At 66.2% G+C, this 51,155-nt stretch carries 51 protein-coding genes and 1 pseudogene (1 of these 52 cut by a window edge); 23 read left to right on the top strand and 29 right to left on the bottom strand.

The window, feature by feature from the left end:
• Positions 1–582, top strand: a 582-nt coding sequence (locus tag OLX23_RS20875; RefSeq protein ID WP_264447082.1) for a hypothetical protein, incomplete at its 5' end; no start/stop codon positions are given.
• Between the two features lie 142 nt (positions 583–724).
• On the opposite strand, the gene OLX23_RS20870 is transcribed toward OLX23_RS20875, so the two are convergent.
• From OLX23_RS20870 to OLX23_RS20845, 6 genes are all read right to left on the bottom strand, one after another.
• Positions 725–1,432, bottom strand: coding sequence for a nucleotidyltransferase domain-containing protein (locus tag OLX23_RS20870; protein WP_264447080.1), 708 nt, complete (start codon positions 1,430–1,432; stop codon positions 725–727).
• Positions 1,432–2,481: a pentapeptide repeat-containing protein gene (locus OLX23_RS20865; RefSeq protein WP_264447079.1), complete on the bottom strand. Its 1,050-nt coding sequence runs from the start codon at positions 2,479–2,481 to the stop codon at positions 1,432–1,434. The genes OLX23_RS20870 and OLX23_RS20865 overlap by 1 nt, the downstream gene beginning before the upstream one ends.
• Positions 2,482–2,968: 487 nt before the next feature.
• On the bottom strand, positions 2,969–4,063 hold the full coding sequence (locus OLX23_RS20860; RefSeq protein WP_264447078.1) for a 3-deoxy-7-phosphoheptulonate synthase: 1,095 nt from the start codon (positions 4,061–4,063) through the stop codon (positions 2,969–2,971).
• A 195-nt stretch (positions 4,064–4,258) separates the two neighbouring features.
• Positions 4,259–4,525, bottom strand: a complete 267-nt coding sequence (locus OLX23_RS20855; protein WP_264447077.1) for a hypothetical protein — start codon at positions 4,523–4,525, stop codon at positions 4,259–4,261.
• Between the two features lie 63 nt (positions 4,526–4,588).
• Positions 4,589–5,266 carry a hypothetical protein gene (locus OLX23_RS20850; protein WP_264447076.1) on the bottom strand — a complete coding sequence of 226 codons (678 nt, stop codon included), beginning with the start codon at positions 5,264–5,266 and terminating at the stop codon, positions 4,589–4,591.
• Between the two features lie 278 nt (positions 5,267–5,544).
• Complete coding sequence (locus tag OLX23_RS20845; RefSeq protein WP_264447075.1) at positions 5,545–6,753, bottom strand: NAD(P)/FAD-dependent oxidoreductase; 1,209 nt, start codon at positions 6,751–6,753, stop codon at positions 5,545–5,547.
• A 200-nt stretch (positions 6,754–6,953) separates the two neighbouring features.
• Between OLX23_RS20845 and OLX23_RS20840 the strand changes: the two genes are divergently transcribed.
• Complete coding sequence (locus tag OLX23_RS20840) at positions 6,954–8,252, top strand: cytochrome P450 (protein ID WP_264447073.1); 1,299 nt, start codon at positions 6,954–6,956, stop codon at positions 8,250–8,252.
• Between the two features lie 21 nt (positions 8,253–8,273).
• Here OLX23_RS20840 and OLX23_RS20835 read toward each other — a convergent pair whose 3' ends face one another.
• Positions 8,274–9,083 (bottom strand): sugar phosphate isomerase/epimerase family protein, encoded by an 810-nt coding sequence (locus tag OLX23_RS20835; RefSeq protein ID WP_264447072.1) that lies wholly within the window; start codon positions 9,081–9,083, stop codon positions 8,274–8,276.
• A gap of 114 nt (positions 9,084–9,197) precedes the next feature.
• Between OLX23_RS20835 and OLX23_RS20830 the strand changes: the two genes are divergently transcribed.
• From OLX23_RS20830 to OLX23_RS20805, 6 genes are all read left to right on the top strand, one after another.
• Complete coding sequence (locus tag OLX23_RS20830) at positions 9,198–9,905, top strand: CoA transferase subunit A (protein WP_264447071.1); 708 nt, start codon at positions 9,198–9,200, stop codon at positions 9,903–9,905.
• Positions 9,902–10,780 (top strand): 5'-nucleotidase, lipoprotein e(P4) family, encoded by an 879-nt coding sequence (locus OLX23_RS20825; protein ID WP_264447069.1) that lies wholly within the window; start codon positions 9,902–9,904, stop codon positions 10,778–10,780. Before OLX23_RS20830 ends, OLX23_RS20825 begins: the two co-directional genes overlap by 4 nt.
• Complete coding sequence (locus OLX23_RS20820; RefSeq protein ID WP_264447067.1) at positions 10,781–11,416, top strand: CoA transferase subunit B; 636 nt, start codon at positions 10,781–10,783, stop codon at positions 11,414–11,416. It begins immediately after the preceding gene.
• A 29-nt stretch (positions 11,417–11,445) separates the two neighbouring features.
• Positions 11,446–12,132: a glutathione S-transferase family protein gene (locus tag OLX23_RS20815; RefSeq protein WP_264447065.1), complete on the top strand. Its 687-nt coding sequence runs from the start codon at positions 11,446–11,448 to the stop codon at positions 12,130–12,132.
• A gap of 65 nt (positions 12,133–12,197) precedes the next feature.
• A complete protein-coding gene (locus tag OLX23_RS20810) occupies positions 12,198–12,743 on the top strand; it encodes a glutathione peroxidase (RefSeq protein WP_264447064.1) in 546 nt (181 codons plus the stop codon).
• Positions 12,744–12,808: 65 nt separating this feature from the next.
• Positions 12,809–13,210, top strand: a complete 402-nt coding sequence (locus OLX23_RS20805; protein WP_264447063.1) for a metallopeptidase family protein — start codon at positions 12,809–12,811, stop codon at positions 13,208–13,210.
• 21 nt (positions 13,211–13,231) lie between these two features.
• Here OLX23_RS20805 and metK read toward each other — a convergent pair whose 3' ends face one another.
• Positions 13,232–14,443: a methionine adenosyltransferase gene (gene metK / locus OLX23_RS20800; RefSeq protein ID WP_264447061.1), complete on the bottom strand. Its 1,212-nt coding sequence runs from the start codon at positions 14,441–14,443 to the stop codon at positions 13,232–13,234.
• Between the two features lie 43 nt (positions 14,444–14,486).
• Complete coding sequence (gene lnt, locus OLX23_RS20795) at positions 14,487–16,106, bottom strand: apolipoprotein N-acyltransferase (RefSeq protein ID WP_264447060.1); 1,620 nt, start codon at positions 16,104–16,106, stop codon at positions 14,487–14,489.
• A gap of 107 nt (positions 16,107–16,213) precedes the next feature.
• On the opposite strand from lnt, the gene OLX23_RS20790 reads away from it, so the two are divergent.
• Entirely contained in the window at positions 16,214–16,909 is a 696-nt protein-coding gene (locus OLX23_RS20790) for an SOUL family heme-binding protein (RefSeq protein ID WP_264447058.1), read from the top strand.
• A 47-nt stretch (positions 16,910–16,956) separates the two neighbouring features.
• Here the strand turns inward: OLX23_RS20790 and OLX23_RS20785 are convergent, their stop codons facing one another.
• The 4 genes from OLX23_RS20785 to hisS all read right to left on the bottom strand — a co-directional run bounded on the left by OLX23_RS20785 (position 16,957) and on the right by hisS (position 21,189).
• Positions 16,957–17,796 (bottom strand): DUF4167 domain-containing protein, encoded by an 840-nt coding sequence (locus OLX23_RS20785; protein WP_264447056.1) that lies wholly within the window; start codon positions 17,794–17,796, stop codon positions 16,957–16,959.
• 239 nt (positions 17,797–18,035) lie between these two features.
• The gene (gene prmC, locus OLX23_RS20780) at positions 18,036–18,869 is read right to left on the bottom strand and encodes a peptide chain release factor N(5)-glutamine methyltransferase (protein ID WP_264447055.1); all 834 of its coding nucleotides are present in this window, start codon (positions 18,867–18,869) and stop codon (positions 18,036–18,038) included.
• Entirely contained in the window at positions 18,866–19,936 is a 1,071-nt protein-coding gene (gene prfA, locus OLX23_RS20775) for a peptide chain release factor 1 (protein WP_264447054.1), read from the bottom strand. The genes prmC and prfA overlap by 4 nt, the downstream gene beginning before the upstream one ends.
• Positions 19,933–21,189: a histidine--tRNA ligase gene (gene hisS / locus OLX23_RS20770; protein WP_264447053.1), complete on the bottom strand. Its 1,257-nt coding sequence runs from the start codon at positions 21,187–21,189 to the stop codon at positions 19,933–19,935. Before hisS ends, prfA begins: the two co-directional genes overlap by 4 nt.
• A 138-nt stretch (positions 21,190–21,327) precedes the next feature.
• Between hisS and OLX23_RS20765 the strand changes: the two genes are divergently transcribed.
• The 3 genes from OLX23_RS20765 (at position 21,328) to ppa (ending at position 24,590) form a co-directional block, all read left to right on the top strand.
• Positions 21,328–23,292, top strand: a complete 1,965-nt coding sequence (locus OLX23_RS20765) for a M61 family metallopeptidase (RefSeq protein WP_264447052.1) — start codon at positions 21,328–21,330, stop codon at positions 23,290–23,292.
• On the top strand, positions 23,289–23,960 hold the full coding sequence (locus tag OLX23_RS20760) for a DUF1345 domain-containing protein (RefSeq protein ID WP_264447051.1): 672 nt from the start codon (positions 23,289–23,291) through the stop codon (positions 23,958–23,960). The genes OLX23_RS20765 and OLX23_RS20760 overlap by 4 nt, the downstream gene beginning before the upstream one ends.
• A gap of 90 nt (positions 23,961–24,050) precedes the next feature.
• Positions 24,051–24,590: an inorganic diphosphatase gene (gene ppa, locus OLX23_RS20755; protein WP_264447050.1), complete on the top strand. Its 540-nt coding sequence runs from the start codon at positions 24,051–24,053 to the stop codon at positions 24,588–24,590.
• A gap of 93 nt (positions 24,591–24,683) precedes the next feature.
• On the opposite strand, the gene OLX23_RS20750 is transcribed toward ppa, so the two are convergent.
• Positions 24,684–26,030 (bottom strand): TldD/PmbA family protein, encoded by a 1,347-nt coding sequence (locus tag OLX23_RS20750; protein ID WP_264447049.1) that lies wholly within the window; start codon positions 26,028–26,030, stop codon positions 24,684–24,686.
• Between the two features lie 115 nt (positions 26,031–26,145).
• Complete coding sequence (locus OLX23_RS20745) at positions 26,146–26,541, bottom strand: hypothetical protein (protein ID WP_264447048.1); 396 nt, start codon at positions 26,539–26,541, stop codon at positions 26,146–26,148.
• Between the two features lie 183 nt (positions 26,542–26,724).
• Between OLX23_RS20745 and lptB the strand changes: the two genes are divergently transcribed.
• From lptB to OLX23_RS20730, 3 genes are all read left to right on the top strand, one after another.
• On the top strand, positions 26,725–27,522 hold the full coding sequence (gene lptB, locus OLX23_RS20740; RefSeq protein WP_264447047.1) for an LPS export ABC transporter ATP-binding protein: 798 nt from the start codon (positions 26,725–26,727) through the stop codon (positions 27,520–27,522).
• A 101-nt stretch (positions 27,523–27,623) separates the two neighbouring features.
• Complete coding sequence (rpoN, locus tag OLX23_RS20735) at positions 27,624–29,120, top strand: RNA polymerase factor sigma-54 (RefSeq protein WP_264447046.1); 1,497 nt, start codon at positions 27,624–27,626, stop codon at positions 29,118–29,120.
• Positions 29,121–29,302: 182 nt separating this feature from the next.
• Entirely contained in the window at positions 29,303–29,965 is a 663-nt protein-coding gene (locus OLX23_RS20730) for an energy transducer TonB (protein ID WP_264447045.1), read from the top strand.
• A 115-nt stretch (positions 29,966–30,080) separates the two neighbouring features.
• Here OLX23_RS20730 and OLX23_RS20725 read toward each other — a convergent pair whose 3' ends face one another.
• Positions 30,081–30,848 carry a spermidine synthase gene (locus OLX23_RS20725; RefSeq protein WP_264447044.1) on the bottom strand — a complete coding sequence of 256 codons (768 nt, stop codon included), beginning with the start codon at positions 30,846–30,848 and terminating at the stop codon, positions 30,081–30,083.
• Positions 30,849–31,124: 276 nt separating this feature from the next.
• Here OLX23_RS20725 and OLX23_RS20720 point away from each other — a divergent pair, with 276 nt between their 5' ends.
• Positions 31,125–31,367 carry a hypothetical protein gene (locus OLX23_RS20720; protein ID WP_264447043.1) on the top strand — a complete coding sequence of 81 codons (243 nt, stop codon included), beginning with the start codon at positions 31,125–31,127 and terminating at the stop codon, positions 31,365–31,367.
• On the opposite strand, the gene OLX23_RS20715 is transcribed toward OLX23_RS20720, so the two are convergent.
• Complete coding sequence (locus tag OLX23_RS20715; RefSeq protein WP_264447042.1) at positions 31,364–32,014, bottom strand: HAD-IA family hydrolase; 651 nt, start codon at positions 32,012–32,014, stop codon at positions 31,364–31,366. The two genes, OLX23_RS20720 and OLX23_RS20715, sit on opposite strands and share 4 nt — an antisense overlap.
• A gap of 103 nt (positions 32,015–32,117) precedes the next feature.
• Between OLX23_RS20715 and OLX23_RS20710 the strand changes: the two genes are divergently transcribed.
• A complete protein-coding gene (locus tag OLX23_RS20710) occupies positions 32,118–32,900 on the top strand; it encodes a universal stress protein (protein ID WP_264447041.1) in 783 nt (260 codons plus the stop codon).
• A 415-nt stretch (positions 32,901–33,315) separates the two neighbouring features.
• A complete protein-coding gene (locus OLX23_RS20705; protein ID WP_264447040.1) occupies positions 33,316–35,625 on the top strand; it encodes a CDC48 family AAA ATPase in 2,310 nt (769 codons plus the stop codon).
• A 55-nt stretch (positions 35,626–35,680) separates the two neighbouring features.
• On the opposite strand, the gene OLX23_RS20700 is transcribed toward OLX23_RS20705, so the two are convergent.
• From OLX23_RS20700 to polA, 4 genes are read right to left on the bottom strand one after another with little or no spacing between them, the layout of a single operon-like run.
• On the bottom strand, positions 35,681–36,151 hold the full coding sequence (locus OLX23_RS20700; RefSeq protein ID WP_264447039.1) for an SRPBCC family protein: 471 nt from the start codon (positions 36,149–36,151) through the stop codon (positions 35,681–35,683).
• A complete protein-coding gene (locus OLX23_RS20695; protein ID WP_264447037.1) occupies positions 36,148–36,492 on the bottom strand; it encodes an ArsR/SmtB family transcription factor in 345 nt (114 codons plus the stop codon). The genes OLX23_RS20700 and OLX23_RS20695 overlap by 4 nt, the downstream gene beginning before the upstream one ends.
• Before the next feature lie 58 nt (positions 36,493–36,550).
• The gene (locus OLX23_RS20690) at positions 36,551–37,585 is read right to left on the bottom strand and encodes a mechanosensitive ion channel family protein (protein WP_264447036.1); all 1,035 of its coding nucleotides are present in this window, start codon (positions 37,583–37,585) and stop codon (positions 36,551–36,553) included.
• Entirely contained in the window at positions 37,582–40,452 is a 2,871-nt protein-coding gene (gene polA / locus OLX23_RS20685) for a DNA polymerase I (protein WP_264447035.1), read from the bottom strand. Before polA ends, OLX23_RS20690 begins: the two co-directional genes overlap by 4 nt.
• Positions 40,453–40,739: 287 nt before the next feature.
• Between polA and OLX23_RS20680 the strand changes: the two genes are divergently transcribed.
• Positions 40,740–41,015: a hypothetical protein gene (locus OLX23_RS20680; RefSeq protein ID WP_264447034.1), complete on the top strand. Its 276-nt coding sequence runs from the start codon at positions 40,740–40,742 to the stop codon at positions 41,013–41,015.
• A 293-nt stretch (positions 41,016–41,308) separates the two neighbouring features.
• On the opposite strand, the gene bla is transcribed toward OLX23_RS20680, so the two are convergent.
• The 5 genes from bla to OLX23_RS20655 all read right to left on the bottom strand — a co-directional run bounded on the left by bla (position 41,309) and on the right by OLX23_RS20655 (position 47,105).
• A complete protein-coding gene (gene bla / locus OLX23_RS20675; RefSeq protein WP_319641338.1) occupies positions 41,309–42,310 on the bottom strand; it encodes a class A beta-lactamase in 1,002 nt (333 codons plus the stop codon).
• Between the two features lie 164 nt (positions 42,311–42,474).
• On the bottom strand, positions 42,475–43,200 hold the full coding sequence (locus OLX23_RS20670; RefSeq protein ID WP_264447032.1) for an aspartyl/asparaginyl beta-hydroxylase domain-containing protein: 726 nt from the start codon (positions 43,198–43,200) through the stop codon (positions 42,475–42,477).
• Between the two features lie 373 nt (positions 43,201–43,573).
• Complete coding sequence (groL, locus tag OLX23_RS20665) at positions 43,574–45,217, bottom strand: chaperonin GroEL (protein WP_264447031.1); 1,644 nt, start codon at positions 45,215–45,217, stop codon at positions 43,574–43,576.
• Between the two features lie 67 nt (positions 45,218–45,284).
• Positions 45,285–45,572, bottom strand: coding sequence for a co-chaperone GroES (groES, locus tag OLX23_RS20660; protein WP_264447030.1), 288 nt, complete (start codon positions 45,570–45,572; stop codon positions 45,285–45,287).
• A 138-nt stretch (positions 45,573–45,710) separates the two neighbouring features.
• Positions 45,711–47,105, bottom strand: coding sequence for an MATE family efflux transporter (locus tag OLX23_RS20655; protein ID WP_264447029.1), 1,395 nt, complete (start codon positions 47,103–47,105; stop codon positions 45,711–45,713).
• Positions 47,106–47,207: 102 nt separating this feature from the next.
• On the opposite strand from OLX23_RS20655, the gene OLX23_RS20650 reads away from it, so the two are divergent.
• Both OLX23_RS20650 and OLX23_RS20645 read left to right on the top strand, forming a co-directional pair.
• Positions 47,208–47,636: a c-type cytochrome gene (locus OLX23_RS20650; protein ID WP_264447028.1), complete on the top strand. Its 429-nt coding sequence runs from the start codon at positions 47,208–47,210 to the stop codon at positions 47,634–47,636.
• Between the two features lie 22 nt (positions 47,637–47,658).
• A complete protein-coding gene (locus OLX23_RS20645; protein WP_264447027.1) occupies positions 47,659–48,105 on the top strand; it encodes a nuclear transport factor 2 family protein in 447 nt (148 codons plus the stop codon).
• A gap of 262 nt (positions 48,106–48,367) precedes the next feature.
• Here the strand turns inward: OLX23_RS20645 and rplL are convergent, their stop codons facing one another.
• From rplL to OLX23_RS20630, 3 genes are all read right to left on the bottom strand, one after another.
• A complete protein-coding gene (rplL, locus tag OLX23_RS20640) occupies positions 48,368–48,745 on the bottom strand; it encodes a 50S ribosomal protein L7/L12 (RefSeq protein WP_264447026.1) in 378 nt (125 codons plus the stop codon).
• A gap of 102 nt (positions 48,746–48,847) precedes the next feature.
• Positions 48,848–49,363, bottom strand: a complete 516-nt coding sequence (gene rplJ, locus OLX23_RS20635; protein ID WP_264447025.1) for a 50S ribosomal protein L10 — start codon at positions 49,361–49,363, stop codon at positions 48,848–48,850.
• Positions 49,364–49,678: 315 nt separating this feature from the next.
• A complete protein-coding gene (locus OLX23_RS20630; protein WP_264447024.1) occupies positions 49,679–50,290 on the bottom strand; it encodes a TetR/AcrR family transcriptional regulator in 612 nt (203 codons plus the stop codon).
• 144 nt (positions 50,291–50,434) lie between these two features.
• Between OLX23_RS20630 and OLX23_RS25845 the strand changes: the two are divergent.
• Both OLX23_RS25845 and OLX23_RS25840 read left to right on the top strand, forming a co-directional pair.
• A pseudogene (locus OLX23_RS25845) lies at positions 50,435–50,835 on the top strand (class I SAM-dependent methyltransferase); the annotation flags it as partial.
• 9 nt (positions 50,836–50,844) lie between these two features.
• Positions 50,845–51,155, top strand: partial view of a hypothetical protein gene (locus tag OLX23_RS25840; RefSeq protein ID WP_413629923.1) — the 5' portion only. It continues 115 nt past the right edge of the window; only the first 311 of its 426 coding nucleotides appear in the window; the start codon lies at positions 50,845–50,847; the stop codon falls past the right edge of the window.

Genomic DNA, 51,155 nt, shown 5'->3' with positions numbered 1-51,155 from the left:
CACCTGGAAAAGAAGGCGATTTACGCCGTGGCGGGATGCCTCCGGGCTACGCCCTCCGCCATCCCGCCACGGCGTAAGCGCGCATCAAACCCTGGTCCCCTATTGCACGCCGATCCCGGTCCCTCGGCGCTCAGCTTGGAAAGACAGGCGTTTTGGTCTGAGTTTCTGAGCAACCTGAGGCTGGACGATCAAGCGCAGCCCCTCCCTAACCCGGCGAAGCAAGGCTACATCACGTTCTCGTTACCTGCACCCGGCGGAAGCAGCTGGCTGACGGTTTGGCGAGATTTGAAGCTTGGAAACGTGGGGGTGACCCTCGGTTGGACGCGCGGAGAGCTTGGTGAGGAGGCGGGTAAGGCGATCGTTGAGTATTTTGAGAAGCTTGCTCCAAGCCTGGGTGGCAACGCCTCGTTGAAGACCGTTCGGGGAAGGGTTACCATTGGGGACGAACAACATGTCGGCGATTTGCAGTCAGCCGAGAGCCGGGCGGCAGCATATGCCTGGCTGCGACACACGGTGAACGTGTGGATCAACGTATTGCGTCCAGAGGTTCAACGCTTAGTGGCTGCTCGAAAAGGCGGCTGATCCCGGATGTCGGATGGCGACGATAAGGTCCGTTATGTTAAATCGAAGCTACAGCCCTGCCTAATCGATGCTCCCCAGCCCGAGCCGCAAACGCTTAAGATCAGTCAAATACCGGCGCGCTAAATCAATCAATCTCAATCATTTATTCATAAAATTCGTCGCTGGGCGTTGGCAGGGTGTCTCTGAAACGAAACAGCGCCCCCAGTTCTGTGGTATTCTTCGCAATGCCCCCGGATAATCTTAGAAGATCTCGCTGCGCCTTTAGTTCCGATGGCCACTCCTTGTCTATTTGAGGGTTTCCAAATTTTGTTACAATAAAATCGGAAGCCTTCAATAGCGCATCAATATCTGCTGTGTTTCTGCCATCGATAAGCGCTTTGAGGCCGTTGTAGCCGCTTTTTTCTTCTAGAGCAGATGACGAAAACCGGGCTTGACCCTGCTCGGCGCAGCGGGCGATCAGGATCGTCCGCATACCCCAGATTAGGCGTTTTCTGCCCTTTTTGCGCTGAAGTAATGAGGGACGGGACTGCACGAACCGCAATATTAGGTGGGCCTCGCGTACCTCCTCTTCGTACGAAACTCGGAATGTAAATTCATCTTTGACGCGTTCAAAAAAATTCATCGTGTCATGAAGAACTTTTCCTTCGCTAACTAAATGAAGAAGAAATAGATCGCCGGATCTCGACTTATCAAGCAAAGTAGGGGCTGGATAGTGGTAAAAGCTCGCGCCGCGCTTGGACACCTCTTTGTGTATCATGCCGCCCTCAACGACGCCGAGTAGATCGACGTCAGAGCGCAGCTGATGGTCGCCGCGCGCACGACTTCCGTAAAGAATAAGGGATAGAAGCATCAGCGAACCCGGACGAGCCTTGTAACAATGGTTGTGAATGTGATGGCATGAAAAAGTGTGGCCAGTGCAACATGCAAATTTTGTATAAAATAAGTCAATTTGTCTTTTTCACTGCCATAATTACTGTACCCAGCCAGGATCGTAATATCAAAACTTCTCTGAAGTGCGGCGTGAGGAAAAATCTGTGGAGTGCAAAGCCAGTTGTAAATGCATGACATTAGCACGGTAAGGGCTATAGTCATGGCGAGCGGCCTTACAATGCTTGCTCCCCAGTCATTAAGTTTCCCGATAATTTTTAAAATAAATTCTTCTGTCGTCCAGCTAAGGTGCAGAAGTCTACTTCTTGACAACAGGATTCCGGGATTGTCCGCCGTATCTTGTCGTGCTTGAAAGCGGCGGGCGCGGGCCTGTTGAATTTGGAAGGTCTTGACAGCATCGTAAAATGCACCCTCATCTCCCTCTTCTTGAAGATTTCGAAGAATGCGTCGTGAAATGGTCGCCTTGGTGTGTTCAAGTTTAACAACCTGATCCTCACGGCGAACTTTCTTATTTGAGAGAACGCTCTCGTCAAGATTTGTATAGGCCGCGGAGATTAGTTCAGAAGCATTGCTAATGTATGTAGAATTCAGCTCAAGCATATTGGGAGACAAGCCTATATCTGCCCATTTGCAGCCGCGAAATTCGCAATTGGTGAAAACTGTCTGGCCAAAGGAGCATTTCGTGAATTTGCAATTTGAGAATTTTACATTCTTCCATGTCGTCAGGCCAAAATCGCAGTTTACAAAGGTGCATCCATTGAAGGCGACTTGGATCTCAAGGACAAAAAACCCACCAAAATCACAATCAGTGAAGGTCACATCCGAAAACTTGTGGCGCGATGCCTTGGCTGCGTCCTGATAGCCGTCATCTCGGAAGAAGCAGCGCGTGGGGCCACGGGCGTGCGCGAAATCCCATACGCCCTCCGCGAGCTTGCCTACTAGGTCCGGGTCATAAGTCGGTTCCCACCAACAAGTTTCCCTCCTGCGGCGATCGGTCTTGATTTCCCCCATGGCTAGCCTCTTTAGGCGATGGCGCATGGGGTGGAAAGAGCCATCAGCCTGCGGGAACGCGCTCGTCGACTCTCGGTTCTGCGACGCTTGTGTACAGCCAGCGGGGAATGGCTTGTGGGGCTGGACCGGGACGATTCCAATGTCCGAATCGAAGGAAAGCACTTTGGCTCAGTAAGCGGGGAGATCGGGCTTCACGGCATTTTGGGACCTCCTTGGGTAAGCCGCATCGTGGTAGGCAAATTGGGCTCCAAAGTGCAGTAAACATGCCACAGTTGTTGCGTGTTTCCCTCTGTTTCGTAATGATGGGGTCAGGTGTTCGAGTCACCTAAGCACCATCCCTTCCCTAGGGAAATCCGACAGATCGAAGGAAAGAGCTTTCCCCTGTGGGGAGGGCGGCTATCGTTCGACCGTCTCTCGAATTTCCCGAAAGACGGTCGAACAGGGATGCCGCTCGCCTGTGGGCGGATATATCCCGAATTTCTCGCGGTCAGGCGAAGCTCGGCTGCGCGACGTTCGCTCGGGCGTTGCGGGTCAGGCGCTTCGCGCGGACGGCTGCGGCCAACTCGTCGAGAAGCGTCGCGGTGGTCGCCCAGTCGACGCATCCGTCGGTGATGCTCTGGCCATAGGTCAGCGGCTCGCCCGGCTTCAGGTCCTGCCGCCCGGCGACGAGGTTGCTTTCGATCATGACCCCCATGATGCCGGTGTCGCCGCTCGCGAGTTGCGCGCAGATGTCGGTCACGACGGCCGGCTGATTTTCCGGGCGCTTGGCGCTGTTGGCATGGCTGGCGTCGATCATGAGCTTCTGCTTTAGGCCGCGCTTGGCGAGCGCGGCACAGGTCGCGGCGACGTGCGCGGCGTCGTAGTTCGGTTCGTGACCGCCGCGCAGCACGACGTGGCAATCCTCATTGCCCGTGGTGTTGGCGATGCCCGCGTGGCCTTCCTTGGTGACGGCCAGGAAATGGTGCGGCTGGGAGGCGGCGACGATCGCGTCGAGCGCGATCTGGATGTCGCCCGCCGTGCCGTTCTTGAAGCCGATAGGGCAGGAAAGGCCCGAGGCCATTTCGCGATGGATCTGGCTTTCGGTCGTCCGCGCGCCGATCGCGCCCCAGCTGACGAGGTCGGCGATGTACTGCGGGGTGATGACGTCGAGGAATTCCGAAGCCGCGGGAAGGCCCATGCCGTTGACGGTGAGGAGCAACTCGCGCGCAATCCGCAGCCCCTCGTTGATCCGGAAGGTGCCGTCGAGCGCGGGGTCGTTGATCAGCCCTTTCCAGCCGACGGTCGTCCTGGGTTTCTCGAAGTAGACCCGCATCTGGATTTCGAGGTCGTCGCCCAGCCGGCGCCGCTCGGAGGCGAGCAGTTCGGCATATTCGAGCGCGGCCTTGGTGTCGTGGACCGAGCAGGGGCCGACCACGACGAGCAGGCGGTCGTCGTCGCCCGCGAGTATGTCGTGGACGGCTTTGCGCGCCGCGGTGACCGTCGCGGCGACGGCATCGGTGCGCACGAGTTCGGCCATGATTTCGGCGGGGGGACTCAGTTCCTGGATTTCGCGAATGCGGACGTCGTCGGTGGACTGTGGCATGATTCTTCCCGAGTAAGAGCGGGCAGTCCGGCGACAAAAAAAGCCGCCAAGACTGGCGGCTGGTTGGTGTCGTATCGCCTGATGATCAGGCCAAGCCGAAACCTCCGTCCGCCAAGGGCGTCGGATAGCTAAAGTACCAAAAGAACTGGTTCGGCTGGCTGGTCATTGCATCCCAGATGCTAGGCGTATCGTTGGTCATTGGCAAGCGGCGTTGTTTCGGGGGCGATTTTCGTGTCGGTCCAGGATCGGAGCGGGCCTAGCCGCGCGAGCGTCATCGTCGGCGTCGAGCGCGCTGAGCCCGAACTGTCTTTCCATTTCCAGCAAGCGCGCTTCGACCTCGGCAACGCGATCGGCGACGTAGGCCGCGTCTCCGACGTCCGTGGCCGCGAAGTTGGCAAATGCGTCCCATAGCTTTCGCGGCCAGCTCGGCTTGGCCGCCTCGTCGTCGCCCGATTTCGTCATCGGATTGTCCTCGACACTCGCTTCGTCCCTGCAACCTGCCTGGGCTTGCCCACGCCCCGATATTCAGCCCCGCTCGATCGCCAGGGCGGCGAGCACGTCGTCTTTCAGATCTGCCAGTTCGGTTTCGGCTATGGGTCCGGAAGAATTGGTTGCGGATAGCGTCACCGAGCCATGTGCCTCGGCCACATCCGGCATGCGCTCTTCCGCGGCCACGGCCTGATAGAGCCATCCGACGTATTCGTTCACGTCGGTTGTCGACCGATCGCCCCACGATCCCGAGAAGTTGGCGTAGCCGTTGCGTTCCAGGCTGGCGTTCACGCGCTTGGTGAGATCGTAGGCGTAGAGATCGATCGTCTCCTGCGCGCTATAGCCGTGGGCCTCCAGCGCGTGACGGTTCTTGGCGAGGACTTCGGCGCTCATCGCCGATACGTTGGGCGAGACCATCAGTGGCGTCGAAGCGGCAGAAGGCGCGGAAGCGGGCGTGTTGCCCAGCGTCAAGTATTTCACGAAATGGATTTTTTGATTCCGATTGGGATCGACGCTGCTCACGGCGGAATAGAGCCCCATCAGGCTGGGAGTCTGCCGTATCTGGACGAGGTCGGGGGCGTTTTCATCTTTTACTGTCTTCAATATGCTCGATCCGGAAGACTTATTGAACAGTACCGTCTCGCGAATCGTATCGAGATCGCGTTGTGGTAGCCGAGGCTGCGATACGGTGTGTACGAGTACTGCAGTGGTCATAACACAACTTCCCAAACGCGACGGCGCGCTTCCGACATCATTGGCCTGGATGACGATGTCTGCGTGATCGTGTCGCATTGCATGTGTTGCGTATTGCCTAATAGCCCGTTCTATTGGCTCCAATCTGGAGTGAACTTGAGCCTCGTAAGGCCTTTGCAAAGACGGGCCCATGGCCCGGATGCCGGGTCCCTCATATCCTCGTAGGCGTCGCGCAAGGCCGCATCGGCGGTCGGCCTTGCGCGAGTCATGGTGAGTTGGGTTTGGACCGGATCGCCGCCTCAGGGGACGATGACGAAGTCGGGATTGGCGACTGCGAAGACGGCATCGCGGTCGGCAGCGGGCGGATAGATCCACACGCGGTTGATTTCCTGCTTGAGCGCCTTCGCTTCGGCTCGGGTGAGGCGCACCTGCCGATCCCAGCCTTCGGTATAGAGCGCGCCCCAGTCGCCCAGGTCGACGCAGGTCACGTACTTCGGCTGGCTGTAAGGATGGAGCGGACTGCCGACGAGTTCGGCGGCGGCATTGTGTCCGGCCACCCGGCCGAGGCTGAGCGCGTGCTGGCATGACATGGCGCTGACGTTGCCGAGCTCGTCGGTCGCGGCGCGCACCGTGTCGCCGGTCACGAAGATGCCGCTGGCCGCCGGTGCGTGCAGATAGGCGTCGCCGACCACCCGGCCGATCTCGTCCTTCTCGCCAGGGACCTGCGCGGCGAGAGCGTTGGCGCGCATGCCGGCGGTCCACATCACCGTGTGCGTCTCGATCCTTTCGCCGGACGACAGCGTGACGCCGGTCGCGTCGATGGCGGTCACGCGCACCCCGGTACGCACCTCCACCCCGGCGAAATCGAGCGCTTCGGCGAAATAGGGGGCTGCCTCGTCGCCCAAGGATCCGCCGGGCGTGTCGGCGGTGTCGATAAGGACGACCCGAAAGGCCGCCTCTTCGCCCAGGGCTGCGCGCAGCCGGATCGGCATCTCGGTGGCCGCCTCCAGCCCCGTCAGGCCGCCGCCGGCGACGACGACGGTATTGCGGGCGGTGCTTTCGGGCTGACGGATCAGCGCCTTGAGATGGGCGTCGAGCGCCTGGGCGCTGTCGAACTGATCGGCATCGAACGCGTGTTCGGCCAGGCCCGGCACGTTCGGGCGGTACAACTGGCTTCCCGTGGCGAGCACGAACCGGTCGTAAGCGATCGTCTCGCTGCCGCCTGCGACGAGCATGACCTTGAGCTTGCGCGCATCGGCATCGATCTTCTCGACGAAGCCGGCCAGGTGCTGGACACCGACGGTGGCCAGCAGTTCTCCGATATCCGGATTCATGTTGTCGAGTTCCGCCTCGTAGAGGCGCGGACGGATCACGAGCTTGGGCGTCGGCGAAACGACGAGCACGTCGATCTCGTCCTGCTTGCCGGCCAGCGCAATGGTGCGCGCGGCGGCAAGGGCGGCCCACAATCCGGCAAATCCGGAACCGGCGATCACGATCTTCTGTGGCATGAGCTTTGTTCTCCGAACGCCGTTCGTCGGCGTTTGCGGTCTAGACGAGCTCGGATCGCCGGATGTGACATCGCGGCGCGAGAAAGATTCATTTCAACCCTGTTCGCGACCGATCGCACGATGGCTTGCGATCGCTCTCAAGCTTGCTAAGCAAGTGGTCAGCAATGGCGGAGTCCATTGGCCAGGAGAGAGCTTGCGCGATGACCGAAGATTTCAAGGAACCCGACTTCTTCACCGACCATTCGGTCCTGCTCGATCCCTACGAGGTCCTGGAGGCCGTGCGATCGCAGGCCTCGGTTCGGCAGATGGAGAATCACGACTTCGTGATGATCACCGGCTTTGCCGAGGCGACCCAGGTCCTGCTCGACGGGGAACACTTCTCCGCGGTGATCTCGGCCGCTGGCCCCACCGCGCCGCTGCCCTTCGAGCCTGAGGGTGACGACATCACCGGCCAGATCGCCGCGCATCATCACCAGTTCGTCGGCCACGAGACGTTCCTGTCGATGGACGGTGCCGACCATTCCGCCTGGCGTCAGCTGGTCAACCGGCTGTTCACGCCCTCGCGGCTCAAGGCCAACGAGGCCTATATGCTCGGCCTGGCCGACCGCATGATCGCCGAGGTCGTGGCGAAAGGCGGTTGCGAGCTGATGCACGAACTGGCCACGCCTTATGTGACCTATGTGATCGCCGATCTGCTGGGCGTGCCCGAGGAAGCGCGCGCGGAGATCACGGAGATCCTGGCCAATGCGCCGCTGCCGGGTGCCGTCGACGATGCCGATGCCGGTGCATCGCTGCAGCCGATCGCCGAAAAGGTCGCGCCGATGTTCGCCGGCTGGATCATCGATCGGCGCGCCAATCCGCGCGAGGACGTGATGACCGAACTCGCCACGGCGAAGTTCCCCGATGGGTCGGAGCCGACGGTCGAGCAACTGGTGATGCTCGCGATCTTCCTGTTCGCCGCGGGGCAGGACACCTCGGCCAAGCTGATCGGCAATTCGATGCGCTTCCTGGGCGAAAACCCCGCACTGCAGGCCCAGCTCCGCGCCGATCGCAGCAAGATCGCGCCGTTCATGGAGGAGATGCTGCGGCTGGAAGGTTCGTCGAAGGTCACCCACCGCCTGACCCGCAAGTCCACCCGCATCGGCGACATGGAGCTGCCGGCGGGCAAGCGCGTCGTCATCTCGCTCGCCGGCGGCAGTCGGGACCCCAGCCGCTGGGAAGATCCCAATGCGTTTCGGCTCGATCGCCCGAAGATCAAGGAGCACCTGGCCTTCGGTCGCGGTGCACACACCTGCATCGGCAATCCGCTCGCCCGCGCCGAAGTCCGCGTGTTGTTCGATCGCTTCTTCGAACACACCGCCGACCTCAAAATCTCCGAGCGGGCGCACGGGCCGGCCGGTGATCGGCGCTTCGACTACGAACCCAGCTACATCGTGCGCGGTCTGACCAAGCTCTATGTCGACTTGGTTCCCGCGACGGCGAACGCCGAGCCGGCTTGAGTTGCTCGGCGGTCTAGTCGGTCAGAAGCCGAGCATTCTCGCGGCCTCGACGCAGCGCTTCGTCCTTTCGTGCGCGTTCACGCCTTGCTCGGCCAGCGACCGTAGCGGGATCTCGAGGCTCACGGTGATACCTTCGGGTAGCAGTGCCAGGAATTCGCGCAGCGGCAATTCGCCCTCGCCGGGGATCATACGCTCGAACATCGCTTCTTCGATATAGGTCTCGAAGCTCGGGGCCCAGGGCGCGTCGGCGAGCTGGGCGTAGCCGATCAGTGCCGGGTCGAGCGCGGCGAGGTCCGCCAGCGTGTTGCCCAGGCGGAAGAAGTGCATCGAATCGATCAGCAGCGAGAAATTCGCGGCATCGACGGCGCGGACCACTGCGAGTGCCGGCGCGATGCGGTCGAGCGGGCCGAGCGAACCCATTTCGGCACTGACTGCGAGGCCGCGCGCCGCCGCCAGTTCGGCCAGCGCGGCGAAGCCGTCGATCGCCTGCCCTATCTCCTTGCCCACGCTGACCACGTTGATGCGGTGGCAGCCGAGCTCGGCGACGAGGTCGAGATCGGCGGCGAAGTCGCGCGGGGTGCGGCCGGGCAGCACGGCGAAGCCCTCGACGATGCCGATCGCCACGCCGCGGTCGCGGCAGGCGGTGATGGTATCGCGCCGCAACGCCGGATCGTCGCGCAGCGACCAGTCGGGATGGCCGTCGGGATTGTATTCTGGCGTCGGCGCGAGGCCGATGCCGACCGAGGTGCAGCCGAGATCGGCGGCCAGGGTCACGAATTCGACCGGCGGCATGCCGAACACGCCGAGTCTCTCGATGCCGAGCGGTTTCATCGTGCCTCCTCCGTTCGGGGCGATAGTTCCTTTGGCTTCCGCCGTGGTCAATCGCAATTGCGGCAAGGGCGGGCATCCGCTAACCGGCTCGCTCCCGCTCCTCGAGGAGGCTGCATGAACAAGCTCTACCCCACGGCCGAAGCGGCGCTCGACGGCCTGCTGCGCGACGGTCTCCTGATCGCCTGCGGCGGCTTCGGCCTTTGCGGCATTCCCGAGCGGCTGCTCGACGCGGTGCGCGACAGCGGCGTCAAGGACCTGACCTTCGCTTCGAACAATGCCGGCATCGACAACGAGGGCATCGGCAAGCTGCTGCGCACGCGGCAGGTGCGCAAGATGATCGCCAGCTACGTCGGCGAGAACAAGGAGTTCGAGCGGCAGTACCTGGCCGGCGAGCTCGAGGTCGAGTTCTGCCCTCAGGGCACTCTGGCCGAGCGCATGCGCGCGGGCGGCGCGGGCATCCCGGGCTTCTACACCAAGACCGGCGTCGGCACGCTCGTGGCCGAAGGCAAGGAAGTGAAGGAATTCGACGGCGAGGACTACATCCTCGAGCGCGGCATCTTCGCCGACCTGTCGCTGGTCAAGGCCTGGAAGGCCGACGAGACCGGCAACGTGATCTTCCGCAAGACCGCGCGCAATTTCAACGTGCCCGCGGCGACCTGCGGCAAGGTCTGCGTCGTCGAGGTCGAGGAAGTGGTGCCTGCGGGCGCGCTCGATCCCGATGCGATCCACCTGCCGGGCGTCTTCGTCCAGCGGCTGATCGTCGGCAGCCCCTACGACAAGAAGATCGAATTCCGCACGGTTCGCGAGAAGGAAACCGCGTGAAGAACCCGGCGCCGGCGCTGATCCTGGCTTTGGCGGGCTGTGCTGCCGCGCCGCAGCCTGCGCCGGTGCCCGTTTCGGCCGTGGTGGCGAACCCCGCGGCGGCGGAGAAGCCGCCCGAAGGCATGCAGTACCTCTACGGCTCGGCCGAGGCCGCGGCGCTGAGCGTCCAGGCCTACAACGTGCTGGTCGATGCCGTGCGCCAGAACCTGGCCACCAGCAAGCCGCCGCAATCGGCGATCGTGATGCCCGAGGGCACGCCCGTGCCGTCCTGCGCGGGCAAGCCGCTGGCCGCGGTGTTCGACATGGACGAGACGGCCGTGCTCAACACCGGCTTCGAATACAACGATGCCCGGACCGGGCAGGGCTACAATCCCGCGCGCTGGGCGCGCTGGGAGCAGACCGGTGCCGAGAAGGTCGATCCCGTGCCCGGCGCCAAGGCGGCCTTTGCGGCGCTGCGTGCGATGAACGTCACGCCGATCATCAACACCAACCGCGGTGCCGCTTCGGCCGAGCAGACCGCGAAGGCGCTGGCCTTTGCCGGCCTCGGTGAATTCCGCCACGGCGAAACGCTGTTCCTCAAGGGTGACGTCGACGGCAAGTCGGGCAAGGACGGCCGCCGCCTGGCGATCGCCGCCAAGTGGTGCGTCGTCGCGCTCGGCGGCGACCAACTCGGCGACTTCACCGATGCGCTGACCGGCGTGGCCGCGGCCACGCGCCGGCAGGCGGCGATGACGGCGTCCTACGAAGCCTTGTGGGGGCGGCGCTGGTTCTTGCTCCCCAATCCCGTTTACGGCAGCGGCCTCGGCAGCGGCTGGGACGATACGTTCCCCGCCGAAAGGCGCTGGGCCGATCCTGCAGCCCAAGGAGTGAAGTGAATGCCCTGGACTCGTGATGAGATGGCGGCGCGCGCCGCGCGTGAGCTGCAGGACGGCTTCTACGTCAACCTCGGCATCGGCATCCCGACCTTGGTGGCGAACCACGTCCCCGAGGGCGTGACCGTGACCCTGCAGAGCGAGAACGGCATGCTTGGCATCGGTCCGTTCCCCTGGGCGGGCGAGGAAGATCCCGACCTGATCAATGCCGGCAAGCAGACGATCAGCGAAGTCGCGCACTCGGCCTATTTCGACAGCGCCACCAGTTTCGGCATGATCCGCGGCGGCCATATCGACCTCGCCGTGCTCGGCGGCATGGAAGTGGCCGAGAACGGAGACCTCGCCAACTGGATGGTCCCGGGCAAGATGATCAAGGGCATGGGCGGGGCGATGGACCTCGTCGCCGGGGTCAAGAAGATCATCGTCGTGATGGAACACAACGCCAAGGACGGCTCGGCCAAGTTCATTCCGACCTGCACCCTGCCGCTGACCGGCAAGAACGTGGTCGACATGATCATCACCGACCTCGCCGTGTTCCAGCGCGCCGATCACGCCTCGGCCTTCCGCCTGATCGAACTGGCGCCGGGGATCACCGCCGCCGAGGTTCGCGAGAAAACGACCGCGCACTATCTCGATTGAACGGGCTGGACTGAGGGAGATCGTCCGCGATGGCCTATACGCTGATCACGGCCAACCGGAACTATTCGAGCTGGTCGCTGCGCCCCTGGCTGCTGATGCAGGCGCTGGGCATTCCTTTCGCCGATCGCGTCGAGCCCTTCACCCAGGCGAGCAATTGGGACGCATTCCGCGCCTTCTCGCCGACGGGGCAGGTGCCTGTCCTGCTCGACGGTGACGCGACGGTCTGGGACTCGCTGGGCATCGTGCTCCATCTCGCCGACCGGCACGACGGCGTCTGGCCGACCGATCCCGCCGCGCGCAGCTTTGCGCAATGCGCGGTGACCGAGATGCACGGCGGCTTCTCGGCGCTGCGCAACGATTGCACGATGAACGTCGGCGTGCGCGTCAAGCCGCGGCCGATGCGCCCGCAACTGCAGCGCGAGATTGCGCGGCTGCGCGAGTTGTTCGAGGCGGGGCTGGCGCGCTTCGGCGGACCCTGGCTGGCCGGGGCGGACTTCACGGCGATCGACGCCTTCTTCGCGCCGGTGGCCTTCCGCATCCGCACCTACGGCCTCGACGTCGGCAAGGGCCAGGCCTGGGTCGATCAGGTCCTCGCCCATCCGGCTATGCTGCAGTGGGAAGCCGAAGCCCTGGCCGAGACTTGGCGCGAGGCCGAGCACGAGGCCGAACTGGCCGCGGCCGGTGAAGTGATCGCAGACTTCCGCGCGACTCCCTGACCCGTCTTGCCCCGGTAACGGAGCGCGCGCATACAGCGCGCGACGCAATTCTGGGAGAAGCGATCATGGCCGATATTTCCGCAATTCCGCTGAGCCGCATCGACGGCAAGGCCGACACGCTCGGCGCGCACGAGGGCAATGTCCTGCTCGTCGTCAACGTCGCCTCGAAGTGCGGCCTGACCCCGCAGTACGAAGGGCTGGAGAAGCTCTACAAGGAATACAAGGACAAGGGTTTCGAGGTCCTCGGCTTCCCCGCCAACGACTTCGGCGCGCAGGAGCCCGGCACCAACGACGAGATCGTCGAGTTCTGCTCGCTCAACTACGGCGTCTCGTTCCCGCTGTTCTCGAAGGCCGACGTCACCGGTGAGAACAAGCAGCCGCTCTACCAGGCGCTGACCGCCGCTGTGCCGACCAAGCAGGGCGACGTCGACGGCATGAAGGAACGCTTCAAGGGTTACGGCATGACCCCGAACGACGATCCCGAAGTGCTGTGGAACTTCGAGAAGTTCCTGATCGCCAAGGACGGTTCGGTCGCGGGCCGCTTCGCGCCGGCGATGACCCCCGACGATCCCGCGCTGGTCGGCGCGATCGAGGCCGAACTCGCCAAGTAAGTCCATCGCGTAAGATAGTGTGTCGGCGCGGTTCCGTACCGCGCCGGCGCTCCTATATTGGCGGCATGTTCCGCCGTTTCCCCACATCGACCGACGTCGCGACCTTCGAACGCCTGGCGCGCGAGGCGCTGAACCGCCTGCCCGATCCATTCCGCGAGCACCTCGGCGACATCGTCATCAAGGTGGAGGAATTCGCCGACGACGAGACGCTCGACGCGATGGGCATCGACAGCGAGTGGGAGCTCACGGGGCTCTACCACGGTCGCCCGGTCGGCGAGCAATCGGTCTGGATGACGGGCGACATGCCGCCCACGGTCACGCTCTATCGCCAGCCGCTGCTGGCCGAATGGCAGGAAACCGGCGTCGATCTAGGCGACCTGATCAACCACGTCGTCGTCCACGAGATCGGCCACCATTTCGGCCTGTCCGACGACGACATGCACCGGTTGGAAGACGACGCGCCCTGAGGCGCGCCGCCCGCGTCGGGGTCAGCCCACAGCGGCCTTGAGCTGGTCGACCAGATCGGTCTTTTCCCAAGGGAAGAAGTCGCCTTCCGCCTTGCGGCCGAAGTGGCCGTAGGCGGCGGTCTTCTGGTAGATCGGCTTGTTGAGGCCCAGGTGCGTGCGAATCGCGCGCGGGGTCAGGCCGCCCAGGGCGTCGATGCTCATGATCGCTTGCTCGATCTTGTCGTCGCCGACCGTCCCCGTGCCGTGGGTGTCGACATAGAGCGACAGCGGCTTCGACACGCCGATGGCATAGGCCAACTGGATCGTGCAGCGCTGCGCGAGCTTGGCGGCGACGATGTTCTTGGCCAGGTAGCGGGTGATATAGGCGGCCGAGCGATCGACCTTCGTCGGGTCCTTGCCCGAGAAGGCGCCGCCACCATGCGGGGCCGCGCCGCCGTAGGTGTCGACGATGATCTTGCGGCCGGTCAGACCGGCGTCGCCGTCGGGACCGCCGATCTCGAAGCTGCCGGTCGGGTTGATGTGATACACGGTCTCGGCCGACAGCAGCGCTGCGGGCAGAATGTCGGCGATGACGCTCTTCACATAGGAATGAAGCTCGGCTTCCTTCTCGCCCGCGTCATAGCCCTTGCCGTGCTGGGTCGAGACGACGATCGCCGTGCAGGCGACGGGCGTGCTGCCTTCGTAGCGCAGCGTGACCTGGCTCTTGGCGTCGGGCTCGAGGAACGGCGCGGCGCCCGAGTGGCGATCGGCGGCCATGCGCTCGAGGATCTTGTGGCTGTAATACAGCGTCGCAGGCATCAGGTCGGGGGTGTCGTCGGCGGCGTAGCCGAACATGATCCCCTGGTCGCCGGCGCCTTCGTCCTTGTTGCCCGAGGAATCGACGCCCTGGGCGATATGCGCGGACTGCGGGTGCAGGTTGTTCTCGAAACGCAGCGTCTGCCAGTGGAACCCGTCCTGCTCATAGCCGATGCGCTTCACGGTATCGCGCACGACCTGCTCGACCTCGTCCTTGACGCCGGGGGCCCAGTTGCCTTCGGTATCCATGATGCCCTTGCCGCGGATTTCGCCGGCCAGCACCACGAGCTGCGTCGTCGTCAGCGTCTCGCAGGCGATGCGCGCTTCGGGATCCTTCGACAGGAACAGATCGACGATCGCGTCGGAGATCTGGTCGGAAACCTTGTCGGGATGGCCTTCGGAAACGCTTTCGGAGGTGAAGAGGTAATCGCTGCGCATGGGTAGGATTCCGATATAAAGAATTCTTTATGTGGCTTTCCCTCTACCGCCTGGCGCGCTGCAAGGCAATCACCGAGAGGGTAAGTAGAAATACGGCCCAGGCAAGCGGAAGCATGTTGCCGAGCCTGGCGAAGAGCGTCGGCGCCGCGGCCGGCGGGATCAATCCGTCGAGCCGCTGCGCGACGTGACGCGGGACGTGCTGGCGGACCACGCCGTCGGCGTCGATCACCGCGCTGATGCCCGTGGTCGTCGCGCGCAGCACGGGCAGGCCTTCCTCGACCGCGCGCATCCGCGCCTGGGCCAGATGCTGTGGGGGCCCCCAGGTGCCGAACCAGGCGTCGTTGGTCGGGTTGAACAGGTAGTCGGGCCGATGCGCGCGATCGGCGACTTCGCCCGAGAAGACGATCTCGTAGCAGATCTGCATGCCCGCCTTGCCCCAGGGGCCGAAGTCGATCGTGTGCGGGCCGGGGCCGGGCCAGAAGTCGAGCGTGCCCGCGACGAGCCGCGAGGCGCCGAGCGGTTCGAGCAGCCAGCGCATCGGCAGGTATTCGCCATAAGGCACGAGGTGCGCCTTGGCATAGGAACCGCGGATCGCGCCGTTTTCGTCGATAGCGGTGATGACGTTGCGTGCGGCGACCGGCTGGCGGCCTTCGAGCTCGAGATCGATCGCGCCGGTCAGCAGCAGGCTGCCCGGGCCGATCACGCGGCCGATGCGCCGGCGCGCCTGGCTGGCATCGGCCATGTAGGTGGTCTCGCGGTAGAGATGTGCCGGATAACCGTCGCGCAGATAGTCGGGCACCCCCGATTCCGGCCAGAGCACCAAGCGGCGCAGGCCGCGTTGCTCGGGTACGGTATAGCTGGCGGTCTTGAGGAACTGATCCTCCCACTGGCGCGGATCGTTGAGATCTTCCTGGCGTATGTCGGGCTGGACCAGGGTGAAGGGCACCGTGCCCCGCGCCTGGCCGAGATCGCCGCGCGGCACTTCCATCGCCAAGGTCACCACCAGTGCCAGCGCGATCGCCGGCGCCCATACCTGCCAGCGGCGTCCGGGTTCGGCGCGCGCCGCCATAGCGGGCCACAGGCGGATCATGCCGGCCAGGATCACGACCAGCCCCGAAAGTCCGTAGGTCCCGCTCCAGCGCGCGAGCCCGGCCAGGCCCGGCGTGTCGAACGAGCCCAGCAGCACCATGCCCAGCGGGTTCCAGGCGAAGCCGGTGAAGACCCAGGCGCGCAGCCATTCGCTGATGATCCAGCAGGCGGCGAAGCCGGGCAGGAGGGCCGCCTCGCCCTGAGAACCGGTGCGCCGCGACAGCCACCAGCCGCCGAGCACGGCCAGCATCGGATAGACCGCGAGGTAGAGCGACAGCAGCACCACCGCGATGCCGCCGAGCCAGGCGGGCATGTTCGCCTGATAGGTGAAGGCCGTGGCGATCCAGTTGTTGCCGAGGCTGAAATGCGCGACGCCGAACAGCCAGCCGATCAGCGCGGCGTCCTTGCGTGTCGGCGCGCGGGCGATCAGTTCGATCAGCCCGGCCATGGCCAGCAAGGTCAGCGGCCACAGCGACAGCGGCTGGAAGCCGCAGGCGGCCAAGGCGCCGAGCAGCAGCGCGGACCAGCGCGGGTGGGCCAGGAAGCGGGCGGTCAGGCGGGAGAGCTGCGGCATCGTCGCGGGTTTGTGGCGGCTCGCCGCTTTCTGCGCAAGCGCTGGAACGGGCGCAAAGGGGCGGCATTCTCCTGTGTAGGAAAACCGCATTCCGGGAGAACCCGCATATGGCCCTGACGGCCCACCTGCCGCACCGTCGGCATTCGTTTTCGTTCGACAGACTTCGATCGTCGTCGCGCTCGCCCCAGCGTCTGGCGGGTGAGATTGCGCTGGGGGCCGCCGGGCTCGCGCTCAGCGGTTTCGCGCTCTACTTCCTCAAGGAACGCAGCCAGGAGGAGGCCGAGCACAAGGTTGTCGAGCGCGACGGCGCCTTCAGCCTGCGCCGCTACGCCCGCCTGACCGTCGCCGAAGTGCACAGGGCCGGCACGTTGGCCGAAGCCATGGATGCCGGGTTCGAGCCGCTCTACGCCTATATCTCGGGCAAGCCCGAAGCGCGTCAGCCGGGCGCGGACAAGGCGGGGATCGCGATGACCGTGCCGGTGACGGTCGCACCCGGCGCCGCGTCAGGAGACTGGCTGGTCCGCTTCGTCATGCCGCGTGCCTGGCAGCGGGATCGCCTGCCCGAACCGGCACAGGACGTGGCACTGACCGACCTGCCGGGGCGGACGATCGCGGCGCTGCGCTTCTCGGGCCGTGGCACCGATCGCGATCTGGTCGCGCGTAAGCGCGCCGAATTGCTCGAAAGAGTCCAGAAGCGCGGGCTGCACACGCTCGGCGAGCCCGAGTTTGCGGCTTACAACGCGCCGGTCGTCCCGGGCCTGCTGCGCCGGAACGAATGGTGGGTGGAGGTTCAGGCCAAGTAGGAGGGGCCAACGAAAAAGCCCTCTCCGCGGGGAGAGGGCTTTTCGGATCAGCTGACGGTTTCGAGCGTCTCGCCGGCATCGCCCGCAGGGGGCTTCGGCTTGCGCGTGCGACGCGGCTTGGCCTTTTCCTCGGCGGCCGGGGCTTCGGCTTCGGGCGCTTCCTCGCGACCGCCCGAGATGGCCGGGGGCAGGACGCTGGCGTCGAAGGCCGGGGCCGCGTCTTCGTTCTCGGCGCGCTCGCGGCGCGGGCGGCGTTCCTCGCGGCCTTCGCGGCGCGGCTTCAGGCCACGCGTAGAACGGCCTTCGCGGACGAAGGGATTTTCCACCGGTTCGTAAACCGAACGGTTGCCGTCTTCGCCTGCGGCGTCTTCGGCGCTTTCATCATCGCGCGGCTCGGCAGTGCGCTCAGCACGCGCTGGACGCTCGGCGCGTTCCGCCCGTTCGGGACGCTCTGCCCGTTCGGGACGTTCCGAACGCTCTTCCTGGCGCTGCGGACGGTCCTCGCGCTCGCGGCGATGCGGCTGGTCGTAAGCGGTGTAGTCGCTGTCGTTGCCGTATTCGGAGGCGAAATCGCCGTCCTCACGCTCGCCGTCGTTGCCGCCTTCCTGCCAGCGTTCATCGCGGCGCTGGCGCTGCTCTTCCTGCCGGTTGCGCTGATCGGCGATCACGCGGAAATAGTGGTCGGCGAACTGGAGGTAGTATTCTTCCTGCACGCGATCACCGTTGAGGTGCGCGTCATGGGCGAGCTTGCGATATTTCTCGAGCAGCTGCGGGGCATTGCCACGCGCGCGACTGTCGATGCGGTTGAGCTGCTGCCCACCGCCCTGGCGGTTGTTGTTATTGTTACCCCGGCCGCGCCGGCGGTTATTCCCACGATTATTGTTCAAGGGTGATCTTCCTCAAAGCCCCTGGCCTCTTCCGGCAAACATCCCGGACGGCATGACGCACGCCACTCAGCCACGGATCGCGTTGGGACCCGTGGTCCCGACATCTGCGCCTGGCGAACGGTTCCTGACCGCAAGCCCTATGCAAATGTAGGAGTTGAACCGGCAGGATGGGAAGCGTGCATCCATCCGCTGGTCACGAGTGGAGATAAGCATCGCGCGGCCAAATGCCAAGCGGAATTTTATTGCCGGAGCGAAAGTTCGACTACGCGCGCACGGCCGCCGAGATCGCGGTGCAAGCGGTGCGCGAAGCCGGCTTCGGCGGCGATCGCGGCGACCGCTTCGGCCTGGCTCGCACCGATCTCGATCGCCGCCACGCCGCCGGGCGCGAGTAGCGCCGGCAGCTGCGGGATCAGTACGCGATAGGCGTCGAGCCCCTCGGGTCCGGCGAAGAGCGCGCCGTGCGGTTCGTGCGCGTGGACCGAGGGTGCCAGCGGCGCGGCATCCTCGACATAGGGAGGGTTGGCGAGGACCAGGTCGAACGGTCCGCGGAGCGCTTCCGACCAATCCGGCTGGTCCCAGTCGGCGGCGATCATCCGGGCGCGATTGGCCAGATGCAGCCGCTCGGCATTGCCCTGGGCCACGGCCAGTGCGTCGGGCGAGCGATCGATGCCGACGCCCTGCGCGCGGGGCAGGCGATGCAGCACGGTCAGCAGCAGGGCGCCCGAACCCGTGCCGCAGTCGAGCACGCGGGCGGCGTCGGGCCGCGCCGCGAGCGCGGCTTCGACCAGGACCTCGCTGTCGCCGCGCGGGATCAGCACCGCGGGCGAGACCCGGAATTCGAGGCCGAAGAACTCCTGATTGCCGAGGATATAGGCGATCGGCTCGTGCGCCTGTCGGCGTTCGAGCAGTGCGGCGAAGCCCGCAGGCACCGCATCGCGCGCGTGGCGCAGCAACAGGTCCGACCGCGAGACGCCCAGCGCCTCGGCCATCAGCAGTTCGGCGTCGAGACGGGGGGTGTCGCTGGTCTCTTCGAGCACCGCCGCGGCGGCGCGCAGCGCTGCGTCGATCGTCACGAATCCATCGCTGCCAGGCGCTTGGCCTGGTCTTCGGCAATCAGCGCATCGATCAGCTCGACGAGCCCCGGGCCCTCGAGGATCTCGGGCAGGCGGTGCAGGGTCAGGTTGATGCGGTGGTCGGTCACGCGGCCCTGCGGAAAGTTGTAGGTGCGGATGCGTTCGGAGCGATCGCCCGAGCCGACCATCGCCTTGCGCGCTTCGGCCTCGGCGCCATGAACCTCGGCGCGGCGCAGGTCGTAGAGCCGCGTGCGCAGCACCTGCATCGCCTTGTCCTTGTTCTTGTGCTGGCTGCGCTGGTCCTGCTGGATCACCACGAGGCCCGTCGGCAGGTGGGTCAGGCGCACGGCCGAATCGGTGGTGTTGACGTGCTGGCCGCCGGCGCCGCTCGCGCGGTAGATGTCGATCTTGAGGTCGCCCGGATCGATCTGGACGTCGACCTCGTCGGGCTCGGGCAGCACGGCCACGGTCGCGGCCGAAGTGTGGATGCGGCCGCCGCTCTCGGTCACGGGCACGCGCTGGACGCGGTGCACGCCGCTCTCGAACTTGAGCTTGGCGAAGACCCCCTGGCCGGCGACGTTGGCGACGACTTCCTTGAAGCCGCCGAGCTCGTTGGCATTGGCCGAGACCATCTCGATCTTCCAGCCCTGCTCGGCCGCATAGCGCTCGTACATGCGATAGAGGTCGGCGGCGAACAGCGCGGCCTCGTCGCCGCCGGTGCCGGCGCGGATTTCGAGCATGGCCGGGCGCGCGTCGGCCGAATCGCGCGGCAGCATGGCGATCGACAGCTGGTGCTCGGCCTCGGGCAGATCGGCCTTGAGGCTGGCGATCTCTTCCTCGGCGAGCGCGCGCATCTCGGGATCGCTCTCGTTCAGCGCCTGCAGGCTGGCTAGTTCCTCGCGCATCGTTGCGACCTCGCGCGCGGCCCTGGCGACGGGCTCGAGCTCGGCATAGTCGCGGCTCGCGGCGACGAATTCGGGCCCTTCGAGCGTGCCCGAGGCGAGCCGCGCCTCGAGCTCGGCGAAGCGCGCGGCGATCTGGGCAAGGCGGGCGTCGGAAACGCTCACGCGTTGTCCGTCAGAAACGCGTCGTAGACGCCGCGGATGTCGCTCTGGCGCGCATGGCTTTCGTCGAGCAGCTTGAGCGTGCGCGAGGGGGCGCCGTCGCGCAGGTCGAGCGAGACGATAGCCGCGGGTTCGAGCTTACGCGCGCGATCGAAGCGCTTCTTGGGGCTGCCCGTGGCGACGATCTCGGTCGAGATCCCGGCGCGGCGATAGCGCGTCACCAGCTTCATCGCCTCGACCTCGAAATCGCGGTTCTCGGCGACCACGACCACTTCGGCCTTGGCTTCGCCGGCATGGCCCGCGTCCGCCACCAGCATGGCCAGCCGCTCGATCCCCGCGGCCCAGCCGACTGCCGGCGTGTGCGGGCCGCCCAAGGTCTCGATCAGGCCGTCGTAGCGGCCGCCGCCGAGCACGGTACCCTGAGCACCGAGCCGGTCGGTGACGAATTCGAAGGCGGTGTGGCGATAGTAATCGAGCCCGCGCACGAGCGCCGGCGCGCGGGTCCATTCGACACCGGCCGCGTCGAGCCCGGCGGTGACGGCGCCGAAGAAGTCCTGCGCCTCGCCCGACAGATAGGCGTCGATCTTCGGCGCGTCGGCGGTGAACACCTTGTCGGCCGGATCCTTCGAATCGAGGATGCGCAGCGGGTTCGCCTCGAGCCGCTTCTGGCTGTCCTCGGACAGACTGTCGCGGTGGCTCCGGAAGTATTCGATCAGCGCCAGCCGCCAGGCCTCGCGGCTCGGCGCGTCGCCCAGGGTGTTGAGCTGCAGGGTGACGCCGTCCGAAATGCCCAGTTCCTTGAGCAGCTGGTCGGCCATGGCCAGCAGCTCGACGTCGGTCTGCGGCTCGGCCGCGCCGATGATCTCGGCGTCGATCTGGTGGAACTGGCGATAGCGGCCCTTCTGCGGGCGCTCGTAGCGGAACAGCGGGCCGTGCGTCGCCAGCTTGAGCGGCGCGTGCTGCTGCCAGCCGTTGGTCAGGAAGGCGCGGGCTAGGCCGGCGGTGAATTCGGGGCGCAGGGTCAGCGATTCGCCGCCGCGATCCTCGAACGAATACATCTCCTTCGAGACGACGTCGGTGGTCTCGCCGAGCGAGCGGCTGAACACCGCGGTCTTCTCGAACACGGGCATTTCCGCGCGGCGGAAACGGTAGAGCTTGCGCACGCGCTCGAAGGTCTCGACGACATGGGCGAAAGCCTCGGCGTCGGGGCCGAAAATGTCCTGGGTGCCTCTGATCGCTTGCGGTGTGGTGTTCATGGGCGCGCGCTTAGACCCATTTTTCGTGGCGGGAAAGCATCAGGCGGGTGGCGCCGGCAACACTTTGTCACCGCAATCGCCGCGCGACGGGCGGTGCCGTGGTTGCGGTTACGCGCAGTTGCCGCCATGAATGTCAGTATGAGGAGCCTGATCCCCGCCGCCGCGCTGCTCGCGGCCCTTCCCGTCGCCTTTTCCGCCAACGCCCAAACGCTGCCGTCTTCGCAGGCGCTGAACTCACCGCCGATGGCCCAACCGATCGTGCGCGCCGTGCCCGATCCGCAGGATGTCGCCTGGCCCGGCGGCACGATCCGGCTCGACATCGACGCCAGCGACACGCAGCGCGGCGCCTATCGCGTGACCGAGACGATCCCGCTGGCCGCGGGCACGCGCAAGATCGCGCTGCTGCTGCCGCAGTGGCTGCCCGGCAACCATGGCCCGCGCGGACCCTTGGCCGAGCTCGCCGACCTGCGCTTCACGGTCGATGGCAAGCCCGTCGTTTGGCGCCGTGATCCGGTCGAGGTCTATGCCTTCCACGTCGATCTCCCCGAAGGCGCGCGCGAACTCGTGGCGAAGTTCGCCCACACGTCGCCTTTGCAGACCTCCGAGGGGCGCATCACCGTCACGCAGGAGATGCTCAACCTCCAGTGGGAGAAGATGAGCCTCTATCCGGCCGGGCATTACGTCCGCCGCATCCGCATCAAGCCCAGCGTGGTCCTGCCCAAGGGCTGGACCGCCGCTACGGCGCTCGATGGCCAGAGCGTTTCGGGCGACACGGTTCGCTGGGCCGAGACCGACTACGAAAGCCTGGTCGATTCGCCGATCTTCGCGGGCACTCACTTCCGCAAGTGGGACCTCGGCCACAAGGTCACGCTCAATGTCGTGGCCGACGAGCCCGAACTGCTCGCGGTCGCGCCGTCGAACCTGGCCAAGCTGACTGCCATGGTCGACGAGACCCTGGCGACCTTCGGGCGGCCGGCCTTCGATCGCTACGAGTTCCTGCTGGCGCTGACCGACCGCATGGGCGGCATCGGGCTCGAGCACCTGCGCTCGAGCGAGAACCAGATGGAGCCGCGCAACTTCATCGACTGGGAAGGCATGGACTGGGATCGCAACGTCCTGCCGCACGAGTTCGCGCATAGCTGGAACGGCAAGTATCGCCGCCCGGCGCGGCTGTGGACCCCCGACTATCGCCAGCCGATGCAGGACGACCTGCTGTGGGTCTACGAAGGCCAGACGCAGTTCTGGGGTCTGATCCACGCGGCGCGATCGGGCGTGCAGACGCGCGAGATGGTGCTCGGCATGCTGGCCAGCCAGGCCGGCAACTACGCCGAGCAGCCGGGCCGCGCGTGGCGCTCGGTCGAGGATACGACCTTCGATCCGGTCTTCGCCGCGCGAAAGCCCAAGCCCTATGGCACGCTCGCGCGCAGCGAGGACTACTACAACGAAGGCGCGCTGATCTGGCTCGAGGCCGATCAGATCATCCGTGCGGGTACCGGCGGTCGCAAGGGGCTCGACGACTTCGCGAAGGCCTTCTTCTCGTACAAGGGCGACGGCCCCTCGGCGACCTACGAGTTCGCCGATGTCGTCGCGACGCTCGATTCGGTCTATCGCTACGACTGGGCCGGTTTCCTGCGCACGCGCATCCAGGGCACGGGCCAGCCCGCGCCGCTCGCGGGGATCGAGAAGGGCGGCTATCGGCTGGTCTGGCGCGACGAGCCCAACGCCTACGACAAGGCGCGGATGGACGACGCCAAGTCGCTGAGCCTGACCTATTCGCTCGGCGTTTCGCTCGATCGCGAGGGCACGGTCACCGCGACGCAGTGGAACGGCCCGGCCTTCAACGCCGGCCTCGTGACCGGTGCCAAGATCGTCGCGGTCAACGGCCGCACCTACGATCACGACAAGATCAAGCAGGCGATCACCGCGGCCAAGACCGGCGCGAAGCCGATCGAGCTGCTGGTCAAGCGCGGCGACCGCTTCCTGACCGTGTCGGTGCCCTACAAGGGCGGGCTGCGCTGGCCCTGGCTCGAGCGCGCTTCGACGCGCGGCACCGCGCCGCTCGACAGCCTGATGGCGCCGCGGCGGGGCACGCCGGAGAAGTGACCGCGGCGCGCCGTCCGCTGGGCAACCGGATCGCGCCGGCGCGCTTCATCGGCTTTCTGGTCCTGCTGCTCGCCGGCTTCGTCGCCGCGCATTGGGCGCTCGGCGACGAATGGCAGGATGCGACGGCGCTGGCCTTCGACGGGGCGGCGCTGTGCTTTCTGGTCTCTCTGGTGCCGCTGCTGCGCGATAGCGGGGCCGCGGCGATGCGGCGCCATGCCGGCGAGAACGATGCCAACCGGCTGATGGTGCTGATCATCACCTCGCTGCTCACGGTCGTGGTGATGATCGCGGTCAGCGGCGAACTGCGCCACGTCCGCGGCGGCGATCCCTTCGCCGCGGTCAAGCTGGTCGGGACCTTGGTGCTGATCTGGCTCTTCGCCAATTCGGTCTACGCGATGCACTATGCGCACGACTACTATCGGCGCGACGGTCAAGGCGGTGATGGAGGCGGCGATGCGGGCGGGCTCGACTTTCCCGGCACCCAGACCCCATCCTATTCCGACTTCGCCTATTTCGCCTTCACCCTGGGCATGACCTTCCAGACCTCCGACGTCGCGGTGACCGCGCCGACCTTGCGCCAGGTGGTTATCCTGCACAGCTTCGCCGCCTTCGTCTTCAACATCGGCGTCATCGCTTTCACGATCAACGTGCTGGGCGGAGGCGGGTAGCGGAGGTTTCGCAAGAAACCGTGCTTTTTTGGCGTGCCGCACGCAAGGTTGCTGTTGCGGTGCACCATGGTCGGGTCTAGGGGCGCGGGCATGCGTATCGACCTGATCCCTACGGGCGACAACCCGCCCGAGAGCCTGAACGTCATCATCGAAGTGCCCGTCGGCGGCGAACCCGTGAAATACGAGTTCGACAAGGAATCGGGCGCTCTGTTCGTGGACCGCATCCTGCACACGCCGATGCGTTACCCTGCGAACTACGGCTTCGTGCCGCACACGCTGTCGCCCGACGGCGATCCGCTCGACGCGCTGGTCATCGCGCGCTCGCCCTTCGTCCCGGGCTGCGTCGTCCGCGCGCGCCCGATCGCGGTGCTGAACCTCGAAGACGAAGCCGGCGGCGACGAGAAGCTCGTCTGCGTGCCCGACGACAAGACCTTCCCCTACTATTCCGAAGTCGCCGAGAAGGACGACCTGCCCGGCATCGTCATGGAGCAGATCGAGCACTTCTTCACGCACTACAAGGATCTCGAGAAGAAGAAGTGGGTGCGCATCGGCACCTGGGGCGGCGCCGAAGACGCCCGCCGCATCACGGTCGAAGCGATCGAGCGCTACCAGGCCAACAAGAAGGGCTGATTTCCGCCCAGGCGGAAGTGCTGCAAATTCGAAGGGAGGGCTCGCTGCCCTCCCTTTTTGCTTTCAGTCGCCGGCGGTTCAATTCCCGGCGCCTTAATCCCCGGCGATCGTCAGTCCGTCGACGCGGATCGTCGGCACGTTGATCGGGCGGAACCATTCGAGATCGTTCGCCGGCGTCATCGCCGCGAACATGTCGAGCAGATTGCCGGCGATGGTGAATTCGGCCACCGGGCCGACCTTCTCGCCATTGACCACGCGGAAGCCCGAGGCGCCGCGGCTGTAGTCGCCGGTCACGCCGTTGACGCCGTGGCCGATCAGTTCGGTCACGTAGACCCCGTCCGTGATGTCGGCCATCAGCGCCTGCGGGCTGACCGTGCCCGCGGCGAGGTGCAGGTTGCTGACCGAAGCGCCCGGCGCGCCGCCGTGCCCGCGCGAGGCATGTCCGGTGGGCTGAAGGCCGAGCTGGCGGGCCGAAGCGCTTTCGAGCAGCCAGGTGGTGATGCGGCCGTCCTCGACCAGCGCGCGCCGCGCCGTGGCCAGGCCTTCGCCGTCGAACGGGCGCGAGCGCAGCCCGCGCGGCAGGTGCGGATCCTCGATCACCTGCACGCCGCTGTCGAACAGCTGCTCGCCCAGGCGGTCGAGCAGGAAGCTCGATCGCCGTGCGATCGACGATCCGGCCATGGCGCCGATCAGGTGGCCGACCAAGGTGCCGCCGACTCTCGGATCGAACACCACGGGCATCGGCCCGCTTTTGAGCTTGCCCGGATTGAGCCGTGCGACCGCGCGGTTGCCGGCGATCTCGCCGATTTCGGCCGGGCTGGGCAGGTCGGCGGTGTGGCGGGCGGAGCGCCAGCCGTAGTCGCGCTGCATGTTGGCGCCCTCGCCGGCGACGACGCTGGCCGACAGCCCGCGGCTGGTCGTGGCGTAGGAGCCCGAAAAGCCGTGGCTCGTGGCGAGCGCGAAGAGCCCGCGTCCGGCGCTGGCGCCGCCGCCCTCGGAATTGGTCACGCCGGGCACGGCGCGGGCGGCGTCCTCGGCCGCCTCGGCGATCGCGCGCAGGGTCTGCGGGCTGGGCTCCTCGGCATCCTCGAGATCGAGCGCGGGGAAGGGACCGCGGGTCAGCAGGTCTCCGGGGGCAAGCCCGGCATAGGGATCTTCGGGTGCCGAACGCGCCATGGCGACCGCGCGCGCGGCCAGTTCGTCGAGCGCCGCGTCGCCCATGTCGCTCGAACCGATCGAGGCCGAGCGCGTGCCGATGAACACGCGCAGGCCAATGTGCTCGCTCTCCGAGCGCTCGACGTCCTCGAGCTTGCCGAGGCGGACCTGGATGCTTTCGGAAGCGTCGGCCGAATAGACCGCGTCGGCGGCGTCGGCGCCGGCCTTGCGCGCCCGCTGGAGCAGCGCCTCTGCGCGTTCCTGGGCGGCTTCGAGGCTGAGCATTGGGCACTCCTTCAAACGCTTACGTCGCGCGGGTGAAGGGGCGGCTCTAGTCCTCGCGGGCGGGAAGGGCAACGTCCGGGATCACGGGTGCCGGACCGTCATTTCGGCAGATGTTTCAGGCGAAGGTGAGGGCCAGCAGCTTGAACAGGCCGGTCAGCGCGAAAGGCAGGCCGATCGCCATGACCCACAGCGCCAGGCGATCGCGGCGGAAATAGCCGGCCATCGAGGGGTCGTGGGCCTGCTCTTCGGTCAGGCGGTTCCAGCGGCGTTCGAACCGGCGGCAGGCCGGAATGATCGCGCCGACCAGCACGACGAGCGCGAGGTAGGGCAGCAGCGAGGCGCCTTCGGACTTGAGCGCGCCCATCGTCACGAAGATCTGGAGGGCGGTGTAGACGAGGAGGGCGTAAGCGATGTTGTCGCTCATCCGGCGGCGCCAGTCGACCGACTTGGCTTCGTTCGGACGGGCTTCCGTCTGCGGCGCGATGAAACCGCGCTGCCACACCTTCGCCATTCCCAATCCTCTCTTATTACATCGGAAGCGGAGTAAATCATCGAATCGTCGATCGATCAAGCGGGTTAACCACGCCGCGCCCCAGCCCGTCTATGCCGAGCGGCGATCTGCCATGCATAAAACCTGCCAAGTGGTTAAAGGGCGCTTGCCCATCATCCCGCCGCCCCCTACATCGCGCAGGACATGACCGACATCATGACGCAGACGGCCTCGCCCGAGGTGGCAGGACAGAACGACAGCGCGGCACCGCCGATCCCGCAGGGCGGGCTCGAAGTGGTGTCGATCGCCAAGAGCTATGACAAGCGCGCGGTGTTGACCGACATCTCGCTGTCGGTGGCGCGCGGCGAAGTGCTCGGCCTGCTCGGCCCCAACGGTGCCGGCAAGACCACCTGCTTCTATTCGGTGATGGGCCTGGTGAAGCCCGATGCCGGGCGCATCCTGCTCGACGGCGTCGATATCACCAGCCTGCCGATGTACCGCCGTGCCGTGCTCGGCCTCGGCTATCTGCCGCAGGAAACTTCGATCTTCCGCGGCATGACGGTCGAGGAGAACATCGGCTGCGTGCTCGAACTGATCGAGCCCGACAAGGCCGTGCGCGCGCAGGAACTCGACCGCCTGCTCGAGGAGTTCAGCCTGACCCGGCTGCGCGCGAGCCCGGCCATGGCGCTTTCGGGCGGCGAGCGCCGCCGCTGCGAGATCGCCCGCGCGCTCGCGGCCAAGCCGTCGATCATGCTGCTCGACGAGCCCTTCGCCGGTATCGATCCTTTGTCGATCGCCGACATCCGCCATCTCGTGCGCGATCTCAAGACGCGCGGCATCGGCGTGCTGATCACCGATCACAACGTCCGCGAGACGCTCGACATCTGCGATCGCGCCTGCATCGTCTATGGCGGCCAGGTGCTGTTCTCGGGATCGCCCGAGGCGCTGGTCGCCGACGAGAACGTGCGCCGGCTCTATCTGGGCGAGGATTTCACGTTGTGATCCTTCGACAAGCTCAGGATGAGCGGATGTCCGCTCGGGATGAGCGGATGTCGGTTATTGCTCCACCCCCGCTCATGCTGAGCTTGCCGAAGCACTGATCTATGGCGTTGGGGCCCCGCCTAGATCTACGTCAGACCCAGTCGCTGGTCATGACGCCGCAGCTTCAGCAGGCGATCAAGCTGCTGGCGCTGTCCAATCTCGAGATCGAGACCTTCATCGGCGAGGCGCTCGAGGCCAATCCGCTGCTCGACCTGGGCGAGGTGGCACCACCGGCGGCCGAAGCGGTCGAAATTCCTGAGGAAGCTCGTCGCACCAGCCTCGAAAGCTCGCCGGTCGATGCGCTGATCGGCGAGGGGCGGGCTGCCGACGACCGGCCGCTCGACATCGACCCGACGACGCTCGATCGCGATCGCGACACCGGTGATTTCGATAGCGGCGATTGGGGCGGCGACAGCCGCTTCACCATGGGCGAGGAAGGCCCGTCGATCGAAGAGCGCGGTGGCGGCGAGGAGACCCTGGCCGAGCATCTCGAGGCGCAGATCGGAACGGCGACCGACGATCCGCGCAGCGCTGCGATCGCGCGGTACCTGATCGGCCAACTCGACGATGCGGGCTACCTGCCGGTATCCCTGCGCGACGTGGCCGAGGATCTCGGCCTGGCGCTCGCCGAAGTCGAGGAAGGGCTGGCGCTGGTCCAGACGCTCGATCCCACCGGCGTCGGCGCACGTTCGCTCGGCGAATGCATCGCGCTCCAGGCGCAGGAGGCAGATCGCTACGATCCGGCGATGGCGCGGTTGATCGACAATCTCGATCTCGTCGCGCGCGGCGATTTCGCGCGGCTCAAGCGCATCTGCAGTGTCGACGACGAGGACTTCGCCGACATGCTGTCCGAGCTCAAGGGCTACGACCCCAAGCCGGGCCTGCGTTTCGGCGGCGGGGTCGGGGCGCCGGTCACCCCCGACATCCTGATCACCGCGCGCGCCGACGGCGGCTGGGACATCGCGCTGAACCAGGCGACCCTGCCGCGGCTGATCGTCAACCGCTCCTACTACGTCGAGCTCAAGGGCTCGTGCACCGATAAGCCGTCGAAGGGCTGGCTGTCGGAAAAGCTGGCCGACGCCAACTGGCTGATCAAGGCGCTCGACCAGCGCCAGAAGACGATCCTCAAGGTCGCGGCCGAAATCGTGCGCCAGCAGGACGGCTTCTTCCGGCATGGCGTCTCGCACCTGAAGCCGCTGACCCTGCGCGCCGTGGCCGAGACGATCGGCATGCACGAATCGACCGTGAGCCGCGTCACCTCGAACAAGTATCTCCAGTGCGAGCGCGGGCTGTTCGAGCTCAAGTACTTCTTCACCTCGGGCGTCGCCGCGGCCGATGGCGAAGGGGCGGTTTCGGCCCAGGCGGTCAAGGCGGCGATCCGCTCGCTGATCGATGCCGAGGATGCCAAGGCGATCCTCTCCGACGACGCGCTGGTGGACCTGCTGCGCGAGAAGGGCTTCGATCTCGCCCGCCGCACCGTGGCCAAGTACCGCGAGGCGATCGGCCTGGGCAGTTCGGTCCAGCGGCGCCGGCAGAAGGCCCTGGCGGCCGTCCGCTAGGTTTGGCTGTGTCCTTTCGGGACGAATACTGAGCCTGCCTATAATTTACTCAGTTAGCTTAGATTTTATACTTGTTCTGTTTAGTATAAATTTGTTTTCAGATGAAACTATCCTGATAAATTTGGCTCCTCAAAACGGTCTCCCAAGTATTGGCCTTGGGGGGCGAAAAAGAGAGGAGTGCCATGGCCTATACCGACCACAGGGCTGGAGGAAACCAGCGGGCCGTAGCGACGGCTGTCGTGGCCCTGATCCAGGGGGCTGCGATCGTCGCGCTGATCAACGGTTTCACCGTCAAGTTCTTCGACCGCCCGCCGCCCCCGCGGACCGAGGCCGCGCAGATTCCGCTCACGCCGATCCCGGTTCCGCCTTCACCGCCCGACCAGACGATCGAGAAGCCCATAATCGAATCGAGAACGCAGGTGCCCGACGTGGTCCTGACGCCGCGCCAAATTCCGGCAGATCCGGTTCCGCTGCAGCCGCTTCCCGACTTCATCCCGGCACCTCATGCCGATCCGCTGCCCCAGCCGTCGCCGACGCAGACGTTCACTCCGCGCGCCGCCAAGCCGCGCAACGCGCCGGGCGGCTGGGCGACCACGAATGACTATCCGTCGCGCGATCTGCGCGAAGGCAATCAGGGTACCACGCGCTTCACCTTGGCAATCGATGCCAATGGTCGGGTGCAGAACTGCACGGTGATCGCGAGCAGCGGTCATCCGGGGCTGGACCAGGCAACCTGCGAAAAGGTTTCGCGTCGCGCGCAGTTCGAGCCAGCGACCGATGGTGAAGGCAAGCGCGTGCCTTCGACCTATACCAGCGCGATCCGCTGGCAGATTCCTCGGGACTGAACGATCCCCCTAATCGGACGGTCCTGAGAACATCGGCATCCTCTCCGGCGGTCACGACCGGGGAGGGTGTCGATGGCCCATCTGGCGCAGATCGGCACAACCGAACCGAGGCAGCCTAGGCTTCGGCGCGCTTCCGGGCGAACCACAGGACGTGGATGTCGGCATCGTCCTTGTGTCCGTCGTTCACCTCGACCTCGGCGACATCGAAGCCGGCATCGCGCAGTTTCGCGGGAAAATGCGCGTCGGGTTCGGCCGACCAGACGGCGAGGATGCCGTCGTGCTTGAGCGCGCGGCTGGCCGCCTCGAGCCCGCTCGGCGAATAGAGATAGTCGTTTTGCGCGCGGGTCAGACCCTCGGGCCCATTGTCGACGTCGAGCAGGATGGCGTCGTAGCTGTCGATCGCGGCGTTGATCAGCGTGGCGACGTCTTCGTCGACGAGCATCACCCGCGCGTCGTCGAGGCAGCCGGCGGTCACGGCCTGCATCGGGCCGCGCGCCCATTGAATGATTTCGGGGACCAGCTCGGCCACGGTGACGCAAGCATCGGCGTCGAGCGCGGCCAGCGCGGCGCGCAGGGTGAAGCCCATGCCATAGCCGCCGATCAGCCATTCCGACGCGGTTCGCGCGCCCAACCGGGCATGGGTCATCGTCGCGAGCGCGATCTCGGATGCGCTGACGCGTGTGCTCATCAACTCGTTGTCCTCGAGCACGATCGAGAACTCGTCGTCATGGCGGATGAGGCGCAGCTCGATCCCGCCGGGCACCCGCGCGCGGCCGATGCATTCGCCGTCGTCGAGTAGCAGGGCCTTGCCGGCGCAAACCGCGTCGTCGCTCGCGCCCTTCGTGGGTGATACGCGCGCAAGCGGGAGGGGAGGGGGAATCATGCTTACGAAATGCTCCCGGACTTGAGCGGGAGCACGATCGTCTGTCTGCCGCGAGCAGGCCAGTATGGCCTGCGCGACCGCCCTAGCGCATCGCGGCGCACTACGCGAACGCATTCGCGCGTGAATTCTCGGCCGGTCGACCGCCGATGCAGCGCCTGCGACCAAGGTCTGACGCAGAACTACGATATTCCCAAGCTATCCGGCCCCGCCTATCTGACAGCTCGCTCGGTAGCGACACACGATGTGATCGGCTCCGCGAGGCTCCGGCAAGGCGTCATGACAGGTACCTATCGTTTCCAGAATGCGGGATCCGACCCGATGGTCGTGCGCATCGAGATGTGGTGCGACGAGATTCGCGTGCCCGTGGGATCGGTGCTCGTGCTGACCTGCCATTCGCTGACTCAGCCGCAACCGGCGACGATCGAGCGGACGCCGGACGGGCTCGTGTTCTGGCCCGAATGCGCGTCCTATGCGGCCGAACTCGATGGCCGGCCCTATCCGCTGCCCTCGCAGGCCTAGTCTCCGGTCAGGTCCAGTCCCAGCGCGACTTCCAGGTCGGCCAGCGCCTGCGCGCCACTGGTAACCTTGATCGCGTGCATGCCGAGCATGGCCGCCGGTTTGCAGTTGATGCCGAGGTCGTCGAGATAGACGCAGGTCTCGGGCGCGACACCCAGCCTTTCGCACATCAGCGCATAGATCCGCGGATCGGGCTTGCGCAGGCCGACCCGCGCGCTTTCGATCACCTGCTCGAAATGGCCCAGGGCCTCGGCATAGGCCGGCTTCAGCGCTGCACCGGGCTGGCTCTCTTCGGACAGCACGTTGTTGGTGATGCAGCCGAGGCGATAGCCGGCAGCGCGGAGCTTGCCGAGCGCCGCGACCATTTCGGGCCGGACGGCACCGGCGATCACCGAGAGTACCGCACACCCCGACAGCCGGTGACCCAGCGCCTCGCTTTCCGCGGCGAAGAGCGTGTCGAACGCGGCGGTGTCGATTTCGGAGCGTTCGAGCCGCGCCCAGGCGTTGTCGTCGGGATTGGTGGCATTGACCCGGCGGATCAGCCCCGCGGGCAGGCCGCGCTCGGCTTCGAGGCGTGTGAAGCCCTCGAAGGGGCTGGCGGTGATGACGCCGCCGAAGTCGAAGATGACGGCAGTGAACGGAAGCGGCACGATTCGGTCTTTCTCGGCTGAGATTTTCGGCAGGATTTGATCGCGCTCAAGGCGGAACGGCCCTAATGACGGTTCGTTAGAAAAGAACAACAGGGAGATCGCGATGCGTTCCATCCTAGTCCACGCAGACCGCAGCCGGGCGATGCCGGCCCGGCTCGAGACCGCACTGGCGCTGGCGCGTGCTGGCGAAGGGCACATCACCCTCCTCGTCGATACGCCGATCGGCCGCTACATCTCGATGGACCCGATGGGCGGATCCTACGTCGCCTCCGACGCGATGCAGCAGGCGCTGGCCGACGACGATGGCCAGGCCGCACGGCTGCGGGCGCAACTCCACGAGGCGGGCCTGCCCTACGACGTCATCCGCAGCGAGGACGAGCCGGTTGCCGCCCTGGCCGTGGCGTCGCGGCTGGCCGACGTCGTGATCGTCTCGCGCACCAGCGCGATCGCCGGCGAGGTGGTCCTGGCGACACGCACGCCGGTCCTGGTCCTGCCCGACGACAAGCCGCTGGCCGTGCCCGTCGCCAATGCCTGCGTCGCCTGGGACGGCGGCAACGAGGTGGCGGCGGCATTGCGCGGGGCGATCCCGCTGCTCGCACGCTGCGCTTCGGTCAACGTGCTCACGGTCGGCGAGAAGCCCGGCGGCTTTCCCGCGGCCGACGCGGTGCGCTACCTCGCGCGGCATTCGATCAAGGCGGTCCCGCACGAACTGACGCGCAAGGGCTCGACCGAGGAGACCCTGGCGGCGGCCGTGCTCAAGCTCGGCGGCGACCTGCTGATCATGGGCGCCTATGGCCGCAGCCGGATGCGCGAATTCCTGTTCGGCGGGGTGACGCGCTATTTCCTCGAGGACTGTCCGCGCCCGGCGCTGCTGATGGCCCACTGATCGCACCGATCGGGCTCGCGATCGCGGCAAACCCCCGGTTTGCGGGAGAAATGCTCACCCAGGTAAGTTCCTGACGCAGCGCAGCACGCAGTGTGTTGCAAACACCTGAGTCAGTAATAAATGAGACATATTCTGTTATTTTAACAAATAAAATCAATATTATATCTGTCACTGCAACCATGGTTGCATTTTTTGCATCATTAACCAGTTATTTCGCACTTGCACAAAAGGGCGATTCGGCACATATAGGACAGGCCTTTCAGGCATCCTCTCCCAAAACTTCCAAGGCCCGGTCGGCAACGATCGGGCCTTTTTTTCGACCGGGCTCCCCGGGCACCCCCTTTGCAATCGCAAGGCGCAGTTCCTAGCTTGCTGAGACCCCCATGCGGGGGACGCCAATCGGGGAACAATCGACATGGCCGATGCTACGGCAAGCGTGGAAGAACGGACGGTAAGGCTGCAGGTCGCAGCCGCGCGCCAGGAAGAAAGCGGGCACGGCATCGCCCGCCTGCCCAAGTCGGCGCTCTCGGCGCTCGGCGCGCTCGAGGGCGATGCCCTGGAGATTTCGGGCAAGCGCACGACCGTGGCCCGCGCCGTCGCCGCCTATGCCGAGGACGAGGCGATCGAGGTGATTCGCCTCGACGGCCTGCAGCGCGCCAATGCCGAAGTCGGCTCGGGCGATCACGTTACCATCCGCAAGGCCGAATCGCGGCCCGCGCAGCGCGTAGTCTTCGCGCCCGCCCAGCGCGAGATGCGCCTCCAGGGTCCGTCGGTCGCGCTCAAGCGCAATTTCTTCGGCCGGCCGCTGCTCGCGGGTGACATCGTCGCCACCGCCGGCCAGCAGCAGGTCCGCGACATGCCGCCGCAGGTCCAGCGCATGTTCAACGCGCCGGCCTATGCGCTGACCCAGATCCGCCTGACCGTCGTGTCGACGAGCCCCAAGGGCATCGTCCACATCGACGAGAACACCGAGGTCGAGCTGCGCGAGGAGTTCGAGGAAGCGCGGCTGAGCCGCGCCGGCCTCAACTACGACGACGTCGGCGGCATGGGCGACACGATCCGCCAGCTGCGCGAGATGGTCGAGCTGCCTTTGCGCTATCCCGAACTGTTCACCCGCCTCGGCGTCGATCCGCCGCGCGGCGTGCTGCTGCACGGCCCGCCGGGCACGGGCAAGACCATGCTCGCGCGCGCCGTGGCGAACGAGAGCGAGGCCAGCTTCTTCATCATCAACGGGCCCGAGATCATGGGCTCGGGCTATGGCGAGAGCGAAAAGGCCCTGCGCGAGGTGTTCGAGGAGGCGAGCAAGTCTTCGCCGTCGATCATCTTCATCGACGAGATCGATTCGATCGCGCCCAAGCGCGAGCAGGTCCATGGCGAGACCGAGAAGCGTCTGGTCGCGCAGCTTCTGACCCTGATGGACGGGCTGCAGGCGCGTTCGAACATCGTCGTCATCGCCGCGACCAACCGGCCTGATGCGATCGACGAGGCGCTGCGGCGTCCCGGCCGCTTCGACCGCGAGATCGTCATCGGTGTGCCCGACGAGAAGGGCAGGCGCGAGATCATCGGCATCCACACGCGCGGCATGCCGCTCGATCCCGGCGTCGACCTCGGCGAACTCGCGCGCACGACGCATGGCTTCGTCGGTGCCGACCTGGCGGCGCTGACCCGCGAGGCGGCGATCGAGGCCGTGCGCCGGATCATGCCCAAGCTCGATCTCGAGGCGCAGACGATCCCGCCCGAAGTGCTCGAAAGCCTTTCGGTCCTGCGCGAGGACTTCGTCGCGGCGCTGAAGCGCGTCCAGCCTTCGGCGATGCGCGAGGTCATGGTGCAGGTGCCGAACATCGGCTGGGCCGACATCGGCGGGCTCGACAACGCGCAGCTCAAGCTCAAGGAGGGCGTCGAGCTGCCGATGAAGAACCCCGAGGCATTCCACCGCCTGGGTATCCGTCCGGCCAAGGGCTTCCTGCTCTATGGCCCCCCGGGTACCGGCAAGACCTTGCTGGCCAAGGCCGTGGCGAAGGAGGCCGAGGCCAACTTCATCGCGATCAAGTCGTCCGACCTCTTGTCGAAGTGGTACGGCGAGAGCGAGCAGCAGATCGCCCGACTGTTCGCCCGCGCCCGCCAGGTCGCGCCCTGCGTGATCTTTATCGACGAGATCGACAGCCTCGTGCCCGCGCGTGGCTCAGGCGGCGGCGCCGAACCGCAGGTGACGGGGCGCGTGGTCAACACGATCCTCGCCGAGATGGACGGCATGGAGGAACTGCAGTCGGTCGTGCTGATCGGCGCGACCAACCGCCCGGCGCTGGTCGATCCGGCGCTGCTGCGGCCGGGCCGCTTCGACGAGCTGGTCTATGTCGGCACGCCGAGCGAGGAAGGCCGCGAGCACATCCTCAAGATCCACACGGCGAAGATGCCGCTGGCCGATGACGTGAACCTCAAGGTGATCGCCTCGGAGACCGAGCGCTTCACCGGGGCCGATCTCGAGGACGTGGTGCGCCGCGCCGGCCTCATCGCCATCCGCAAGCGCGGTGCGGCGGTGGTGCAGGTGACCGCCGACGACTTCGCCGACGCGCTGGCCGACAGCCGTGCGACGGTGACCGCCGAGATGGAAGCCGACTACGAGAAGATGAAGGGCGAGCTCAAGAAGCGCGCCATGGAAGTCTCGCCGATCGGCTTCATCGCCCCCGGCATGCTAGAGTCGACGCGCGAGCGGAAGCACGGGTAAGCCAACGTAGAATGTCAGAGGCGCCGTCCCGGGTTTTACCCCGGGGCGGCGTTTCTCATTTCTCCAGCAGCCGCGCCAACTGCGCGAGCGCCGTGCCCCAGCCTTCGTAGAAGCCCATCTCGTCGTGCTTGCGCGCCTCGGCTTCGGTCTTGTGCAACACCCGCGCGGTATAGCGCGTGCCACCGTCCTCGGGCGTGAAGGTGATCTGCGCCGTCAGCGCCAGCCAGGGTTCGCCCGGCCGCCAGTCCTCGATCAGCGAGGTGGTGAAGGTCAGCTTCCGCTCGGGCTCGATCTCGAGGAAGCAGCCTTCGACGTGCGGCTGGAATTCGCCTCCGGCCTTTGCGGCGTCTCCTTCGCGCATCATCGTCTCGAAGCCACCGCCGGGGCGCAGGTCGAGCTTGATGACCTTGCATTCGTAGGGTTCGGGGATCCACCACTGTGCGAAATGATGCGGATCGCTCCAGGCCTGCCAGACCGCGGCGGGCGGGGCCTTGATCAGGCGCGAGATCGTCAGGTCGGCGCTCATTGTCCTTGCTCCTTGTGGATGTGGTTCTCGACATAGGCCGCCAGGCGATCGGCGCGGCCTTCCCAGATTGCGCGCTGCTCGGCGATCCAGCTCTCGGCCGCGGCCAGGCGGGCCGGTTGCAGGTGGCAGACGCGCACGCGCCCGGTCTTGCCCGAGCCGACCAGTCCCGAATCCTCGAGCACCTTGAGATGCTTGAGGAAGGTCGGGAGGCCGATCGCGAAAGGCTGGGCCAGTTCGCTGACGGAGGCGGGGCCGGTGATCAGGCGACTGATCACCGCGCGGCGGGTCGGGTCGGCGAGGGCGTGAAAGGCCGAATCGAGCGATGCGATATTGTTTGCCATATGGCGAACTATTGTTGGATAGTTTTCCGAATGGCAAACTGTTTTCGGCAGTTGATGATCAGGTGGTCTTCAGCGCCTCGGGCATTTCGGCGCGCAGCCATTCGACCATCGCCTCGCGCATGGCTAGCCGCAGGCGCGTCAGTGCGGCGGGATCGGCGGCGCTGAGGACGAGCTTGAGCTCGAGGTGATCGACCTTGAGCTCGGAGACCTGTAGCGCGCCGGTGCGCTTGTCCCAGTCGGCCTGATCCTCGAGCAGCGCCTCGAAGGCGGCGCGGATCGGCGCGATCGCGTGGCCGGGCACGATCGGCAGGATGACGTTGCCGGTGAGCCCGCCAGCGACGCGGGTCCAGTTCTGAAAGCTGGTTTCGAGGAAGCGCGCGGTCGGCACGATGATCCGCCGCTCGTCGGCCGTGCGGATCACGACATAGGTCATGCGGATGTCCTCGACCCGCCCGGTCTCACCCTCGATGACGACGAGGTCGCCGATGCGGATCGGCTCGCTCAGCGCCATCTGGATGCCGGCGATCAGAGATTTGAGGGCGGGCTGTGCCGCCGCGCCGACCGCCAGGGTGGCGACGCCGGCCGAGGCCATCAGGGTCACGCCGACGTTGCGCACGCCGGGTATGCCCAGCAGCATCAGCGCCACGGTGACGAAGACGATGACGAAGCCGAGGCTGCGCGAGAGGATGGCGATGCGCGTGCGGCGGCTGCGCACGGCGAGCTCGTCGTCGGACAGTTCGGCGCGGTCCGACATGACCACGGCGAAGGCCTTGACCAGCGCGAAGGCGACCCAGCCGAGCAGCGCGGGCACGACGAAGCGCGCGACGCTGCCCCAGATCTGCGCGAGCATCGGCTGGTTCTCGGCCGCGAGTGAGACGCAGACCGCCGCGAGCGACCAGCGCAGCGGCTGGCGCAGGCGATCGACGACGACGTCGTCCGACCGCGTCGGCGAGAGCCGCGCGATCCGGTCGAGCACGGCGAACAGCACGAAATGGACGAGGAAGGCGAAGACCAGCGCGATGCCGGCGACGATTGCGGCGCTGGTGCCGTTTTCGGCCCAGTGCAGAATCTCGGCGGTCGTCGGCAGCCTCAATGCGCGGCTCCCCAGCTCCCCCCGAAGCCGATCTCGACGCCGAGCGGCACGTCGAGCGTGACCGCGGGCTGCGCCGCCTCGGCCATGACCTGGCGGATCACCGGCGCGGCCTTCTCGGCATCGCCCTCGGGCGCTTCGAACACGAGTTCGTCGTGGACCTGGAGCAGCATCTTCACCTGCGGCAGGCCGGCGTCGAGCAGCGCCGGGCCCATGCGCGCCATCGCGCGCTTGATGATGTCGGCGCTGGTGCCCTGGATCGGCGCGTTGATCGCCGCGCGCTCGCTGCCCTGGCGCTCGGCCTGCTGCTTGGAGTTGATCCGCGGGAACCAGGTCTTGCGGCCGAACAGCGTTTCCGAATAGCCGCGCTCGCGCACGGTCTCGAGCGTGTGGACGATGTACTTCTGGATGCCGGGGAAGCGTTCGAAATAGCGGTCGATCATCGCTTGTGCCTCTTCCGCCGGCACGCCGAGCCGGCCGCCGAGGCCCCAGCGCGAGATGCCGTAGAGGATCGCGAAGTTGATCGTCTTGGCCCGCCCGCGCGTGTCGCGGTCGACCGTGCCGAACATCTCCATCGCCGTGCGCGCATGGATGTCCTCGCCCTGCGCGAAGGCCTCCTTGAGCGGCGGCACGTCGGCCATGTGCGCGGCGAGGCGTAGTTCGATCTGGCTATAGTCGGCCGAGAGCAGGACATTGCCGGGTTCGGCGACGAAGCAGTCGCGGATCTGGCGGCCGATCTCGGTGCGGATCGGGATGTTCTGCAGGTTGGGCTCGGTCGAGGACAGGCGCCCCGTCTGCGCACCGACCAGCGAGTACGAGGTGTGCACGCGCTGGGTCTGCGGATTGATCGCCGCCTGCAGCGCCTCGGTATAGGTCGAGCGCAGCTTCGAGAGCTGGCGCCATTCGAGCACGCGCGTGGCGATCTCGGCGCCTTGCCCGGCCAGGCCTTCGAGAATGCCCTGGTCGGTCGAATACTGGCCGCTCTTGCCCTTCTTGCCGCCCTTGTAGCCGAGCTTGTCGAACAATACGTCGCCGAGCTGCTTGGGGCTGCCGATCGTGAAGGGCTCGCCGGCGAGGCCGTGGATCACGCCTTCGAGCTTGGCGATCTCGGTGGCGAATTCGGTCGAGAGACCGGCCAGCCGCTCGCGGTCGACCTTGATGCCGTGGCGCTCCATTTGCGCGACCACCGGGATCAGCGGCCGGTCGACGCGCTCGTAGACGCGCGTGCCGCCCTCGTCGGCCAGGCGCGGGCGCAGCAGGCGGTGGAGCCGCCAGGTGACGTCGGCATCCTCGGCCGCATAGCGCGTCGCGCGGTCGAGCGGGACTTCGCCGAAGGGGATCGCCTTCTTGCCGCTGCCGCAGATGTCCTTGAAGGTCAGCGTGGTATGCGACAGGTGGCGCGTCGCCAGTTCGTCCATGCCGTGGCCGCCGCCGATGCCTTCTTCGCTGCGTCCGGCGTCGAGCGCGAAGCTGACGATCATCGTGTCGTCGATCGGCGCGACCCGCACGCCGTGGCGGGCGAGCACGTTGAGGTCGTACTTGATGTTCTGGCCGACCTTGAGGACGGCGTCGCTCTCGAGCAGCGGCTTGAGCAGAGCCAGCGCCTCGGCCTTGTCGACCTGCTCGGGCTTCTCGGCGAACATGTCGGTGCCGCCGTGGCCGAGCGGCACGTAGCAGGCGTCGTTGGGCCCCAATGCCAGGCTGATGCCGACGAGATCGGCGCGCATCGCGTCGAGCGCGGAGGTCTCGGTATCGACCGCAACCATGCGCGCGGCGAAGGCGCGCTCGATCCAGTGTTGCAACCGCTCGCGCGTCTGGACGCATTCGTAGGCGTCGAGATCGACCGCGGGCATTTCGGGCAGCGGCTGGCGGTTGCCGCCGGTCGCGACCGGGGCGCCGGCGGTGACGGGCCCAAGTCGATTCATGGGGGCCGGATTGAGCTGGGTCGCGCGATCGGGGCTGCCGGCGCCGGTGTCGAGGCGCTTGAGCAGGCTGGTGAAGCCGTGGGTCGACAGGAAGGCGGCCAGCGGCTCGGGCGGGATCGTGCCGAGCTTGAGCTCGTCGAGCGTCATCGGCAGCGGGCAGTCTTCCTTGAGCGCGACCAGTTGGCGCGACAGGCGCGCCATGCCGGCCTGCTCGATCAGGCTCTCGCGCAGCTTGCCGGCCTTCATCGTCGGCGCCGCGGCCAGCGCCGATTCGAGATCGCCGTAATCCTGGATCAGCTTCGATGCGGTCTTCGGGCCGATGCCGCGGATGCCGGGGACGTTGTCGACCGAATCGCCCATCAGCGCGAGCACGTCGCCGACCTTCTCGGGCGGCACGCCGAACTTCTCGATCACCTCGGGGATGTCGATCCGCGCGTTCTTCATCGTGTCGAGCATGTCGACACAGCCACCCTCCACGCCGTCATCGCCCTGCGCGCACTTGCCGACGAGCTGCATCAGGTCCTTGTCGGACGAGACGATCGTCACGTCCCAGCCCTTGCGCGTCGCCTCGCGGGCATAGGAGGCGATGACGTCGTCGGCCTCGACCCCCGGCTCCTCGATGCAGGGCAGCGAGAAGGCGCGGGTGGCATCGCGAATCAAGGGGAACTGCGGAACCAGATCCTCGGGCGGCGGCGGCCGGTTGGCCTTGTACTGGTCGTAGAGGTCGTTGCGGAACGAGACCGAAGACTTGTCGAGAATGACGGCCAGATGGGTCGGCCCGTCGGCCTTGTGGAGATCGTCGGCGAGCTTCCACAGCATCGTCGTATAGCCATAGACCGCGCCGACCGGCGTCCCCTCGGGATTGGTCAGCGGCGGGAGGCGATGATAGGCGCGGAAGATGTAGGCCGAGCCGTCGACCAGGTAGAGATGCTGCTTGGGCTCCATTTTTTCTACCTAGCCGGTGATGCCTCCGGGGGGAAGCGCCCGACCGTCGCGAGAGTGCCAAATATGGCGGAAATTAGGCGGGGATTGGGCCTGCTCGGTCACAACCTCGACACAATCTGGTTCTAGAGTGGCCCTATCGCCCAGCCCTGAACAGCGGCCAAAAGTGACTAGATGCTTGCATCGGCACGCCAAGCTGGTTAATTGACGACCGAAGTCTACTGCTGCAGTAGGCTTTCGGCCCGGCCTTGTGCCGTGCTTGGTCCACTCGCTGTTCAAGGATACCATACATGCGCAAGATCGCTCTCGCTGCTGTTGCCGCCGCCACCGTCCTCGGTCTGTCGGCTTGCTCGAAGGGTTCGGAAGAAGCCGCTACGGAAGCCACCGAAGCTGCTGAAACCGCCACCGACGCTGCTGCGACCGCTTCGGACGCCGCTGGTGAAGCCGCTGCTGCTGCTTCGGACGCCGCTGCTGGTGCTTCGGCTGCTGCTACGGACGCTGCCGCTGCCGCTTCGAGCGCTGCTTCGGAAGCCGCTGCGACCGCTTCGGAAGCCACGAAGCACTAAGCTTCGCTTTCCAGCGAACGAGTTTCGAGGGCGCGCAGGGCAACCTGCGCGCCCTTTCGTTTGTGCGGAGCAGATGGACGGTCGGAACGAGGCGATCGTTATCCTCCCCGGAACGGGGAGGGGGACCGCGACGCGAAGCGGCGTGGTGGAGGGGGCTGTCGATTGGGCGCATTCCCGCGGCGAGGGGCTTGAACGAGAGCCCCCTCCACCACGCTGCGCGTGGTCCCCCTCCCCGTCGCGGGGAGGATTGGCGTTGCGAGATCAGCGCGCCGCGGTGCGGCAGTGTTTTTAGATCAGCGCGCCGCGGTGCGGCGCAGGCCCATGCCGTCGGCGCCGTAGCCGTCGTAGAGCGCGCGGGCGATCGCGGCGATGCGGGCGTCGCGGTTGGGCTTGCCGCCCTGGCCGGTGACGTAGATGGCGACGGCGATCGGGCGGCCGTCGGGCATGTGGATGAAGCCGACGTCGCTCGAGGTGTTGTAGAGCGTGCCGGTCTTGTGCGCGACGCGCGCATCCTCGGGCAGCAGCGCGCGCATGCGGCGGGCGCCGGTGCGGCAGCGCTCCATCGCGCCCATCAGCACCGCGCGGCTCGAGGCGCTGAGCCATTCGCCGCGGTAGATGCCCGAAAGCAGGCGGACCATCGCCAGCGGCGTGGCGGCGTCGCGCGTGTCGACCGTGCGCGCGGGATCGACCGCGCCGTCGTCGCGCACCAAGGTGGCGATGTCGCGGTCGATGTGAAGATCGTTGAGGCCCGACTTGCGCAGCCAGCGGTTGACCGCCTGCGGCCCGCCGACGACGGCGAGCAGCGCATCGGTGGCGCGGTTGTCGCTGCGCGTGATCGTCATCTCGATCAGGTTGAGCGCGCTGTACATCTCGCCGGCGCGGACCGGGGCGACCGGGCCGTCGAACTTGCGCGAGGGCACCGGCACCATCAGCGGATATTGGTCTTCGAGGCGGAAGCGGCCCTGATCGACGCCTTCGAGGAAGGTCGCGACGATGGCGACCTTGCTGGTGCTGGCCATCGGGAAGGGCTGGTTGCCGAGCACCGCGACGCTGCGGCCCGTCGACAGGTCGAGCGCGGCCACGCCGATGCGGCCGCCCTGGGCGTTGGCGAGCGTGGCGACCTGGGCTTCGAGCGGCGTGGCATAGGTGCGCGGCGCGCGCTGCTCGGTGCCGAAGGTGCTGTCGAACGACGACTGGATCGCATCGAGATCACCGGCCGCTGCGGGCGAAAGCGACGCGCCGCAAGCCAGGACGAGGGCCAGCGTGTTGGCTGCCCGACGTGTGAAAAAGTTCAAAAATCCCCGCATCACTTCGCCATGATACATCAACGCGCCTTTGTATTTTCTTAACGATAAGGCGTTGGCATGCAAAGATTTCGTCGATGAAGCGAATTGTGGGTGCGGGCAACGGTGAAACCAACCAGCCAAGCGCCTGTTTGGGCGGGAAAATCGGCGACAATTCAGGCCGCGCCGATGGCCCGACGGACGTCCTGGACGAAGCTCGTGCGCCGGACCATCCACAGGAACAAATTGCCGAGCCAGCGCCCGCGCCAGCGCATCGGCCGCATCACCTGAAGGAACAGCACGACGCGCGGTTCGCTGGCGTCGTTCCACACCTCGTGGTGGAAGGTCTCGTCGAAGATCAGGTATTCGCCGGGAGACCAGGACCGCGTTTCGTCCTCGACCTGCATGCGGCAGGCCTCGCGCTCCTCGGGGACGATCAGGCCCAGGTGGACGTTGAGCATGGCCTTGGTCAGGCCGCGGTGCCGGTGGACGTGGGTCCCGGGCTCGAAGATCGAGAAGAAGGCGACGACGAGGTTCGGCACCTGATCGACCAGAGCAGCGGTCTGCGGGCAACGCGCGCGGTTGGCCTCGGCCTTGTAGCCGTAGCCGGTGAAGAAGAAGCTCTTCCACCGCGCATCGGGTGCGAGCGTGCGGTGATCGGGCGAAATCTTGCCCAGCGGCGGCACGGTATCGCGCTCGGCCATCAGCGCCCGCGCCTCGGCCTCGATCACGGGCCACTGCGCGCGCAGGCGATCGAGCCCGGGCACCTGGTCCTCGGTGAAGAAGGCCTGGGTGCCGATCAACGACTGGCGCGCGAGAAAGCGGTTGAGCGGCCAGCGCAGATGCTTGCCCACGCGCACGGCCAGCGTCTCCTGTTCCTTGACGTATTTTTCCAGGTCCACTGAAAGCCCAATTCCCTCAAATCGGGCCCTATCTATTCCCGGGCGTCCGACAATCAACCGCTGATGGCGCCGTTTTGGCTAACTGGCGATGAACGCGGGCGCGGGGACCTCGGCGTGCTGTCCAAATGAAAGGCCTGCAAACGCGGAAGATCCTCCCCTACAAGGGGAGGGGGACCGCCAGCGAAGCTGGTGGTGGAGGGGTGTCACACTATCGATAGGGAGGACACCCCTCCGTCAGGCCCTGCGGGCCTGCCACCTCCCCTTGCAGGGGAGGATCGTTCGTCGTCTCAAGCGTATGATCGCCAAACGAAAAAGGCCGGGAAGGTTTCCCCTCCCGGCCTTCTCGCTGTGCCTGTCGGCGGGTGGTTCGGACTTAGAAGTCCATGCCACCCATGCCGCCCATGCCACCGCCCATCGGCGGCATCGCGGGCTTGTCGTCGGGCTTCTCGCTGATCGCGGCTTCGGTCGTGATCAGCAGGCCGGCCACCGAAGCGGCGTCCTGCAGCGCGGTGCGCACGACCTTGGTCGGGTCGATGACGCCGGCGGCGACGAGGTTCTCGTAGACGTCGGTCGAAGCGTTGAAGCCCTGGGTTTCGTCGTTCTCGCGCAGCAGGTTGCCCGCGACGACAGCGCCGTCATGACCCGCGTTGGTGGCGATCTGCTTCAGCGGAGCGGTGATCGCCTTGCGGATGATGTCGATACCCTTGGTCTGGTCGTCGTTGATGCCCTTCAGGCCTTCGAGAGCCTTGGTGGCATAGAGCAGCGCGGTACCGCCACCGGGGACGATGCCTTCCTCGACCGCGGCGCGGGTCGCGTGGAGAGCGTCGTCGACGCGGTCCTTGCGCTCCTTCACCTCGACTTCCGAGGCGCCGCCGACCTTGATCACGGCCACGCCGCCAGCAAGCTTGGCGAGACGCTCCTGGAGCTTCTCGCGGTCGTAGTCGCTGGTGGTGACTTCGATCTGGGCGCGGATCTGCTCGACGCGGGCCTTGATCTCATCGGCCGAACCGTTGCCATCGACGATGGTCGTGTTGTCCTTGTCGATCGAGACCTTCTTGGCCTGGCCGAGCATGGCGAGCGTCACGTTCTCGAGCTTGATGCCGAGGTCTTCCGAGATCATCTCGCCCTGGGTCAGCGTGGCGATGTCGCCCAGCATGGCCTTGCGGCGATCGCCGAAGCCCGGCGCCTTGACGGCGGCGATCTTCAGGCCGCCACGCAGCTTGTTGACGACGAGCGTGGCCAGAGCCTCACCCTCGATGTCCTCGGCGATGATCAGAAGCGGACGACCCGACTGCACGACGGCTTCCAGGATCGGAAGCATCGACTGCAGGTTCGACAGCTTCTTCTCGTGGATGAGGATGTAGGGGTTGTCGAGCTCGACGGTCATCTTGTCGGGGTTGGTGACGAAGTAGGGCGAGAGGTAGCCGCGGTCGAACTGCATACCTTCGACGACGTCCAGCTCGAACTCGAGACCCTTGGCCTCTTCGACCGTGATCACGCCTTCCTTGCCGACCTTCTCCATGGCCTCGGCGATCTTCTCGCCGACTTCGGTGTCACCGTTGGCCGAGATGATGCCGACCTGGGCGATCTCCGACGAGCCCGAGACGTTCTTCGAACGACCCTTGAGGTTCTCGACGACCTTGCCGACCGCGAGGTCGATGCCGCGCTTGAGGTCCATCGGGTTCATGCCGGCGGCGACGGCGGTCATGCCTTCGCGCACGATGGCCTGGGCCAGAACCGTGGCGGTGGTGGTGCCGTCACCAGCGGCGTCGTTGGCCTTCGAGGCCACTTCGCGCAGCATCTGCGCGCCCATGTTCTCGAACTTGTCCTTGAGCTCGATTTCCTTGGCGACGGTGACGCCGTCCTTGGTGATGCGCGGAGCGCCGAAGCTCTTGTCGATCACGACGTTGCGGCCCTTGGGGCCCAGCGTGACCTTCACCGCGTTGGCGAGGGTGTCGACACCGGCGAGAATGCGCTCACGCGCATCGCGGCCGAATTTCACGTCCTTGGCAGCCATTTGTAATTCCTTTTAAATCTTGTCTTGGGAGGAGGGGCTCAGGCGATGATGCCGAGCCCCATCGGCATCAGCCGATGATACCCAGAATGTCGCTTTCCTTCATGATCAGCAGGTCCTGGCCGTCGACCTTGACCTCGGTGCCCGACCACTTGCCGAACAGCACGCGATCGCCGGCCTTGACGTCCAGCGGCGTGACCTTGCCGTCTTCGGCCTTGGCGCCCGAACCCACGGCGACCACTTCGCCCTCGGCGGGCTTTTCCTTGGCGCTGTCGGGAATGATGATGCCGCCGGCGGTCTTTTCCTCGGCCTCAACGCGGCGCACGAGCACGCGGTCGTGCAGCGGACGAAAACCCATGGGATACTCCCCTCTCTCTTCAACGATGAATCCAGCACTTGGCACTCTCGCCTGGAGAGTGCCAGCGGCGGCCATATGGGTCCGCCCCGAGGGAGCGTCAAGCGGACTCTCGGCAAAAATCTTCGGGCTGGGTCGGAGTCAGGACAGGCCGGGAGCCGTGTCGGGCAAGAGTCCGAGGGTGTCGCGGCGATGCCAGCGCCAGACCAGCAGGATCGCCACCGCGGTCAGCCCCGCGGCGAGGCCGATCCACACGCCGATACCCTGCAGCGGCGTCGCGAAGCCGAGCATGATGGCGATGACGAAGCCGATCAGCCAGTAGCCGCCGATCGCCACGATCATCGGCACGCGCGTGTCCTGCAGCCCGCGCAGCGCTCCGGCCGCGACCGCCTGGGCCCCGTCGACGAGCTGGAAGGCCGCGGCGACCACGAGGTATTGCACGGCGAAGCCGACGAGCAGGGCATTGGCCGGCGCGGTGACGTCGATATAGGCCGAAAGGATCAGGTGCGGGAACAGCACCATGGCGCTGGCAGATACGCCGGCGAAGAGCAGGCAGACCGCGACCGCGGCCCAGCCGGCGTGACCGGCTGCGACGGCGTTGCGCGCGCCGAAGTGATAGCCGACGCGGATCGTCGCGGCCTGGCCGACGCCGAAGGGCACCTGGAAGAAGAAGGCGGCGACCTGCAGTGCGACCGTATGCGCGGCGAGCTGGGTCTCGCCGATCCGGCCCATCAGGAAGGCGGCGCTCGAGAAAAGCCCGCCCTCGGCGACGACGGTCAGCGCGATCGGCACGCCCAGGCGCACGATCTCGCGGAACCGCTGCCATTCGGGGCGCCACCAGCGGCCGAACACGTGATAGCGGCGCAGGTTGCGGTTCCAGCCGATCGCCAGGGCATAGGCGAGCGCCGTCGCCACCGCGGTCAGCAGGGTCGACAGTGCCGAGCCCGCGAGGCCCAGCGCGGGCATGCCGAGATGGCCGTAGATCAGCGCCCAGTTGCCCAGCGCGTTGACCAGGATCGCCATGGCCGTGACCAGCGTGGCGAAGACCGGGCGGCCCATGGCCGAGACGAACATGCGCAGCACGTTGGTGATCAGCATCGGGATCAGCGCCAGCGACAGCAGCGCCAGGAACCAGCCCGCGGTCTCGGCGATCGCCGGATCCTGGCCGGTCAGCAGCATCAGCGCCTCGCCGAACTGGCACAGGATCATGCCACCGACACCGCCGACCACCGCCAGCCACAGTGCCATGCGCACCGAACGGCGGATCTCGCGGATCGCGTGGGCCTTGCGGCCGCGCTCGGCGGCGATCAGCGGCGCGACCGCGCCGGTCAGGCCGAGGAAGCCGAAGTTGATCAGGCCGAACACCGCGATCGCCAGGCTCGAGGCGGCGAGCTGGTGCGAGCCGAGCCGCGCGACGAAGATCACGTCGAGCGCATAGACCGCCATCTGCAGCATGTTGGCGAGCGCCAGCGGCCCCGCGAGGCGCAGGGTGGCGCCGAGCTCGACGCGGAAGGGAGAAGGGGCGGCGCTGGCCATGGGCGCGAGGCGATAGGCGAGCGCGGCGGGGGAGGAAAGCGAATCCTTGCCTCGCGGGGCGGGGGCGGTAGAGCCGCGGGCAAAGATGCGCAGGGAGGTTTCATGCGATTTGGTGCGATGCGGTTTGCCATGCAGTTCGTCGTCCTGGGCCTGATCGGCGCGCTTTCGGCCTGCGGCGGAGAAAAGACGCCGGACGCGGGCGGAGAGGGGACGCCCGTCGCCGTGGCGACGCCGGCGAATGCGCCGCCAGCGGCTTTTGCGCAGTGCCGCTCGTGCCACACGGTCGAGGCGGGGCGGAACATCATCGGCCCGAGCCTCCACGGCATCGTCGGCAAACCCGCCGCCAGCGTCGCCGGCTATACCTATTCGAACGCGCTCAAGGCCTCGGGCCTGACCTGGGACGAGAAGACGCTCGACGCCTGGCTGACCTCGCCGACCAAGCTCGTGCCCGGCAGCAAGATGATCTTCGCGGGCCAGTCGAACCCGGCCAAGCGCAAGGAGATCATCGACTACCTCGCCAAGCAGATCTAGCCTCTGCCGAAAGGGAGAGACTATGACCGACGAGGAATTGAAGGACCGCCTGGCGATCGGCGACCTGCTGGCCGCCTGCACCCAGGCCGGCGACGCGCGCAAGGCCGATGCCTATGCCGACTGCTTCGCCGAGGACGGCGTGCTGCAGCTCGATCAGGCCTACGCCGGGCGCGAGACCATCCGGCAATGGATGCGCGGTCCCTCGCCGATCCCGCCGCCGAAGGACGCTGAGGCGGCGGAGCAGAAGCCGGCCGGCTTCATCAGCCATCACCTGACCACCTCGAAGGTCGATCTGCTCGGCGACGGCACGGCCAAGGCACGGACCTACTGGCTGGTGACGAGCGCTACCGGGCTCGACCACAACGGCTACTACGACGACCTGCTGCGCAAGGAGGACGGTGCCTGGCGGCTCGCCCACCGGCGTCCGCGGACCTTGTGGATCAGTCCCGACAGCGTGCTGCATGGGTAAGGCTGCGCTTTGCCACCCTCATCCAAGCTTCGCTAGCCGCTAGAGCGGCAAGCTGCGCTATCCTTCTCCCGCCAGCGGGAGAAAGCGGAGGAAACCCTCCCCCGCTGGCGGGAGAGGCGCGAGACTTGCTGAGCCGAAGGCGAGGCTAGTCGCAGCGGTGAGGGTGGTTTTTGCGCCGCCGCAGCCCCGGAGAGCGACATAGAAAAAGGACGGCCCCATGGGAGCCGCCCTTCTCTTTTTCCAATCGAAGTAATCGAAGCGATTACTTGATCTCGACGGTGCCGCCGGCTTCTTCGATCTTCTTCTTGATGTCTTCGGCTTCGGCCTTGTTGACACCTTCCTTGATCGCCTTCGGGGCGCCTTCGACGAGAGCCTTGGCTTCGGTCAGGCCCAGGTTGGTGATCGCGCGGACCTCCTTGATGACCTGGATCTTCTTGCCACCGTCGCCCGTCAGGATGACGTCGAATTCGGTCTTCTCTTCAGCGGCTTCGGCAGCAGCGCCACCGCCAGCGGGGGCAGCGACGGCAACGGCGGCAGCGGCGGAAACGCCCCATGCCTCTTCGAGGGCCTTGGCAAGGTCAGCCGCCTCGAGGACGGTCAGCTTCGACAGTTCTTCAACAAGCTTGGCGATATCGGCCATGATGCTTACTCCTAGTTGTGTGTCCGGTCAGTCCTGAATGGCGCTGATCGGTAAATCGTTGAAAGTCTTGCTTCTGAGGACCGGGGTTGCCCCCGGAATGCCTCAGGCGGCATCCTTCGCGGCATAGGCGCCGAAGACGCGCGCCAGCTTGGCCGCCGGAGCGGTCGAGAGCTGGGCGATCTTGGTCGCCGGTGCCTGAACGAGGCCGATAAGCTTTGCGCGCAGCTCATCCAGCGACGGCATCGAGGCGAGAGCCTGGACACCGGCGGGGGTGAGAACCTGCGAGCCCATCGAACCGCCGACGATCTCGATCTTGTCGGTCGTCTTGGCGAAGTCCACGACTGCCTTGGCGGCAGCGACGGGATCGACCGAAGAGGCGATCGCCGTCGGACCCGTGAAGAACTCGTCGAGTCCCGCGTAGTCCGTGTCCTGGATGGCAAGCTTGGCAAGACGGTTCTTCGCAACCTTGTAGGTCGCGCCCGCATCACGGATCTTTCCGCGCAGGGCGGTGGACTGGGCCACCGACATGCCGAGGTTGCGGGTGACGACCACCACGCCGACCTCGTTGAAAGTCGCGTTGAGCGTGGCGACCGATTCGGCTTTCTGCGAACGATCCATGCCTTACTCCTTCACAATGGCCTTGGAGGCGAACCCCCGTGGCCGGCTACGTTGTCCGCACGCGCAAAAGCGCTTGCGGGCGAGTCCGTTGAGGGGAAGGAGCTGCGTCGCGAAACGCAGTGAGGCACCGCACTCTCGAAGAGGAGGGCCGCAGGGACGAGACGTCCCGTGAATCTCTTTTCCCCGTCTAGGCTGGGAATTAAGCAGGAAGCCTGCACCAACTGTCTCGGACGGATGATCGGCAGCGAACCGCCGGTCTGGCGCGGCCTCTGACGGAATCGGTGCAGAAAGTCAAGCCGGGTGGCGCGCCCGCCCTCAGGCCGGCGCGACGATCAGCCGGCGCACCGCCGCGCGGAACGCGGCCAGCAGGCGCGCGGGATCGGCGTCGCGGTCGGCGGTGATGCGGCTCGTCATGCCGTGCGACAGCATGACGATCGCCTCGAGCCGGGCCTCGACCTCCTCGGCCGGAATGCCGGCGGCGGCCGAGATCAGGCTGCGCCGCATGATCTCGCGGAAGCGCCGGTCGATCCGCGTCACGACTTCGGCGACCTTGGGGTTGCGTCCGGCCTCGGACATGATCTCAAGCGTCAGCGGCGCGCGGACCGGATCGATCCACCAGGCGAACTGGGCGAGCCAGGCGTCGATGTCGGCCGCCTGGGCGAGGTGGGTGTCCTGCTCGACCGCGACCAGCAGGTGCTCGAAGCCCGCGAACCGCCGCTCGCACAGCGCGATGATGATTGCGTCCTTGCTTTCGAAATACTGGTAGATGTGGCCGACGCTCATCTTCGCGGCGGCGGCGATGCGCGACATGCTGGCGCCGTGGAAGCCCTCGGCGAGGAAGCAGGTCTCGGCCGCGTCGAGCACCTGCTCCTGGCGCAACTCGGATCGTTCCTGACGCCGGGCCAGGGCTTCGGCACTGCGAGCCATCGTCTTGGTATCTGTCCTTCGCGGCGATCAGAGGCTCATCCGTAGTCCGTAGGATGCCGATGATGCAATCGTGTTCAAAAATAAAGAGTGATCGTTCATTCTTTATGATAAGGTAGCTATATCCAAAGAATCGCAGGGAGAGCGATGACCATGGCGACGCACGATAGCACTAAGCATGAAGCCGATTACCCGCTTGGGCATTCGGACGAGGAAGCGCGGCGACTGGCCGCGCAGGCTCTGCAACTGGAAGGCTTTACCGAGGATGTCCTGCGGCGCGCTGGGCTGCGGCCAGGGCTTGAGGTGCTAGACCTGGGCGCCGGCGTGGGCGACGTAGCCATGCTTGCCGCGCGTCTGGTCGGCAAGAATGGCAAAGTGGTCGGGGTCGAGCAGGCGTCGTCGTCGATCGAGATCGCGGCGCGGCGGAAGCCGGGCTCGACAACCTCACCTTCGTCGCTGGCGATCTGACGGACTTCGCGCCCGAACGGACGTTCGATGCCATCATTGGCCGTTTCATACTGTCTTATTTGCCCGATCGGGTCGCGACGCTCGAGAGATTGACGAAGTTTCTGCGCCCGGGCGGCATTATCGCCTTTCTCGAAGTCGATCTGACCTCGATATCGCAGGTCCCGCCCTCGGAAATCTTCGTGCGGACGCGCGACTGGGTGCTCCAGGGCTTTGCCTCGGGTGGGACCGAACTCGAAATGGGCAGCCGACTCTATGCGACATTCCGCCATGCCGGTCTGCCGGCCCCCGAGATGAACGCCGTGCAGGGGGTTTTCGGCGGCGCGGATGCCGCCGGCTACGGCGAACTGGTACAGGCCTTGCGCAGCCTGCTGCCGGCGATCGCGCGTGCAGGCATTGCGGA

Source organism: Novosphingobium sp. JCM 18896 (genome assembly GCF_025938095.1).
Classification (GTDB): Bacteria; Pseudomonadota; Alphaproteobacteria; order Sphingomonadales; family Sphingomonadaceae; genus Novosphingobium.
The sequence above is the reverse complement of the archived record's forward strand: the minus strand, read 5'-3'. Positions and strand labels throughout refer to the sequence as shown.

Excerpts from the sequence above, each read along its gene's own strand:
- OLX23_RS20630 (WP_264447024.1), bottom strand. The coding sequence starts at position 50,290 with ATGGCTCGCAGTGCCGAAGCCCTGGCCCGGCGTCAGGAACGATCCGAG.
- OLX23_RS20820 (WP_264447067.1), top strand. The coding sequence starts at position 10,781 with ATGCCCTGGACTCGTGATGAGATGGCGGCGCGCGCCGCGCGTGAGCTG.
- OLX23_RS20650 (WP_264447028.1), top strand. The coding sequence starts at position 47,208 with ATGCGATTTGGTGCGATGCGGTTTGCCATGCAGTTCGTCGTCCTGGGC.
- OLX23_RS20810 (WP_264447064.1), top strand. The coding sequence starts at position 12,198 with ATGGCCGATATTTCCGCAATTCCGCTGAGCCGCATCGACGGCAAGGCC.
- rpoN (WP_264447046.1), top strand. The coding sequence starts at position 27,624 with ATGGCGTTGGGGCCCCGCCTAGATCTACGTCAGACCCAGTCGCTGGTC.
- hisS (WP_264447053.1), bottom strand. The coding sequence starts at position 21,189 with ATGAACACCACACCGCAAGCGATCAGAGGCACCCAGGACATTTTCGGC.
- polA (WP_264447035.1), bottom strand. The coding sequence starts at position 40,452 with ATGGAGCCCAAGCAGCATCTCTACCTGGTCGACGGCTCGGCCTACATC.
- rplJ (WP_264447025.1), bottom strand. The coding sequence starts at position 49,363 with ATGGATCGTTCGCAGAAAGCCGAATCGGTCGCCACGCTCAACGCGACT.
- OLX23_RS20815 (WP_264447065.1), top strand. The coding sequence starts at position 11,446 with ATGGCCTATACGCTGATCACGGCCAACCGGAACTATTCGAGCTGGTCG.
- OLX23_RS20855 (WP_264447077.1), bottom strand. The coding sequence starts at position 4,525 with ATGACGAAATCGGGCGACGACGAGGCGGCCAAGCCGAGCTGGCCGCGA.
- OLX23_RS20700 (WP_264447039.1), bottom strand. The coding sequence starts at position 36,151 with ATGAGCGCCGACCTGACGATCTCGCGCCTGATCAAGGCCCCGCCCGCC.
- OLX23_RS20745 (WP_264447048.1), bottom strand. The coding sequence starts at position 26,541 with ATGGCGAAGGTGTGGCAGCGCGGTTTCATCGCGCCGCAGACGGAAGCC.
- OLX23_RS20765 (WP_264447052.1), top strand. The coding sequence starts at position 21,328 with ATGAGGAGCCTGATCCCCGCCGCCGCGCTGCTCGCGGCCCTTCCCGTC.
- OLX23_RS20710 (WP_264447041.1), top strand. The coding sequence starts at position 32,118 with ATGCGTTCCATCCTAGTCCACGCAGACCGCAGCCGGGCGATGCCGGCC.
- OLX23_RS20845 (WP_264447075.1), bottom strand. The coding sequence starts at position 6,753 with ATGCCACAGAAGATCGTGATCGCCGGTTCCGGATTTGCCGGATTGTGG.
- OLX23_RS20805 (WP_264447063.1), top strand. The coding sequence starts at position 12,809 with ATGTTCCGCCGTTTCCCCACATCGACCGACGTCGCGACCTTCGAACGC.
- OLX23_RS20655 (WP_264447029.1), bottom strand. The coding sequence starts at position 47,105 with ATGGCCAGCGCCGCCCCTTCTCCCTTCCGCGTCGAGCTCGGCGCCACC.
- OLX23_RS20870 (WP_264447080.1), bottom strand. The coding sequence starts at position 1,432 with ATGCTTCTATCCCTTATTCTTTACGGAAGTCGTGCGCGCGGCGACCAT.
- OLX23_RS20790 (WP_264447058.1), top strand. The coding sequence starts at position 16,214 with ATGGCCCTGACGGCCCACCTGCCGCACCGTCGGCATTCGTTTTCGTTC.
- rplL (WP_264447026.1), bottom strand. The coding sequence starts at position 48,745 with ATGGCCGATATCGCCAAGCTTGTTGAAGAACTGTCGAAGCTGACCGTC.
- OLX23_RS20645 (WP_264447027.1), top strand. The coding sequence starts at position 47,659 with ATGACCGACGAGGAATTGAAGGACCGCCTGGCGATCGGCGACCTGCTG.
- OLX23_RS20865 (WP_264447079.1), bottom strand. The coding sequence starts at position 2,481 with ATGGGGGAAATCAAGACCGATCGCCGCAGGAGGGAAACTTGTTGGTGG.
- groL (WP_264447031.1), bottom strand. The coding sequence starts at position 45,217 with ATGGCTGCCAAGGACGTGAAATTCGGCCGCGATGCGCGTGAGCGCATT.
- OLX23_RS20840 (WP_264447073.1), top strand. The coding sequence starts at position 6,954 with ATGACCGAAGATTTCAAGGAACCCGACTTCTTCACCGACCATTCGGTC.
- groES (WP_264447030.1), bottom strand. The coding sequence starts at position 45,572 with ATGGGTTTTCGTCCGCTGCACGACCGCGTGCTCGTGCGCCGCGTTGAG.
- lnt (WP_264447060.1), bottom strand. The coding sequence starts at position 16,106 with ATGCCGCAGCTCTCCCGCCTGACCGCCCGCTTCCTGGCCCACCCGCGC.
- OLX23_RS20705 (WP_264447040.1), top strand. The coding sequence starts at position 33,316 with ATGGCCGATGCTACGGCAAGCGTGGAAGAACGGACGGTAAGGCTGCAG.
- metK (WP_264447061.1), bottom strand. The coding sequence starts at position 14,443 with ATGCGCAGCGATTACCTCTTCACCTCCGAAAGCGTTTCCGAAGGCCAT.
- OLX23_RS20730 (WP_264447045.1), top strand. The coding sequence starts at position 29,303 with ATGGCCTATACCGACCACAGGGCTGGAGGAAACCAGCGGGCCGTAGCG.
- OLX23_RS20695 (WP_264447037.1), bottom strand. The coding sequence starts at position 36,492 with ATGGCAAACAATATCGCATCGCTCGATTCGGCCTTTCACGCCCTCGCC.
- OLX23_RS20860 (WP_264447078.1), bottom strand. The coding sequence starts at position 4,063 with ATGCCACAGTCCACCGACGACGTCCGCATTCGCGAAATCCAGGAACTG.
- OLX23_RS20750 (WP_264447049.1), bottom strand. The coding sequence starts at position 26,030 with ATGCTCAGCCTCGAAGCCGCCCAGGAACGCGCAGAGGCGCTGCTCCAG.
- ppa (WP_264447050.1), top strand. The coding sequence starts at position 24,051 with ATGCGTATCGACCTGATCCCTACGGGCGACAACCCGCCCGAGAGCCTG.
- OLX23_RS20830 (WP_264447071.1), top strand. The coding sequence starts at position 9,198 with ATGAACAAGCTCTACCCCACGGCCGAAGCGGCGCTCGACGGCCTGCTG.
- OLX23_RS20850 (WP_264447076.1), bottom strand. The coding sequence starts at position 5,266 with ATGACCACTGCAGTACTCGTACACACCGTATCGCAGCCTCGGCTACCA.
- lptB (WP_264447047.1), top strand. The coding sequence starts at position 26,725 with ATGACCGACATCATGACGCAGACGGCCTCGCCCGAGGTGGCAGGACAG.
- OLX23_RS20720 (WP_264447043.1), top strand. The coding sequence starts at position 31,125 with ATGACAGGTACCTATCGTTTCCAGAATGCGGGATCCGACCCGATGGTC.
- OLX23_RS20680 (WP_264447034.1), top strand. The coding sequence starts at position 40,740 with ATGCGCAAGATCGCTCTCGCTGCTGTTGCCGCCGCCACCGTCCTCGGT.
- OLX23_RS20725 (WP_264447044.1), bottom strand. The coding sequence starts at position 30,848 with ATGATTCCCCCTCCCCTCCCGCTTGCGCGCGTATCACCCACGAAGGGC.
- OLX23_RS20835 (WP_264447072.1), bottom strand. The coding sequence starts at position 9,083 with ATGAAACCGCTCGGCATCGAGAGACTCGGCGTGTTCGGCATGCCGCCG.